The following is a 42,368-nucleotide window of genomic DNA, read 5'->3' on the forward strand; positions in this document are numbered from 1 at the left end:
TTGCTTCAGCAGCGGATAGAGGTACTCGGCTCCGACATGCGGCCATCGTTCCGCTGCCGCCGTCAGGGTGGGGATGGCGCGGGCGAGGTAGGGCGGAGGGCCGGCCTCGCCCACCGTGGGTACGTTCCCGGTGGGGCCCCAAGTCCTCGCCATGGGCGCGGCCCCTGCGGTTTGTACGGTTTCTGCGGTAAGTACGGTCTCTGTGGTGGCCGGGGCCCAGGGGGCGGCCGGGTAGTCAGCGGTGTGCCCGGGCAGGGTCAGGGCGAGGAAGTCCTCGGCGAGGCGGTCGGGGTAGAGCGGTTCCAGAACGGTGGGGATCGTGGGGTTAGCGGGCGGATAGCAGACGCCGTGATCGGCGAGGATCTGCGGCGCATCAAGCTCCAAGCCGAGGTCACGCAGCATCGCCGCGCCGGTCGGTGCGGGGACGGCGCCCGTCAGGGCAGCGGCGAACACCACCTGGTTCATCACCTGCGGTGAGGTCCGGTAGGTACGCTCCGCCGGGTTCAACTCATGGGTGCCGTCACCGTGCAGGCGCGCCCAGTGCAGGTGTTCACGATCGAGGAGGTAGATGGTGAGGCCCGCCATGTCCGACGGCAGACGGCTGCCGGTGGCTCGCGCGTCGACAGCGACCAGGGCAGCCATGTGCACGGCGAGGGTCAACCCGAAGTCCTCGTGGTCCAGGGAGGCGGGCGGCGGGATGTCGCTGGGATCGGCGATCCCGTAGAAGGCCGCGAAGCTGCTCCGCGCCGCATCGTACATCTCGGCGCGTTGCTCAGAGCCGTCGGAGGAGAGCGGTGCGAGTTGGTGGGTGGAGGTACTCGCCTCGTGATTGGCCAGGGTGGCGCGTACGGCGGGCCATGTGTCGCCGGTGCGGGCGAGGAGCAGGATGCGTGTCGGCATGCCGGTTCGGTGGAGCAAGGCGTTGCTGAACAGCCAGGTCAGATGGGTTAGCGGCCAGCGGTCGGCGTAGTCGACGATGAGGAGCACGCCGCGGGCGTGGCGCAGTCGGAGGTCCTGGCTCCCCGGTGGCGGATGGACGGAGCCGGGGCCGTGGGTCGCCGTGATGACGGTCCAACCCTGGTCGGCGGACCGGGCGGCGAATTCCGCGGCAAGCCGGGTCTTGCCCTGCCCGCCGGGCCCGTACAGCCATCGCGCTGCCAGGCGCGGACGGCTGTCGCGCCACTGGTGCAGCTGGGCCAGGTCTTCCTCGCGGCCGGTGAAGTCCGTCACCTCGTAGCGTGCGTTGAGCATGCGGCTGGGTGACTCCAGCAACCAGTCCGGCTCCGGGGTCCGGGGCACGCGCCAAAGCTCCAGCAAATACAGAGGGGTGCCGTCCCCGAAGACGTGGATGTCCGCACCGATCACCCCGTAGGCGAAGCCGCCCTCCGCACGTACTGTCAATTGGGGGCCATACGCTTCTTCCGGCTCCTCTCGCGCTTCAGCTGACCGACTCACTCGGCACCCCCAGTGTTGACGACAGAATTCGACCCAGGAGCGGCTGGCCGCACCGGTCCAGGGCCTGAGAAGTTATCGATGTGAACGCCGCTGCCGGGACCCACGGCTGCCGCAGCAATTCCACCGTGAGCAATAACGTGCACTATCCATTGCTGCTGGACAGGTGGAAGCTGCTGCTGCACCTCGCGGACTAGGGACTCCAGATCGTCAGCAGCATCCGGGTGATCATGTAGCAGATCTTCCAGGTCATCCCTCCAACGTGTGATCTGGTTCTGACGGGCAGTTCCGGAGTCTTCGGCGCGCGTCACGCGGGCAAGGCTTCTGTCTAGCTCAGCCTCGACCTCCTGCGGAGAACGGCCACGACGTTGAAATAGCTGCACGGTCCAGGTGCGGGCTGTTTCCCAGGTACTGGTGGCCATGGCGCCCACGATGGTCGTCGCGGCGGTCATGGCCAGGGCTGCCATCGCCGGATCCACGGGCATCGTCGATACTCCCTTGCTCGTCGGAGGTTGTTCCCTGAACTAGCTACGCCCAGGAGGGCAGCCTTAGGGATGACGGCCGGACCGGGCCCGGTGTCGCACAGCAGCGTGAAGCCCAAGAGGGCCCCACCCCGTTTGCCCGCCATGAGCTCCAGTTCGTCATCGACCACCTTCAACGCTCTGCATTGGCTGCCGATCCATGGCCGCATCATGCCGGAGAGCCGATGCTCGCGAGGGGTATTACGCCGAAGACCTCTCCACCGAGGCATTCCATGCTGCCGCGCCGCCGGGTGGACCTGTACGCCGACATCTGCTCGGCCCACAGACACCCCTTCGTGCACGGCGAGCCATCGTTTGCCGAGCAGGAAGGGCAACCTGTCGATCACCCCCTCGACCCACAGGTTCGCAGTCCTACGACCTGCAGGAAACGCGTGCAGCAGTGCATAGAAGGAATCCAACGTGGCAGCGCTGGAGGGCCGGTCCTCCAGGCCGGGGCGCGCGGAGGGTGCGGTACGCATCTGCGCCGCGAGCTTGTTGTGGAGGTGTCCGCGCAGGGCGTCTTCTGCTTGCCGGTCGGGGGCCGGGAGCGCGACTCGGTCAACATGCGGGCCCTGAAAAGGGGGACCTGACCGGTCCGAATCCTGTGGACCCGGGCAAGGAACGCTCGATGCACCGCTGGACCATCGAGCGCACCACATGGCCTGGCTCGCTGGCTGCCGCCGTCTCCACCGACGCTACGAACGCAAAGCCGACCACTTCCTCGCCTTCACCAGCATCGCCTGCACCCTCATCTGCTACCGCAGACTCACCAAATGAGATGACGTCTAACTCTCTGCCTGCAGGCAGTCCACTATGTTGACCTGGGCGAGGAGTTGCTGTGCCGAGTAGCGCCGCCTTGGCGTGAGCGGGGTCATCGCTTCGCCGGCCGGGTCGCGCCAGGGGCAGTACGTGCGGTGCCAGGCGAAGCGGGCGAGGAGCTCCCCGGTGTCGGGGTTGCGGCGGGAGTAGTGGATGATGCCGCAGTTCGGGGTCTGCGGTTCGGCCACGTACTGAGCGCGCCAGCTCGACGGGTCGAGCCCGGCGGCGAGGTAGCTGAAGGCCCACAGTGTGTCGGCGTGGGTGACGACTACGGCTGCTGACGAGGGAGTGGCGAGGATCCGGTTCAGCGGGAGGGACACCCGTCGGACCAACATCGCCATCGACTCACCGGCCGGAGGCGCCCAGTCGAAGGGGTGCTCGCTCTGCCGGCCTAGTTCGCGGGCGTGGAAGCCGGGATCGCGGTTCTCCCAGTCGCCCCATTCACGTTCTCGTGCATCCGGCTCGATCTCCCAGTCGAGCTCTGGGAGGCCGAGCATCGCGGCGGTCTCCATGGCCCGCAGATGGGGAGAGGTCACAGCGAGCGTGTCGGGAAGGCGCTGTGCGAGCTCGGCTCGGATCCAGGCCCCGGCCGCAGCGGCCTGGCGCACTCCCTCCGAAGTAAGTCGCCAGATCCAGTGCGGCCGCCGTTGGACAAGGGCCGCGTAGTCATGGGACGGAGGCAATCTGGCTGCGGCGTTGCCCTCGCTCTCGGCATGGCGGATCAGAAAGAGGTCCTCTATCGAGCCGGGTGGCAACGGCACCGGCCGGCCCGCCTCAGTCATGTGCGGAAGGGAGAGAGCAGGAGGCAGCCTGCTGGAGGAGGACGGAAGTGCTCGGCTCGTAACCGGTCTTCCAGAGGTCGGCCAGGACGAGCATGCCAGTGTGCAGGTCTCCGGTATCCAGCATCGGCAGGTGTTTGCGCATGATCTGCTGGACCAGCTGGGGACGGATGTGGTTGCTCACAGAGAAGGACATCGAGTCGGCACGCCTGCGGTAGTAGTGCCCGGTCATAGGGATCACGTCACCGTGAAAGCCGGCCCGGTGCAGGGCCACCTGGAGCTCCCACTCGCAGTAGTAACGGAACTTCGGGTCGTATCCGCCGACCTCCAGCAGTGCCTCCTTCCTGAACATTCCCGGCGCCTTTCCATCAGTGTGCAGGAAGAGACTGAGCTCGGGGATGAAGCCGGCCGGCACGTAGGTGAGGTTCAGCAGCCCGATGTACTCGGAGTAGCCGACCACATAGGCCAGATCAGGCTCTCCATCCAGCGCTCTGCGCGCGGCGGCCAGGAAACCCGGCTTCATCATGTCGTCCGCGTCGAGGGGCACGACGTAGTCACCAGTGCAGAGCCGGATCCCGGTGTTGCGCGTCGCGCTGAGGCCCTGTTCGGCCTGGTCGATCTTCACTACGCCGGAGAGCCCGGCGAACGTCTCGTTGGTCGCGGCGTCGGTGGAGCCGTCGTTCACCACGACGATCTCCGCCTCCGGAAGGTCACGGCTGACGGAGTCGATCGCCTCCTGGACGAATTCACCCTGATTGAACAGCGAAATGATTACCGAGATCCGGGACGGTTTGCCGGCCTCGTCAAGGAGCTTCGGGTGATGCTGCCGGACCTGCAGCTCCGCCCATCTCCGGTAGGCCTCGGGCATGGTGACCGGCCGGTCGTCGGCGGGCGGCTCGGTGTCGAGCAGCTCGAGGGTGGCGGATCGGAATCTGCCCAGCAGCCGACGGGCCCGGACGACGGTGAGTGCGGCCTCCGGGCAGCCGATGAAAACCAGCGTGACCGGAACCTCGTCCCAGCCGAGGGAGACCAGGGTGTCGAAGACCTTGTGCGCGTCCGCCTGCGCGTCGCAGAAGTACCAGCGGTCGGGTTTGCCCTCTTCCAGGTCCAGGACCGTTACGGCCGGGAGCAGACCAAGCGCCTGGCGAGGGGTGCGGTCGAGGAGCAAAGCGACGCGTGATCCGGTCGATGTACGCAGGTTCGCTGCGTCAACGGCCTGCTTGACCTGCCGCTCGGTGGCGCGCGGGGCGCACACGATCAGCTGCGGGCGATCGTCACTCGGTAACAAGACGTCTCCTGGCCTCATGGATCCAGAGTGGTGTGTACCCTTCACCAGCGCGTTCGGCGAATGCCTCGATCTGGGCTCGGAGGCCGACCGTACAGTCACCGGGGGAGGCTCTGCCGCGGAGGACGCTCAGCCGGCAGGTCCACACGGGGTCGTCCTCCTGCGTGAACAGGGCGCTCGCCTTGTCGAGCTGGTCGAATGCCGCGTACCGGTCCCGGCGGGCAAGCGCCGCGAGCGCCATGCTGTAGTGGAGCCGAGCGTGCGAACGCCTGTCCTTCACTGCCTTGAGCGCCTCGTGTGCGGCGGCGAAGAGCGTATCGGCCTCGTCCAACTGCCCAAGACAGCGCAGCGCGACAGCCCTGCTACGCAGCACCTGTGCCCGTCCCGCCGGATCCGCGATCGCCCGGAAGAGGTCATCACACTGTTCGAGGAGGGCGAACGCCGGCTCCCATGCCGATCTCCGGATGGCGAGCCGGGCCTGGGCAAGCAGGACGATGGCGATCCACTTCCTGTCGCCGGCCGCCCGCATGAGCTCGACGGAACGTCCCAGGACGACCTCGGCCTCGTCGTAGCGGCCCAGGTAGAGGTGGAGGATCCCCCGCGTGTGCAGGCCTCGGCCGAGGGCGGTGGCGTCCTCCATCCGTTCGAAGGTGGCCAGGCATTGCGTCAGCAGGTCATCGGCCTCGCGGAGCCGGCCCAGATCGCGGAGGACGACCGCGAGGTTCTGCTGCGCCGAGGCCGTCAGCAGGGTCGGCAGCGGACCGTCCCGGTCGGGCAGCGCGGCGAATTCCTCGATACTGCGGGTCAGGCTCCGGTGTGCCGCGTGGAGCATGCCGCCGTCCCGTTGGACCACACCGGTGATGAGGTCGAGATGGCACACCCAGCGTGCCTCGCCCCGTGCGCTGCGGGCCGCGCGCTGCCTGGCCAGTTCCTCGACCGCCTCGGCGTACCGGCCCTCGAAATGCAGCAGGCTGTTGAGGTGGAACCGGGTTTCGAGCTCGGCTTCCTCGTCGCCTGCAAGCTGCGCGGCGGACAGCGCGAGGTCCTTCACCTCCTGGGATTCCGGACCGTGGTGGGAGAGAATGAAGACCGCGTGCAGGATGTCCGCGAGCCCCCACACGTAACGCAGGTGCCGCTCGGCGTAGGCGTGCTTGACCTCGGCGACGAGGTCCGCGCGCTCTTCCACCAACCAGTCCATCGCGTCGGGCGGCAGCGTCAGATGCTCGACCGGGACGCTCCAGATCTGCGGGACGGTCCGGGCAAAGTCGAAGTTCCCCGTGATCGGGTGGCCGCTCGAGTACAGCAGTGCCAGCGACAGGTAGCCGCTGAGCATCCGCTCCTCGGCCGCAGCCCGTTCCGCCGCGGGAACATCCGACCGCAGCAGCTCCTTGGCGTAGAGCCGGACCAGGTCGTGGAAGACGTAGCGGAGCGTGCCGCCGGCATCCGTGCCGGCGGCACGCAGGAGCTGGGCGTCGACGAGCTCTTCGAGCAGCTCCTCCGCATCGAAGAGGTCCGCGTCCAGGAGGGCTGCGGCCATCCAGGGTGCGATACGGATGGCGGCCACCGAACCGAGCAACGCGAACAGCCTCCGGGCCTCCGGGCCCAGCACGTCACGACTGCTCTCGAACACGGGCCGCACCGCCAAGTCGTCGCGTTCGAGCAGGGCGAGCCTGCGGTTCTCATCGGCCAGGCGGACGTTGAGCCGTCCGACGCTCCATTGCGGTCGGGAGCGGAGCAGTGCCCCGGCGATGCGCAGGGCCAGTGGAAGCCGGCCACAGAGCCTGACCAGTTCGAGCAGGTCTGCGTCCTCCGCGCGTTCGGTCATCTTCCGGATCAGGGCCACGGCCGAGGCTGTGTCCAGGACGTCCAGTTCCACGAACTCGGCGTCGAGGGTGGGCAGCGACGACCGTGAGGTCACAAACACGGCGGAATCGCAGGGTCCGGGCAGCAGTTCGCGCACCTGGGCGGCAGAGCCGGCGTTGTCGAGGACGATCACATGCCTGCCGGATCTGATCGCCTCGCGACAGGCGGCGTACCGGGCAGCGGCGTCGCCCGGTACGCCCTGGTCGGGAGCGAGCGTTTCGAGGATGCGTGCTGCCGCCTGTTCGGCGGACGTTCTGTTGTCGGAGTACCCCTGGAGATCGATGTGGCAGGAGCCGTCCGGGTAGGTGGTGGAGAGGCGGTGAGCCGCCTGTGCCGCGAGTTCCGACTTCCCGACGCCCGGCTGCCCCCAGACGACCACCGCGCGCCGCTGATCCAGGAGTCCGACCGCCCGGCGCAGGTCTTCCTCGCGTCCGGTGAAGTCGCTGCGCGGTACCGGGAGACGGGCCGCCGTTTTCGGCTTCCTGCCGGGGTCCGCCTCGGTCGGTTTCAGCGTCACCAGCTCGGAGGGGTCGTCGATGCCCAGCAGCCGCCAGAACCGGAGCCTGGTCGCCTCCTCCGCCCGTCGTATCCGGTCGAGCGGAGCCACCGTGAGACTCGCATCCCCCTCAGCCAGGTGGTGCTCGCTGACGATGCCCACGAGAACGCCGCCAGCGAACACCGCAGCGCCCGACATTCCCGCCCATGCCGACTCCGGCAGGGCGCCCCCGATCTCGCGCGGGCGGCTGTCGGCATGGAGCGTGAGGTAGCCCGACACCATGCCCTCCGCAGTCGGGATGTAGCCGTCCACCTGGGCGGAGTCCCGGACCTTCCGCCCCCTGCGGACAGCCTCCTTGAAGCGGGGGAACCCGATGGCCCGGATGCCGGCAACACGACCAGGCGTCTCCCGGTCCACTACTCCGAAGGCGGGCCGGTGCCCGACTGGCAGGCCGGCCTCGACCTCCAGAAGTGCCAGATCGATGTCGGGCGGGGTGGTCAGGAGGACTCCGACGTCATGCTCGGTCGTCCCCATGCTGCGGACGGAGACAGCGACGGCGCCTTCCACGACGTGCGCGGCGGTGAGCACGGTCCGCTCATCGATGAGATAGCCCGATCCGACTGACCACCGCTCGGCCGATGCGGCTCCGCGGTCGCCGATGACCTCGACAACGTTCGCAAGATGCACGGTCACCCCGCGCCGTCACGGACGTTCGCTGGAGCCGCGATGGACCTGGATCGGCGTCGTTCCGTCCTTGCCCACGGGCTCCAGTGTCAGCGTGACCTTCTGGATCGACTCGTGAGCGTACTTTCCGTCCGCTCCCGCCTCGATCACCCAGAATTTGGCCTTTCCCTGAAGGCCGGCTTCGCGCCTGACGCAGAGCTGGAGCTCCACTTGGATCGGCCCCACAAAAAATCGCAGGTCCTGACCGTCCGAGCTCGCTATCGACGCTTCGAGTTCGAGCCGTAACGCCTCGATGGTCTCAGCAAGACCGAGTTCCTGCACGTGGGCCTCCGGTTCCGTTCCGAGGAGAAACAGTCTCCCAGTACCGCTGCCCAATGGGAAGCGGCACTGGGGGCCTTGACCGGCCCATGACGCCTGCCTAGCTTCGATGCATGTCCCTTGAGGAGCGAACCGAACAGCAGTCCAACAATCTCGGCAAATGGGATGACTGGTACCGCGATCTCTCCCTCGCGGCGGGCCCTGGACTCTACAGTGAGCCGACCACCTACCTCATCGCGGCGGCGTTCCTCGCGGACGTCGATGAGGTCGAGGACTGGGGGTGCGGTCGGGGCGGGTTCCGCAGGTTCAACGTGAGCGGTGGGTACAAGGGCATTGACGGCAGTCGGACGCCGTTCGCCGACGAGGTCGAGGACCTGCGCGCGTACAGGTCGGCCAGCCCGGGAATCCTCATGCGGCACGTGATCGAGCACAACTACGACTGGGAGAAGGTTCTCACGGGCGCTGTGGAGTCCTTCCGGAAGAAGTTCTGCCTCGTCCTGTTCACTCCGTTCACCGAGAAGACCTGCGAGATTGCGCACAATCGGGAGCTCGGTGTCGACGTTCCCGATCTTTCCTTCGCCCGCGAAGACATCGAACGCCATTTCGCCGGGCTCCGCTGGAAGTTGATGGCGAACCTTCCCAGCTCCGCACAGTACGGAGTGGAACACGTCTACTTGGTCTGGCGCGCATAGCGTCGCCGTTTCAAAATCGCCAGGTCCGCGAGCCCAGTGCAGGACCGGTCGGCGTTCACCTGGACACTGACCCGACACGGCCGAGTTCGGCGCCGTCCGTACCGGCGAGCCGTGCCCCGGGAACCGGGACGGCGAGGCCGCCAGGTCTACGCGAGCCGCTACCTGTTCTCGGACTCCGGGGAGAGGCTGATCCAAAGCCATTTTCACTTGCGGGGCGGTGGTGGGGAGGAAGACGGTGGCGTGTACGCCTTGCTGTTGGGCGGCCCATGCGCAGGCCAGTCCGGCGTTGCCGCCCGAGGCGATGGTGATGCCGGCGTCCGGCAGGGTGCCCGCGTCGCGGTGGGCCTGGATGAAGTTCTGCGCGCCGCGGGCTTTGAAGGAGCCGGTGTGCTGCATGAACTCCAGGGCCAGCCACACCTCGCAGGGTTGCTCGGGGCTCTCGTCGAGGGGGTCGGTGTGGCCGGTGCGGATCGCACCCGGGTCGAGGGGGGTCAGGGTGATGGGGCGGATGCGTCCCGAGATGCGGTCGGTGGCGGCCTTGATGCCGCCGTAGGTGAGCTGGTGCACGTGGTTGCTCCTGCAGTTGAGGGGTTATGACCAGGCGATGAGCTGGCCGGTGGTGGTCAGGCCCAGGAAGAAGGCGAACGCGATGCGGCGCCCGGTTGGGTTCGGTTCGACGGCGTGGAAGTTGGCGGGGTTGAACAGCAGTGCGTCGCCGAGCTGGGGTTCGAGGGTTACCCGCTGGCAGTGCTGGACCGTTTGGGGCTGGTAGCCGTACGTGTGGCGGTGGTGCTCGTCGGTCGGCTCCCAGCGGTGGCGCCATACGGTGGTCGCCCCGCCGGTGGCCGCACCGCGCCCCAGACGTTGAAGGCGAGCTGCGTTACGAGTCCCTGGTCGAACAGGCCGGTGGGGAACTCGCGGTTGATGTCGTCGTAGTGGATCAGGGTCCCGGCGTTGATCTAGCGTGGGGTGTCGCTGAAGACGGCCCGGTCGCCGATGGTGGCCGCGGTGATGGCGGGCCCGTCTGCGGAGCCGAGACGGGCCATGGAGACGGATACGAACGCAAGTCGAGCCACTTCCTGGCCTTCACCAGCATCGTCTGCACCCTCATTTGCCACCGGGGACTAGAGATCGTCTTCAAAGGTCAGATCCAGAGCAGGATTGAGGCGATGGTGACGGCGGCTTGGTAGGACTCGCGGGTCTTGTCGTAGCGAGTGGCCAGTCCGCGCCACTGCTTGAGTCGGTTGAAGCAGCGCTCGACGACGTTGCGGCGACGGTAGAGGCATCGATCGAAGCCGGGCGGTCGTCCGCCGCGGGTACCGCGGTTCAGTCGGCCCAGGATCTGGTCGACGCGTTCGGGGATCGTGTGCGGGATGCCGCGTCGTCGCAGGTATGCGCGGATTTTTCGAGAGCTGTAGCCCTTGTCGGCGACCACATGGTCGGGTCGGGTCCGAGGACGCCCGGGCCCGACTCTGGGCACGGTGATCGAGCCCATCACCTGCTCGAAGCGGGTGCAGTCGTTGGCATTTCCGCCCGATAAGACGAAGCCCAGAGGGCGACCGAGCCCGTCGCAGGCCAGGTGGACTTTCGTGCTCAGTCCGCCACGGGATCGGCCGAGGGCGTGATCACCCGCTTCGTCCCGGTCGACTGCCCCCTTTTGCCGTCGGCGGCATGCTGGTGAGCCCGCACGATGGTGGAGTCGACCGACACCAGCCAGTCGATGTCACCGGCCGCGTCCTTCTCCGCCTGGACGGCCCGCAGCATGCGCGAGAACGTGCCGTCCAGTGCCCACCTGCGGAAACGCGTGTACAAGGTCTGCCAGGAGCCATAGCGTTCCGGAACGTCACGCCAAGCCGATCCGGTCCGCAGCTTCCACACGATCCCGTTCAGTACCACCCGGTCGTCCGAACGGGGCCGCCCCGCAGTCCCCGAACTCGGCAACAACCGTGACAGCACAGCCCACTCAGCATCCGAAAGCTCATGACGACGCACCACGACAAGCATGATCCCTCATCACCTGATCACCTTTGAAGACGCCCCCTAGGCCGTGTTTTAGGTAGCGCGGGCGGCCAGCCACTTGGTGAGGTCGCCCGCGATGCGGTCGTTGCTGGTCTCGACGGTCACGTCGTGTTCGCGGCGGGCGGTGTCGCGGCGGACGACCTCGTATCCGCCCTCGTCCAGCACGGCGACGGAGGCAAACCAGACCGGGTCGTCCTGGTCAGGCTGGATCACGACGAACGTGTTGTCCGAGTCGTTCAGGTCGTCGATCAGCATGAACAGAGCGTCCTCGGACGGGTCGTCGACGTGGTCACCGTTCTCGCTGTCGGCGCAGTAGTACCTGGCGGCCACCGTAGCCCTCCCCGAAGATGTGCTGCCCAATGCCTTGATCAGCATGGCACGGCCGTATCGACGAGCCGCCGGTTCACAGCCACTGGTGGATCGCCGCGATCTGGACGGCCGCCTCGAACCGGACGGCGAGCTTGTCATAGCGGGTCGCGACAGCCCAGTGCTGCTTGAGGCGGCTGATCCCGCACTCGACCCGCGTGGCGGGCCTTGTAGTCCTCCCGGTCGAAGGCCGGCGGTCGGCCACCGGCTCGGCCGCGGCGCTTGCGGTTGCGGACCTGGTCGGCCGGCTCGGCGATGGTGCAGCGGATACCGCGTCTGCGCAGGTAAGCACGGTTGGCGCGCGAGGAGTACGCCTTGTCACCACGCACCCGCAGTGGCCTGCGTCTGGGAGGACCGCCACCGACCTTGGGTACCCGGATCGCTTCGAGGACCGGCTCGAACTGCGGGCTAGTCACCCCGCTGACCTGCCGTGACCAGCAACGACAGCGGCTTCTGGCCCTGCTCGCAGGCCAGATGGATCTTCGTGGAGAACCCGCCCCGCGAACGGCCCAGCCCGTGATCCTCCGGTTCGGTCCCGACCCCTCCCGGGGGCTCCTTCTGCCCGGCCCCGTCCCGGCGGGCACCAGCCGCGTGCTGATGGGCCCGGCAGACCGTGGAGTCGACGTTCACGTCCCACGTGATCAGCCCGGACGCATCAGCCCTCGCCTGCAGCAAGGTGAGAATCCTGGCCCACACACCCTCGCGCTGCCAGCGGCGAAAGAGCCCGTAAACGGTCTGCCAAGGCCCGTACTCGCGCGGCAGATCACGCCACGGACACCCGTCCGAACCCGCCACCGAACTCCATTGATCAACCGCTGCCGGTTCTCGGACCTGCGGCTCACGCCTGCCGCAGGCAGCAACGACTCCAGTACCGACCACTGCTCATCAGAAAGATCCCCGCCCCACACCATGATCATCACGGCGCAAGGCGTGGACCGGAACCCCGATGTAAAACACGGCCTAGACGAGATAACCGCCGACTCTCCGCCGCCCACCTGCATCTGCAGACCGCGACCTACTGCTGGTTCCGTGACCCGCACAAGGCCCTGTGCCTGAAACTGGCGGGCACCCCGGACGCGCCGCAGCCATTGGGCACGATGTGCGACTCTGCACGCTGCACCTCGGCGAGGAGTTCGAGGGTCGCCTGAAGGCCCTGCGGGAGGCGGGCGAGGCCCCTGACCCCCGGACCGCTCAGACCGAACGGCTCAAGGCCCAGGTCGCCGAGCTCAAGGAACGGCTCGCGAAGCGGGGCAAGGCGCTAGCCGAGCTCACCGCGTTCAAGACGCTTGCCGTCTCCCGGCTCACGGCCCAGCACGAGGAGATCGAGCGGCTGAGGGAACAGGCCGCCCAGGACGCCAACGTCCGCCGCCTGCCCGCCGCCCGCAGCGGGACGGCCACCTACAGGTCGTGCCGCTGACGGCACCCGGCCCGAGGCCCCGCCTTACCGCCCCCGGGTCTCGGTGAGGGCCGTCACGAGCACGTCCAGGTTCCCGGTGCAGACGATTACGTCTTCGTCGTCGGCCGGGGCATCGAAGCGGGCGAAGAAGTCGTCCAGGGCTTCGGGCGAGACGGTCAGCGCGTTGGCGTCCTCGCGCTGGTTGCGTTCGGCCAGGCGCCGCAGCAGCTTTTCGCGGTCGGCAGGGAGGTAGACCGCCACCAGAGGTCGCGCTCGCTGCGGCGCCACAGGCCGTGGTCCAGGACGATGTCGTTCCCGGCCTCGATCTCCTTGGTGAACCGGTCCCGGATCGCTTCGACCACGGGCTGTTCACGCTCGAAGTAGGTGTGCTCGGGGTAGTCCACGCCGTACCGGCCGTGGAGGCGGTGGACCTCCTCGTCCACGGACAGCCGGATGTAGCCGCGGTCGGCCAGGGCCTCGGCGACGGTGGTCTTCCCGGAGCCGGTGAGGCCGGCCAGGAGTACGGCGAGGGGCACGTGGCCATCCTTTCGCGACATGGTGTGCGCGAGCGCGGGTGCTGCCTCAATCCTGGCCGCTGTGAGCGTGGGGACGCCAGGTGGTGAAGATGTTGCGGGCCTCGGAGGGCCAGCCGAAGGGCATCCGGTCCAGGCTGACCCGGCGGAAGGCGAACCGCGGATCGCTGGTGTTGATCACGCCGCCGTGCTGGCCGACGTGGGTCAGCAGGCGGTTGGCCTCGTCGCGGACGGCCGGGGTGTGTTCCTGCCAGGTTCCGGAGGTGAAGTGCTGCACCCGGCGGCGGAGGTCGTCCAGGACGCCCGAGCGCCACTTGAAATGGTGAACCGCGCAGATGCGGTCCGCGTTCGGCCGGTGGCCGGGGGAGCGGTGGTTGCCGGAGGAGACGGTGACGTCGTGGCGGGCGAGGACGATCTTTCTCGGGTCGCCGTGCAGGAGCCGGTGGGTGAGGTGGCCGCCGAGGGGATAGGCGAGGTCGAGGCCGCCTTCGGGCCTCCAGCCGGTCAGGCGTCCGCTGGCGGCGACACGGTCGAGCATCAGCCCGCCGACCACCCGGTGTCCGGTCTTCTCGGCCTGGGCGATCACCTCGTAGAGCAGGGCGGGGTACTGCTGGAACTCGTCAGCGTCGGCGAGCAGGTGCCAGCCGGGACCGGCCTGGTGCCGCAGGGCGTCGCGGAGCTGGATGTTGCTGTGCTCGTGCCAGGGGCCGGTGCTGGTGCCGGTGGGGATGATGCCGAGTTCGCGGCAGGCGGCCTGGAGCTCGTGCCGCGGGGTGTTGGGGACGTGGTCGGGGAAGTGGAAGGCGGTCAGGAACCGCTCGACGCCGAGCCACCGGTAGTGGCGGACCCAGGCGGCCAGCAGGGGAGGCTCGATGGGGCCGATGACGGCGATCAGGGCGGGAGGCGTGCTCAGCATCGGGACTCCTTGGCCGTGAGCGGGGTGAAGGTTCGGGTGAGGAAGTCGGCCTGCTCTTCGGCCGTCCACATCCCGACCAGGCCGGGTGCCTCGGAGCCGGGCGGCTTGGGCGGCTGGCGGATGACGGCGTGCAGGGCAGCGGCGAGACCGTCCGGGTCGCCGGCGGTGAACGTCAGGGACCAGGGCTGGCCGTGCAGACGGCCGGCGAGGCGGGGTCGTGGTCGTGGTCGGAGACGATGAGGGGGACGCCGAGGCGGGCGGCGTCCATCACGAGCCCGGATTCCTTGCCGACCCCGGGGTGGCGGGCGACCAGGGCAGCGTCGGCGGCCCCGTAGACCAGCCGCAGCACGCTCTCCGCGACGGGACCGGGCACGGTGTGCAGGCGGAGGTGGGGCAGGGCCCGCCACCGCTCGAGTACGGCTTCGTCGAGCGGATCACCCGCGACCACCAGGTGCAGCGGCTCCTTCAGCCGGGCCAGGGCGGCGTCGATGACGTCGATGTCCTTATATGGCCACCAGCCGCCCACCAGACACACCGCGGCTTCGGCGGCGGGAATGCCGAACGTCGTCCGGCCGCCGTCGCGTTCAGCGTCGGTCAGGCGGCGGCCGTCGTCGACCGCAAAGGCCCGCACCACCGCGGGCAGGTGAGGGAAGGCCGCGGCGAACTGATCACCGACCGCCTGGGTCGGATATACCGCGATCATCTGTTGCTCGCCCCGCCGGGCGAGCCGGCCAAGCAGCTTCACGACGGTGTCCTCTGTGGTCACGGCTTCGTGGACGAACCGACGGTGCGGCTGGCCACCGAGGAGGGCGGCGGCCCCGTGCAGGGCCTCGCTCGCGGTCAGGATCACCACCGCGTCGGCGCCGGACTCCAGCTGACGGGCGGACCGCAACGCGGACGCCTCGGTCAGGCACGCGGGCGATCAGGGTGATCTGGTGCGGCAGCCGCCGCAGGCGGCGGGGCCAGCGGCGCGAACGGAAGACCTGCTGCCCGGCGGCCGACAGCCCGGCTGCGAGCCGGGCGGCGGCCAGCAGCACGGCCGCCCGCCGCCCGGCCGGCACGGTCGCCAGCCGGGCCCCCGCCTCGCACAGGGCCCCCACCGCGTCTCGGGCGAGTCTGTGCGGGGCGATGACCAGGCTGCCGGGCCTAACCTGGTCGAGGGCCACCAACGTGCGCTGATGGTGCCCGCCCAGGCGGTACGCGTACGGCTCGACGAGCACGAGCGGCCCGGTCACCCCGAGACCGCCTGGTCCCCGTGTGCGGCGGTGAACCTCTCCCGCAGCCAGGTGGGATTGTTCAGATGATCGAACTGCTGCCGATCGCGCGCGGTCTGGCGGGCGAAGGTGACGCCCTCACGGGCCCCGGCTGCGGCGTAGGCGGCGAACTCGCCGCTGCGGCTGAGCGTCCATGCCTCGACGCGCTTGTGCGCGTCGTCGTCGGCCATGCCGTACTCGCTGCCGCGCGAAAGCATCGCGCACTCGCGGAAACCGGCCTTCCAGGCGTGGAAGGGGCTCTGGTTGAACCTGGTGATCCCGGCGGTCTCCTGGTCGAACTCGATCCGACCGGGCAGGGCGGCCAGCACGTCCACGGCCTCGCCCATCTCGCGCTGGGCACTGCGGCGGATCAGCTTCAGCCCGCCGTAGCCGTAGGTCAGGCCGTTGACCAAGTTGACCGCCCGCCACACCCGCATGGAGATGCCCTCATCCAGCGGCTCGACGGCGGCCGGTTAGCGGTGAGCCCCTGATGATCAGGTCACGGCCGTGATGCGGGTGGCGTAGACCCGGTGGGCCTTGCGCTCGGCGGGGCCGGCGGCTTCGGCGGCGAGGGCAGCGGCCTGCTGCAGCGTGGTGCGGTGGAGTTCGAGCGGGGCGGTGACGCGGAGGGAGTGGCTCTGGCCGGAGGCGAGTGCCGCGCGGACGGTCTCGCCACCAACGCCGGCGAGGTGGTCGGCGAGCAGGCCGGGCAGGTCGAGGGTGATCTCCGGGTCCGGCTCCAGCTGCTGCTTGGCGGGCTGGTCCGGGAGGACGTCGAGCTGCTCGGGCAGCTGGCGGGCACCGGCGGCGTCCAGGACGCGGCGGATGGTCTTCGGGTCCACCCCGTGCAGCCGGGCGAGCGCCTTGACTGCGGCGCCCTGCTGGTACGCCTGCACGACGTCGGCGGCCTCGGCCTCGTCCAGCGCGGCGGGGCGGCCCAGTACCTTCCCGGCGGCTTCGGCGGCGGCGACGCCCTCGCGGGTGTTCTCGCTGATCATGTCGCGCTGGAACTCCAGCACGGCGGCGAGGACGGAGACCATCATCTTGGTGCCGGGGTCATCCGAGGCGAGGTCGATGCCGGACAGCAGCCCGGACTCGACGCGCAGGTGCAGCCCTCGGCGGATCAGGGCCAGCCGCAGGGCAAGGATGTCGGCCACGGACCGGAAGAGGCGGGCGGCGTCAGCAATGCGGATGGTGTCGCCGACGGCGGCTTCGTGCAGAAGCTTGGTGAAGCCGGCCCGGTCGAGGGAGAGCTGGCGGGTGGACGTGGCGGGGTCGTCGTAGACGGAGGCGCCGGCGGCCAGCAGCGGCGCGAGGGCGTGGCGCTGGCGGGCGTCGGTCTGCTGATCGGTGGAGTGCCGCAGGTAGATCCGGTCAGCCATACGCTCTTCGCCTTCCCCGGGGTGGGCCGGTCGGTACCCGGCGACGTCCGCAGCCCATCTTCGGGGCCGGAATGGGGAGGCGGAATTACGGACTGGATCTGATTGGATCGGCGCGGGCATTTCCGCTGGCCGGGGTCCTGTGGCGATTGGATCGACCCATGGGGGCGGAATCGACCGATTCCGCCCCCACGGATCAATGGACGTACGGCGTCACGGTCGCCGGTCGGCTCGGCATGGCGCTAGGGGACTCGGTGGTGTCCCGGAGGAACCGTTCGAGCGCCTCCACCAGGATGTCGGGTCGTTCCAGATGGAGGTCGTGTCCGGTCCCGGGAACGCTCATGGCCACCGTCTCGGGCCGATGCTGGAACATCCTGCCGCATTCCGCCGGAGCGATGAGGCCGGACTGGCCCAGCACGGCCAGCGTCGGGCAGGTGATGCTTGCCCACTCGTCCCAGTAGGAGCGATGGGCGTTCTCCGTCAGGGAGTCGACCATCACGTCGCGGTCGAAGCGCGGCCACCATCCGCCGTCACGCTCCTCCAACCCGGCGGCCCAGCCCTCGCCGACCGGGCCGCCGCCGAAGAACGCCGCAGCGGCGTTCCTCGACGGGAACGGTGTAGGCCACGAGTCGAGCCATCTGCCGATCTCGGCGGGAACTTCCGGACTCGGCCCGCCAGGCCCGGCCTCGACGAGTACGAGCGCGCAGACGAGGTCGGGATGCGCAGCGGCGGCGAGCATCGCGGTATGGCCGCCGAGCGACTGGCCGATCAGGGCAGGCTGCCGGAGGCCCAGTTGTTCGAGGACCGCGACGACGTCGGCGACGTATGCGGCGCGCGATCGGTCGTGAGGGTGCCGCTCGCTGGCGCCGTGGCCGCGCTGGTCCACTGCGACGACACGGTGCCGGGTTCTCAGGTGCCGGGCGATCGCGTCCCATTCGCCCGCGTGGCCGGCCAGGCCGTGCAGCAGGACGACGGACGGCCCGGCCCCGCCCCAGTCCCGGCAGGAGATGCGTACGCCGTCGCGCACCACTGTGCGCTCGGACCAGGTCATTGGGCCCCCTCAAGGGTGTGTCGGGTCGGTGTGTCAGCGGTAGGCGGCGAGGAATGCCCGGATGCCGGCGGTGGCGTAGTGATCGAGGTCGGCCTCGGTGTGCTGGGGGCTGCCGTGGAACATGGCCCTGTTCACGGGGATCCACAGCAGGAGTCCGGAGAAGTGGTGGGCGGCCAGGAGTGGGTCGTCGCATCGGAGCAGGTCCTGGTCGGTGAGGCGCTGGAAGGTGGCCGCCAGGGTGGCCAGGACCCGTTCGAAGCCCTGTTCGTACCAGGCCGCGCCGAGTTCGGGAAAGACGTCGGCGTTGGCGATGATCAGGCGGCGCAGCTGGATGACCTGCGGCTGGGTGAGGGCGGCGAGGAACTGGCGGGCAAGCCGGGTGAGGCTTTCGTCCAGGGTGTCGGCTTCCGCGGGGATGTCGGCCACCAGGTCGACCATGGCGTCGATACGGTCGGTGGTGGCCAGCACGATCTCGGCGAACAGCTTCTCCTTGTCCTCGAAGTGCTTGTAGACAGTCTGCTTGGACACCGCGGCCAGCTTCGCGATGTCGTCCATGCTGGTGCCGGAGTATCCCTTGCTCATGAACGCGCTGGTCGCGGCCTCCATGATCGCCTGGCGCTTCAGCGCTGACCGGCTGTGCTCGCGTGCTTCCACGCCACCTCCCGAATTAAGTACTGGACAGTCCAGTACTTGAATGAGTACCGTACCGTCCAGTTCCAATCAGTACCACACCGTCTAGTTCCGATATTGGCTTCGCCGAGGAAGACACATGACCCAGACCATCAGCGCCCCGATCTCTGCGTCCGCTCCAGCCCGGCCGGCAACGCGGGCCCTGCTGAGCGCCGCCGCCGTGGCCGGCCCGCTGTTCCTGGGCACGGGCTTGATACAGGGCCTCACTCGCGACGGCTTCGACTTCACCCGCAATGCCCTCAGCCAGTTGAGCCTCGGCGACCTCGGATGGATCCAGGTCACCACCTTCCTGCTCACGGGAGTCCTGGTCATCGCCGGTGCGGTCGGAATGCGCCAGGCGCTGCGTGATGCGCCTGGCTGCACCTGGGCACCGCGGGTGGTCGGCGTGTTCGGCGCTTCGTTCCTGCTCGCCGGTACCTTCGCCGCGGACCCGGGCGCCGGGTTCCCCGCTGGCGCCCCCGAGGCCCGCGCCGCCTCCCTGAGCACGCACGGCGCCATCCACATGTTCAGCGGCATGGTGGGATACCTGGCGCTGTGCGCCGCATTCACCGTGTTGGCCCGTCGCTTTGCCGCCCAGAACCGGCGCGGGTGGGCCGTCGCCTCCCGCATCGTCCCGGCGGGAATCCTCATGGGGTTCGTCGGCTCGTCCGCCACCGTCCTGGCCTTCACCGCCGGAGCCGGACTCGGCCTCCTCTGGCTCACCGTGGTCACCATCCGGCTGAGGGCCGCGGCGCCCCCGGCGCGGGGGTAGCCACCCCTTCCTTGCCCGCCACTCCCGGCAGGGCGACGATCCAAGATCACTAAGTATGGGCAGATGGGATTCAGCAGCATGACCGAACCAGTGAAGGGCCCCGCCAGCTACTTCCCCTCGATCGAGAAGAAGTACGGCCGCCCGATCGCCGAGTGGAAGGACCTGATCCGCTCCTCGCCCCTGACCAAGCACATGGAGCTCGTCGCCTGGCTCAAGACTGAGCACCGCCTGGGCCACGGACACGCCAACGCCCTCGTCGCGCACACCCTCGCCGAAGACAGCAAAAAGTGACCCCCGCCTGACCCCGAACAAGGGAGACAACGGCCTCTCGCGTGATCAACTGCGGGAGGCCGCACTGCTTGACCGACCTCCGGACAACCCGGAGCGGAGCATGGCAACCGGCAGCCCGAGGTCGCCTACTCGTCGGGTTCTCCCGCCGGCCGCAGCCTGAGATGGCACCCCGTCCGCCGCATACCGCGCACCTACCCAACGGGTACGTTCCTCTGGTGACGGGGTGTGCGAGCGTGTACCGTTTCCGTTAGCTGTCGTGGTTCGGAAGTTCCCCTTTGCCCACGCCGAAGGCGTGGGCGTTTTGCTGTGCTGTGCCGCAGGAACCAGGGCGATTACCTCCGCCTCCCGCATGGTGCGGGAGGCGTCCGTCGACTGGAAGGCATGGAACATGGCTACGGGAACTGTGAAGTGGTTCAACGCGGAGAAGGGCTTCGGCTTCATCGCCCAGGACGGGGGCGGCCCGGACGTTTTCGCCCACTACTCGGCGATCAACTCCTCGGGCTTCCGTGAGCTCCAGGAAGGCCAGACGGTGACGTTCGACGTCACCCAGGGCCAGAAGGGCCCCCAGGCCGAGAACATCAACCCGGCCTGACCTCTCGCCGCAGCCGGCGGGATCTGCGGCCTACCGACGCAGGGTTGCGCAGGCTGTTGCTGCGCAACCCTGATCTGTGTCGAGAGTGGAGCGTGGGCGCCTGTGTCTCGGTGGCTGGGGCGCGCATGATGCGCCATCTCGTGCGCGGCGCGGTGACGGCGTGGACCAGGACGACGACGGCCTAGTGGCCGAAGCCGCCCCGGGCCCACGCCCCGGTGAAGGGGACCTGATCGGCCGCCCAGCCGCCCAGCCGCTGCCACGGGCGCAGTCGCCCGAGCGGATAGCTGGCCGCGAGCGCGGCGGCCGCAGTGACGACGATGCCTATCATGTCCAGCGCATCCCGATCGCGGACAGATGCTCCATTGTCCAGGGGCGGTTTTTCTGATCAGTGTGTGGTGGGCCGGACTGGGCTGATCAGTTTGGTGTCGGGGGTGATAGGGCTCCGGGCCGAGCCATCACGGTTTGGTGATGGGGACCGGGGACGCTGAGCTGCTTTTTTGTCAGGTGGAGCGGCCGTTGGTCGGGTGTGGTCATGTTCCGGGTGTGTTGATCAGGTTCGTTGAGTGCTGTTATGCGGTCATCCAGTACAGGGCGGTGTCCATGTCGCGGGGGCCCAGGTGCGGATGGGGGCTGGGGCGGCGGCGAGGAGTTGGTCGATCCGTTCTATGTAGCGGCTGTAGCGGCCGGGTGCGTGGCTGAGGGGGATGTCGAGAGTGCGCAGTCCGCTGTGGGCTCGCCGGTCGTAGATGGCCATGCGGTCTGGTGCGGCTGCTGTGAGGACGGTGGAGGCGAGGGCGTCGCCGGTGCGGAAGCCTGGTAGGTGGGCGAGGGCGGTGTGGCCGGCTTGTGCTCCCGCGCAGCGGCTGAGAGTGGTGTCCCGGGCGGCGGTCGGGCCGCTGCCAGTCAATGGGCCAGGCTGGGCACCAGTCCGATCGATCTCGGGTCCCCGTCAATGCGGGCCCACGGCGAACATTAACCCCACCGTCAGGAGACGCGGTCTGGGAGCCGAGCTCCGCCGGTTCCGCCTGGCCAGCGGGTTGAAGAGCACCGAAGTGGCCGAGCAGTTCATGGTCTCCAGCCCAAGATCAGTCACCTGGAGAACGCCCGCCGCACCATCAGGCCCCGGGATGTGCGCGGACCCGGCGGCATTCGGGGATCACCCAGTAACCGAGTGTACAGATTTGATGCTCCACAGTGGCAGGCGGAATGTGCCTATTGGGGTATTTGCGTCATATTTATGGGTATGCGGCGGGTAAGCGTCCGCCTTTGGAGGTCATCATGGCGTCGACCCACCGCACGCCCATCGAAGAGCACCCCGACCTGATGGATCTGCACGCCCGGCACGACCGTGCCGCCGCCACCCCCCGAGCCCAGATGATCGAGGCCTTGGCCCTCCTCACCGGCCTCTACCTCGCCGCGTCCCCCTGGATAGCCGGCTTCAACGGCTTCACCACCCTCGCGGTCACCAACCTCATCGCCGGCATCGCCTACACGCTGCTCCTCGGCGGCCTCGGCAACTCCTACGAACGCACCCACTCCATGGCCTGGGCCGCCGCCGCCATCGGCCTCTGGACCTGCATCGCCCCCTGGGTCGTCGCCGGAGACGTCGCCCGCACCCGCTCCATCACCAGCAACCTCATCACCGGCGCTATCGCCACCCTCCTCGCCCTCGCCGCCGCCTCAGCAGCCCGCGACCGCACCCACGACAGGCGCAGCCACCCCGGCGCGTGACGACACCACGCCATGCCCGGCGACCACCGACACCCCGAGTTCACCGTCGCCACCGACATCCCGGCCCGGCCAGCGCCTGGCAACGCGGCTCGAACGTACACCTATTGGTGCCGTGTCAGCGGGCCGGACTTCTCCAACGGGAGAGCAGCAGCCCGATCACCCTGTCTAACCCGTCCTTGTTCGCATCGATTGTCGGGACAAGGAACGCGGAGACGGGGGAGGAAGGGATTGAGCGGACTCCAGCAGCCTCTTCGTCAGCTGCTGGAGCAGCCCGCCCTCACCCGTCAGCTGCTGGCCCTCAGCCTGGGCTCGGGCCGCGAGCTCGCTCAGGAACTGGTCATCCGCCGTCGCCGACGCAGCCCCTGCCTCAGACGGTTCGGCTATGTTCTCGCTGGTCACAGGTGCACTCTTCCACGATTGGAGTTACACCGTTCTCTTCACAGTCCCCCCGCCATCGGTGGGGTCGGTTGTCTGTCGTTCAGGTGCCGACGGCGGTGACGCCGAACATGAGGGTTCGGCGGCTGACGTCGTAGTGCACGGTCGGGGTGCTGCGCAGGAGGTCCTGGAGGGCATCGGCGTCGTCGGCGTCGACGGTCAGGACCTCTTCCCAGGCCCCTTCGTCGAGTACGAGCTGCAGGGTGAATGTGCCTGGGGCAGCGGGCTCACCTGCGACCCAGCTGAACTGGTAGTGGCTGAGTTGGCGCACCTTGATGCTGTCGTCCGTAACGGGCTGCCTTACTTTGGTCGTGGTCGCTCTGGCCATAGCCTGTCTCCTTGCGTGAGTGACGTCGGGTACGGTGGGCGGGTCGAAATCGGGCCAACGAGCAGCTGACCGACCAGCCTCCGGCACAGGGCCGAAGGGCAAGCCGCCTGGGGGTTCAGCAGTGGCCGGCCATCGGGCCGTGGTGGTAGGTACGGCGTACGGCGGCCATACTTCTGCCGCCTGCCATGGCCAGGGGTGAGGCGGCGCGCCGAAGCATTCCTGCCTGCTGCTGCTCGGGGCGCTGCTGCTCTCCGTGCAGGGCGTTGAGCACGAGCATCCCGGCCGTCAAAGCGGGTACGGCCCACTGCAGCATGGCGAGGTGGCGCTGAGCCTGGTCCAAGTCCACGGGGTGGTCGGCGGCAGCCTCTTGATCCTCGGAGTCGGGGGACGCGGCGAGTTCGATCTTCTTGCCCAGGATGCGGCTGTAGGCGGTGGCTGCGAGCGCGGCTCCGGTGAGGACCGTCTTGGCGAGGGTGGAGGCGCCCACGCCGCTCTGGTAGGCCACCCGGGCACTGTTGGCCCCCAGCAGGCCGGCGCCGCCCACCAGGTGAGCGCCGATCGCGGCCGCGTTCACCGGTGTCCAGGCGGCCCAGCCGGCGCTGGCGAGCCGTGCGGCAAGAACCGGCTCCTTCACGGCGTTGCGCGCCGCTCCGTTCAAGCCGACGGCCCCCATGAGAGAGCCCCCGAACCAAGCTGCCAGGCCGATGTCATGCAGACTGCGCATGACCGTGTTGCGTTCAGACATCTGAGTCCTTCCAGACACACGCGTCCCTGCGGGTGCAGGACACCGAACTCAGGCTCATCGTGATCGACGGCACCTGCCAGATGAGGCGCGCACTTGGAGGAACCCCACCCCCGCCCGGTGGAGACGGAGCAGCGCCCGGCACCGGCCGCGCCCCCGGGGGAAGCCGGTGAACCGCTACATCGCGGCGGGCCCTTTCCGAGCGGGTCATGGCGTCGTCGGAGGTATCCATGCCTTCCCCGCTGCGTATGCCGCGCCGTTCGAGGTCCCCGCCCGGCGTCCGGGATCGGCTGCGTGGTGTCCTCGTGATGCCCCCTGCGGGGCTCTGGTTCACCGAGTTCCCGAGGTTACGGTTGGCGGATGCGACGAAAGGGCGTGCTGCGCACGCTGATGGTGGGCGACACCGTCTGGCTCTGGGGCCGACGGCATCGGCACCCGAACTGCCAGGAGACCCTGTCCCTGCGTCGGGCCGACGCGCCACAGGCCCAACTCCGCTTGGTCTTCCGCTCCGGCGAGAGCGGCGCGGCGGCGGGCTGGCCCCTGGGCGAGGGCGAGATCATCGGCGCGGGGGGCCGCGTCCTTAACCTCAACGAACCCGGGGTGGTACGCCGTTTCCTGGACGAGGCCATGACTCGCGGTCTGTTTCCCGCCGGGAACGGTGTGCGGGAAGAGGACGGCTGGCCGCTGTTCGAGGCACTCGTGTCGGGCAAGACGCCCCATACGACCTGAATATCTTGGTCGCGAGCGTTGTCGACGCTGCCGGGCCTTGATTCTGCCGAAGTCGCCGGTGTGGTGGAGGTGTCCTTGCCGCCGCCGCCGCTCCGCTTCACCCCGTGCCGGGGTCGCGCGCCGTCCGGCTCCCGTACGGGGCCTGCCAGGTCGCCGTACGGCGCGCCGGCCCCGGGGCCGCGCAGCCGCGCTCTGCTGTGCGTTTGGGCTGGTCGTCCGCGCCGTTCGGGCGTTGCGCCGCGCGCGACCTGCTGCTGCGGCGTTCGCGAGGGTCGCTGCGTCGGTGCAGCTCCCACGCCGCTCCGCCACGGGCTTGCGCCGGGTCCGGGTCGAGCTGGCCGCGTTCGCCGCCTCCGCGGGTTCCGGCAGCCCGCCGCACGACCGCGCCGTGCTGCGCCGGGGTTGCTGTCCGTTCGGGCCGCTTGCCCGCCGTGCGCCGCCGCGGTCCCGCTCCCATGCCCCCGTCCGTCGTACGGCCGGCGCTGCGCTGTACTGGGCTGGGCTGGTCGTCGTCCGCGCGCGCCGGGCGGTTCTGCCGTTCGCGTCGCTCCGCCGCCGCGCCCGGGGCCGCCCGGGCCGTTGTCCGCCGTCCGCTGCCCGCCGTACGACCTGCGCGTGCTCGCCGCGCTTCGCCCCCTGCGTGCGCGCGTTCCGCGCTCTGTGCCCGTCGCTCCGTACGGGCCGGCGCGTCAGTCCCGCTCCCGCGTCGCCGCTCTTCACCGCCCCGGCGGGCTCCGGCGTGCGCTCGGGCCGGTGGACGCTCCGCGCCGCCGTACGCGCGGCCGCGCGTGTCGGCACCGTCCCGCGCCGGGTCGCGGTCGTGTGTCCGTCGCCCGTCATGCGGCCGCCTCCGCCGCGCCCGCCCGCTCTGCCTTCGCCGCAGTCCCGGACCGTTCGCCGTCGCCGCTCCACGCGCTCCGCCGTCCGCTGCCCGCCGTCCCCGCCGCCCTGCGTGCCGGGGCCGCGCCGTGCCGCCCCGCCGCCTTCCCCTGGGCTGTTGCCCGCCCCTCCCGCTGGGCTGTTGCCGACCGGCCCGCGTCCGCTTCGCCCCGTACGGCTGTCCGCCATCGCCGCGCGCCGCTCCGCCGCCGCGCCGGGCCGCTCCGCGCTCCGCCGTACGGCCGCGCGCTCGCGGGCCGCTCCGCTTCGCGCCTGGACCGGCTGGTCAGCGCGCAGCAGCGCCTCGGGGAGTGCTCAGTTGCCGAGAGCTTGGCGGAGGGTTTCGCGGCAGTCGATGACGTCGTCGACGCCGACGAGTTGCAGGACCCGAAGGACGGAGTCGGTGGGTGCGGCCAGGCGGAGCCAGCCGCCGACTTTGGTGACGGACTGGTAGGCGGCGATGAGGATGTTGATGCCGGTGGAGTCCATGAAGGTGACCTGGCGCATGTCGATCACGATGCGGGGCCTGGCGGTGTCGGTGACCTCCAGGGCCCGGCGCAGCTGATCGCCGGTGTGGTGGTCGATCTCCCCGGCCAGGGTCAGCACGCGGACGCCTTCCGTGAAGGTGGTCACGACCGACAGTCCGCCGACCTGTTTGGTGTCCGTCATTTGTCCCTCGGCCATTCGGTGATACTTGCACACCAAGACCTTCCGCCTGAAGTGCTGCCCTGCACGTCCGGGCGATGCTGCTGTGCCGGGTGGGGAGCCGACGCAGGAGAGTGGAGCGTGTACCGCGCGGGCGCGGGTACGCGCGGGGGTGTGAACGGGGTGGCGGAAGTGGGCCGTGATGGAAGCAGTCTCTGTGGATGAGGGCGGCACCGCACCAGGCGAGCAGATCATGCAGACCACGGTGGCCCTGGAAGGTGACGGCACGGTCATCGCCCAGGCCCGCCACCTGGCAACGCAGTTCCTCACCCGGGCACAGACCGAGCGCGGGGTGCTGGTTTCCCAGCGCGCTGTGGACCTCACGCAGCTGGTGGTCAGTGAACTGGTCACCAACGCCCGCAAGTACGCGCCCGGCCCGGTGCTGATGGAACTGCGGATCACCGGCGAGACGGTGGAGATCGTGGTATGGGACTCCGACCCGGAACTGCCGATCGCGCGGGCCGCAGACACCGGCCGGGTCGGGCAGCACGGCCTGGAGATCGTCCTGGCCGTCGCCCAGGGCTTCGAGGCGCAGCGGGAACCGGTCGGCAAACGCATCACCGCCCGCCTCGCCCTCCTGGACATCCCCGACCGCGCCATTGCCGACCAGTAAGACGGCGTCGCCCTGACCACCGGGCAGCCGCAGTGGTACGGCGGCCATGCCCTGGTCGACCCGCGCCCCGACGCACCCCCCCGCGCCCTGGGCCCGGGGATGAGCAGCCGCTGCTTGTGACCACTCTCCGCACCCCGAGCGGCCACGAACCCGGGTGCGGTGAGGCGTTTGGGTACAGTGCCTGGGTGCTGACTGTCTGGTCGGCGCCTTCCTGGGGGGGATGAGCGAGACGAGGGTTATGCCGGAGCAAGCGAGCCCGCCTGCGATAGCACCGAGCGGGCCTGTGGCCGCGTCGGCCGAGGCGGCGCGGATGGCGGCGGTGCGCCGTTACGACATTCTCGATACCCCTCCGGACGGCGCCTACGACAGAGTCGCAGCGCTGGCCGCGCGTCTGTTCGAGGTGCCGGTGGCGACGGTGACGATCGTGGACGAGGACCGGATCTGGTTCAAGGCCACGCACGGCCTGGAAGGCGTCACCGAGATCGGCCGCGACCCGGGCCTGTGCGCCTCGGCGGTCCTCACCGATGACACCACCGTCATCCCCGACACCCTGCTCGACCCGGTCGCCTGCTCCAACCCCCTGGTCGCCGGCCCGATGGGGGTGCGGTTCTATGCCGCCGCTCCGATCATCACCGCCGACGGGTACCGGCTGGGCACGGTCAACGTCCTCGACACCCGCCCCCGCGAGATCAGCCAGGCGGATTCGGCCACACTCGCGGACTTGGCGGCGGTGGTGCGTGACCAGCTTGAGCTGCGGCTGTCGGCGCTGCACGTGGTGCGCGCCGAGCAGGAGCGCCGCAAGGTCGAGCAGGACAAGCGCCAGGCGGAGGAAGAGGCCCGGCAGCGCGCGGAGCGGGACAAGGCGGCCATCGCCGCGTTCGCCTCCACCCTGCAGCGCACCCTGGTGCCTCCCGTCCTGCCCGCGGTACCGGGCTTGGAGCTGGCCTGCCACTACAAGACCGCCTCCCCGCAGGAAGTGGGCGGTGACTTCTACGACGTCTTCCCCGTCGGCGGGGACCGGTGGGCGTTCTTCCTGGGCGATGTGTGCGGCAAGGGCGCCGAAGCCGCCTCGGTCACCTCACTGACCCGCTACACGCTGCGGGCCGCAGCCCTCGTCGACGCGGACCCCACGGCCGCGCTGAAAGCCCTGAACACCGCGCTGCTGCTGGACGCGGCGGTCGGCACCCGCTTCTGCACCGCCATCTTCGGCCTGCTGGACCCGGTCCGGGATGGCGGTTTCACGGTCACGCTGGCCACCGGCGGCCACCCGCCCGCCTACCACCTGAACCCCACCGAGGAAGGCGGTGTACAGGTGGAGCCGGTCCGCGCCGAGGGCGGCATGCTGGTCGGCGCGATCGCCGAAGCCGCCTTCGCCTCACGCACCCTGCACCTGGCACCCGGCCAGGGACTGCTGCTCTACACCGACGGCCTGACCGAGGCACGCACCGCCGATGGCCACATGCTCGCCGACACGGGCCTGCTCGACTTCCTGGCCCACCGGCCGGCGCCGGTCAGTGCCGGTGCCCTGATCGACGACACCGTCGCGCTCCTGGATACCCTCCCCGACACCGAACGCGACGACGTGGCTCTGCTGGCCCTGTCCGTCCCCACCGCGGATGCCGCTCCCGCAGGTATCACCACCACCGTCCACAGCGCCGCCGCCCCGACCGCCGACGTCTCCGTCGGGCAGGAGAACCGACGCCCATGACCGACGCACTCCACATCGACGTCCCGCACACCGACGGCGCCCTGGCCGTGATCGCACTGTCCGGTGAATTCGACATCACCACCGCACCCGCCGTGCGGGCCCGCGCCCTGGAACTCATGGCGGCCGGACACCCCGACCTGGTCGCTGACCTGTCGGGCATCACCTTCTGCGACTCCTCAGGGCTGGGTGCCCTCGTCGGCATCTGGCGCTGCGCCAAGGACGCCGACGGCTCGCTGACCCTGGCGGCCATCCCCGACCGGCTGAGCCGCCTGCTCAGCGTCACCGGGATGGACACCTTCCTGCCCACCTTTCCCAGCGCCGACGCCGCGCTTGCCGCACGCCAAAGCAACCGCACCACTGCCTGAAACCTCTCGCTCGCCAGGGCGGCTCCAACAGCTGGCTAGCACATGACCAAGCGCGCGCCGCGACCAACGTACTGGTCGCGACGCGCGCTCATCCGCTCCGCCAGGCGCTACACGTCGGGCCGCGGCGTGCAGCACACCGGATGCTGCCTTTCCCCGCCGGGTTAGTGGGACTCGTCGTAGGGGTCGCGGCTGCCGGACTTGGCCGGCCCGCGGCTGATCATGTAGCCGACGGTCAGGATCACGATGTACAGCCATGCCTTGTCGGCGCGGAAGCAGTCGGTGTGTCCCTCTTCGGTGCCCACGACCATGGAAGGATCAGTACCGCGACCACGGAGGCGAGGTAGATGAAGAATTCGGTCGTCTTTAGAGCCGACTTCGTCTCGGTCGACAGGCGACGGGGACGGTGTCCGGCAGGGCCGGTGCCAGCAGGATCGGCTGGGTGGCGGCCTCCATAGCGTCGAACAACACCGACGCAGCCCAGCAACAGAAGGCGGTGCCCCATGAGCGCACCCACACCCACCGGACACGCACCCGAAGGACGCAGCCTCCAGCCCCTCCGCCTTCGACCGGCCTTCCCCGGCCCTGCCGGCACGCGCCGACCGCGGCTACGCCCGCTTCCTCGGCCAGCACGACCAGGACCAGGACGACGGAGTTGGCGGCGGCGAGGACCCCCACTGGTGACCGCCGGCCACCCGCACACGACGCTCTCGGCAGCGAGGCCCGCCATGCACACCAGCACCCACACGGTCCTGTACGACCCCGACGGCCTGATCGAAGCCGGGCTCCCGCTCGATCGCGAACCGTACGAGTGCCTCGTCAACGCCGTCCTCGCCTGGACCGACCAGGACATCCTCACCGCCAGCGACTTGGTGCAGCTCGCCCTCCAGCTCACCGGCCACGCCCGCGCGCTTGCCGCCAACGTCCGGCGCCACGCTGCCGCCCTGCCGGAGAACGACGGCCGCGGCGCCCTCGCCGACGTCATTCTCCGCGAAGCCGCCGGCTGCCTCTCCCAGCCGATCGAGGAGATCGAGCAGCGCGAGCAGACTCTGCTGCTCGCCTCGCAGACACACCGCGGCCCGGCCGCCGACGGGGGTTGCGGGCCGGGCCGAGTGGGACGTGGGGTCAGAAGGGCATGTGGCCCCGCATGCGGCGGCCGGCCGAGCCACTCTTGCCGACTGCCTTCGAGCTGCTGCTGAACGGCTTGCTGAAGAGGCGGCCCAGCGGGCCGGGGGCCTTGCCGCCCGCGCGGGAACCCAGGCCGAGGGTCTTCTGAGTACCGCGCTCGGGGTGCTTGGAGAGGCGGGGCAGGAAGAACGCCAGAACGGCGAGTATGACGCAGACGGCGATGATTCCGGCGATCATCATGGTTGGACCCCACTTCCTCGGTGGTGCGCTGACGCTTCGTCGTGTGCGACCGCGTGTACCCGTCGAACCCTCGGTCACGCCCCGGCTCCGGCCGTCGTACGGCCGCTGGCCGAGGTCGCCGTACGGCCGAGGCCGCCTCAGGCCCCGGGCCACTCCGTCATACGGCCGCCGGCCGGTACCCGCGTCGTCCTGGCGGCCTAGCACCGTGCGCGGCGCGGCCAGAGACCCGGTGACCGCCCCTACGAGGGCTGCGGTGGTGGCCCGCACCTTGTGCTTACGCCACGCCCGCGCACCGCCTGTATATGGCTCGTCGAGCCGTTTGAAGCACAGGCCCTCGACCCCGGCGGCCGTCCATATAAGCCACTCCGCGGCTGTGGCCGGGTCGGTGGTCGACGGGCACAGCGTGAACGGCGCCGTAAGGCCCCGCCGCGTGAACAGCGCCTCCAGCTCGCTCCGCCGCCGTACGCAGGGCATGCCGGTCAGGTCCAGGCCGCCGGTGTGGACCAGGCCGAAGGCGACGTAGCGCGCCGGCCACTGTCGGCCCGCCTGCGCTGCCGCTCCGCGGCGAATGGGCACGGACCTCTCGGCGCCTACCTGGTACGGCACGCAATCGTGCCGGCGCCGACCGGGCGACTCACCTTCACGGGCCGTCAGGGGTCGGCGATGGGCCGACCGGGAGACGTCCGGGTGCGCGTCGACGTGAAGCTAGACGGCGCGCTCGGAGTGGCCGTCTCCGGCGACGCGGTGACCGCCCTCCGGGCCGAGCTCCACACGAACGGCCGTCTCTGAGTGCTGGGGGAGATGGCGTGGGTGACAGACCGATGCCGGTGGAACCCGGTGGCGAGCTCGGCGTCTGAGAGTTGCCGGGTTGTCACGAACTCGCCACCGGCCTCACCGACGGCGTTCCGTGTCCGGTGTGCGGCTCCTGCTCCCACCCGAACCCTGCCCACGCTCCTGACGGGCACCCGACGCGCGAGGACGAACAAGCTGCCGAAGACACCCACCAGCTCCTCCAGCAGCAGCGAGACGAGATCGCAGCCGAGCTGCAGCAGCTGCGCGAAAACGCCGCCGCCGCCAGGGGCGAAGTCGGCGACACCTCGCTGGACATCCTCAAAGCCGACCACAACACACTCACCAATCAGCTGGCCGACTCCCTCAAACGTGCCGCCGACCGCAGGAATGTCGAGGAGGAATTCCTCGCACTCGATCGCGAAGACACGGCCATGACCCAACAGGACAGCACCGCTACCGCCGGCCCGTCCGACCGCAACGCCAACTACGACAACCTGTCCAAACGGCAGGCACAACCCACCGCGATACTCGACGCCGCCCGCGGCACCGCCACCACCCTCGCGGCCCGCATCGACGACCTCACCCGCACCGGCGACCACCTCGAGCAGGCAGCCGAGGCATCCCACACGGCAGCCACCGCCAGCCAAACCCTGCACACCCGCACCAGCGAAGCCACCGATGCTGCCACATCCCAGGGGTTCAGCACCCCCACCGAAGCCGAACAGGCCCTGCTCAGCGAGCAGGCCCTGACCGACCTCGAGGAAGAGATCAACCAATGGCGTGAGGCCCGAGCCTTGCACCAAGCTGTCCTCGACGACCCCGCCCTGCAAGAAGCCACCGCCCAGCCAGCCGCCGATATCGAAACGGCGGCAGCCCAGCGCGCAGCAGCACGACCAACACGCCCAATCAGTCACCGCCTCCAGCTGTCAGTCCGCGCTGGAACGCTTGCTGTGCCTTGTTCGGGCGCTTTGTCGTACGAGCCGCCGCCGGGGCGGGAGACGTGGCCTGGTCGGGCTGCACGCCCAGCTTCGACAGCCGCTCCTGCTGCTCGGGGAGAAGCTGCGCCCAGGTACCCGGGTTCTTCTGCCGCTCCAGCCATTTGCCCAGGTCGTCGCCCTCGAACAGCACCCCCAGGTCCTGCATCCGAGGCGGTGCGGCAGGCTGTCCGGCCGGGCGCATAGGGTGCGCCCGGCCGGGGCCGCGAGGGTCAGGGGGCGGTGGTGAGGGCCTGGTGGATGTCGAGGGCCAGGCGCAGGCTGTCGGTCGCCGCACGGGGGGTGAGCAGTGTGTCCGGGGCGCCCGTGGTGAGGCAGTTCAGGACGTGGTTGATCGCGGCGCTGTAGTTGTCGGTGGGGGTGAGCTCGATCTCGCGGCGGCCGGCGGCCGTGTACTCGGTCAGCCGCATCTGCGGCCCGGTCTGCTCGAAGGGGCGTTCGTGCAGTTCCAGGACGCCGTTGGTGAAGGTCGCCTCGAAGCCGTGGGCGACGCCGTAGGCGGCCGGGACCATGGTGGAGGCGGTGAATTCGACCACCGCGTCGTCGTAGGCGAGGATCGTTTCCGCCCCGGCCCGCTGCGAGTCCGCGGCCACGGCGCGGGCGTGGAAGGTGCGGGGCAGGCCCAAGGCGGCGGCGACGTAGTCGAGGTCGGAGAGCATGACCTCCAGCGCCAGCTTGTCCACGCCCAGGGGCACCGGCCCCCAGATCGGGCCCGCCTTGCGGTAGGAGCGCAGCGACTTCAGCTGTCCCAGCGAACCGTCGGCGATCGTTTGGTGCAGGTGGCGCACGGCGGGGTGCAGGCGCATGAACAGGTCGACGAACACCCGCTTCCCGCTCGCCTCGGCCGCGGCGCAGATCCGCTCGGCCTCCTCGACGCTGGGGGCGAGGGGCAGCTCGCACAGCACGTGCTTGCCCGCGTCGAGGGCGCGCAGGATGTGCTCGGTGTGCAGGTGCGTGGGCAGGCAGATGTCGACCAGGTCGACGGCCGGGTCGTCGTAGACGGAGTCGAGGTCGGTCGTGGTGGCGAAGCCGAACTTGTCCGCGAAGCCCTCCAGCTTCTGCGGGCTCCGTCCGAAGACCACGACCTCGACGTCGGGGCGGGAGGCGTAGACGCCGGCGTGAGCGATACCGAATCCGGTACCGAGCAGTGCGATCTTCATAAGGGTCTCTCCTGGAGCGGGGGTGCTCTTCTCCTGGGGCCGGCAGCGGCTGCGGCCGACCACCGGGCATGACTCCACGCTAGGACCCTTCGAGGACATCAGGTGTCCTCCAAGAACGGCACACTGGGGGCCATGACGACCGACATGCCCGCCCGGATTCTGCGGCTGCTCGCCCTGCTCCAGACCCGCCGCGAATGGTCGGGCGCCGAACTCTCCGACCGCCTCGGCGTCACCGTGCGCACCGTCCGCCGCGACATGGACCGCCTGCGCGACCTGGGCTACCCGGTCGACAGCGTCAGCGGCCACGCCGGCGGCTACCGCCTCGCCTCCGGCGCCGACATGCCCCCGCTCCTGCTCGACGACGACGAAGCCGTCGCGCTCACGGTCGCCCTGCGTACCGCGGCCGGACATGTCACCGGCTTCGAGGAAGCCGCCCTGCGCGCGCTGGCCAAACTCGAACAGGTCCTGCCCGCCCGCCTCCGCATCCAGGCCGCCGCCCTCCAGGACGCCACCACCACCCTCGCGTGGGACACCCCCTCACCCCGGGCCGCCCCCGCCGTCCTCACCACCTTGGCCGCCGCCTGCCGCGACCACGAGATCATCACCTTCGACTACACCACCCGGCACCACGCCCACGCCTCCCGCCGCGTCGAGCCGCACCGCCTGGTCGCCTACGGCAGCCTCTGGTACCTCATCGCCCACGACACCCACCAGGACGACTGGCGCATCTACCGCCTCGACCGAATCACCGACCCCGCCCCCACCGGCTTCCGCGTCCCCGCCCGGGAACTCCCCGCACCGGGCCCCGACCCCGCCGCCTACCTCGCCTCGAAAATCGCCGGAGCCCCGGCGCGCTACCGGGCCGTCGCCACCGTCCAGGCCCCCGCTGAGACCGTGCGGGCCCGCACCGGAGCACTCGCCGACCGCGTCCGCGCCGTCACCGGCACCACCTGCACCCTGGACACCTCCAGCGACTCCCTCACCCGCATCGCCCAGACCCTCACCGCCCTCGATGCCGAATACACCCTCGACGCGGACCCCGCCGTCACCCACTACCTCCGCCGCACCACCCGCCGTACCGCAAATGCCCTGAACGATTGACGGCCGACCTCTCAGTGCTCCAGGGCGAGTGCGCGGTGGCCTCGATCGCGCGAGCTGGACTGATCAGTAGATCCGGGACAGCGACGCTTTATCGGGGCGCGCGGCATGAACGTGCCGAACACCCGCCCACCGGGTACGACGTGCGCGAGGTCGGAGCCCCGCCGTTTCGATGTAGTCGGGGCACAGTCCGTCCGGGCTTATGGTCTTCCCGGTATCGGAGCGGCGTCCGTTCCCTACATGGCGAGCGGTGACGAGCCAGTAGTCCCCGGGGGACCCCCATGAGAAAGCCGGTGGCCGGCCCGAGGCACTTGTCCGGGGCCTCACCCCGGGAGCGGTACCACGCCTCGATGTACAGGGCGGCGAAGGACAAGGTGTGGAAGCCGTGGACTCCTCGCATGAAGCGAGCCTATGGGGCGGGTTTCGCCGGGCTGGCCCCTGTTGCGCGACAGAGCCGACGCTCATGCTGGGGCGCCTCGCAAAGCGCCTTTCAGGACGTCCACCAGGGCGTTCGCCAAGGCGCCCTGGTGGGCGCTTCACAGGGCGCCTCACGGCCGTACGGCGGCCGGACAACCGCGCAGGTCAGACCAGGACGGTTGGTCCCGGGACGTAGTGGGTGCGATCAGGCATGAGGATGACGGTGGCGTCGAGGGGGCCGTCCAGGCGGTGGCCCCTACCGTTGTAGCGGGGGGTGATGTAAGACCATTCGAGGTTTCCGGCGATCATCCACTTCAGCGCTTCCAGGTACGCGGTGATGTCGGCGCCTCGTCCTTGCGGCCGGGCACGGAGTTGTTCGCAGAGCTGGTGGAAGTCGTCCTCGACGCGGTGGACCGTGGCTGCGATGCGGTCGACGGCGCCCTGGAGGTCGCCGCCGTTGTCGGCAAGCGCGAGCTGGATCTCGTTCATGGTGTCGCCGCTGTAGAGCTCCTTTCGGTAGGAGAAGATGTCGTTGACGGCGATCCAGTGACGGCCCACCAGCGTGTTGAGGCGCCGCAGCTCGGGTAGCCGAGAGGTGGCATCGCTCAGGTCGATGCCGAGGCCGAACTCGGCCAGCGGGAAGCAGCACTCCCCGATCGACACCGCCCGGTACGCCTCGTAGGTCGCCAGATCGATCGCCTTGGCCTCTTTCACCAATTCCCGTTCGAGGCGGCACGCACTGAGGAAACCTTTCAGCGTGTGCGCGTAGCGTTCCCACACGCCGGGCGGCATGACTGACATGCTCTGTTCGCGCAGCAGGTGGAAGGCCCGGGTGTAGGCAGTCTGGTCCGGGATCGGTCGGCCGTCGAGGACGGCGGGCAACAGGGGGATGCCCAGGCGTCGCAGTTGTGACGGCGGATGCTGGGCGAAGGCGTCGTCGATGCTGAACAGGACGTCGATCCAGTGGCAGATCAATCCCACTCGGTCGGCGCGGGCGGTGGCGTACACCAGCAGGTTCCACAAGGTGGTGCGGTGCTCCAGGAATTCCTGCAGGCTCTTCTCGTCGGCGAAGGCGCCGCGCATGCGGTCGGCCAGCCACTGCCGGAAGCGTCTTTCGTCCTGCTCGATACCTGGACGGCGCAGGGCCGGGGTGAACCGGGGGAAGAGCGGCAACCGGAACGAGGGATAGGCCGACAGGTCTTCCGACGGCCGAGCGCCTGGGGGTATCCCTGGGCGGGGGCTCGTATCAGCTGCGTCGCCGGTCACCGCTCGTCCCGTGAGCTCGGGGGGATGTGATGGCCGTGCGCGGAGATGCGGCGGTGAAGGGTCAAGGGTCCGCCCTCGGGGGTGAGGAGGAAACGCGGCACCGCGCGAGCCGGCTTCCCGCAGGGGGCGCGCAGTTGCCACTGGCTGCTAATCCCGGCGAGGGCGAGGACGGCTTCGGTCATGCCGAAGAACTCGCCGAGGCATTTACGCCGCCCGCCGCCGAAGGCGGTGAACGCCTGGCGCATGGCCGGCGTGAGGCGCTCAGGCCGCCACCGGTCGGGGTCGAACGCCTCAGGGTCGGCGAAGACCTGCGGGTCCCGTTGCAGGGCGTAGGGGGAGATGATGACGTCTGCGCCAGCGGGGATGGCGAAGCCCGCAACCACGGTGTCCGCGAGGGCGACCCGGCTGAGCATCCAGGTCGGTGGCCACAACCGCAGCGCCTCCGTCAACACCCGCCGTGTGAGGAGCAGGCGCGGCAGGTCGTCGAACACCGGCAAACGCCCGGCAAGAGCGTTATCGACCTCAGCCCACAGCTGCTGTTCGACGTGGGGACAGGCGGACAAGGCATGAAAAGTCCACGCCAGGAGTGAGGCGCTGGTCTCCACTCCTGCCGCCAGGATCGACATAACCTGGTCGCGGACCTCACGGTCGTCGAACCGCGGCCCGCCGTCCTTCGGACAGGCCATGACCTGGGACAGCAGGTCGCCCCTGCCGGTGTCGGATTCCCGGTACTCGGCGATGACGTTGCCGACGGCCCGGGCCAGGTCCGTGCGTGCGCGGGCGAAGCGCCGGTTGGCAGGTAACGGCAGGCGGTGCACCCAGGGCCAGGGGATCAGCATGTGGCGGAACATGCCGCGCAGCAGCACCGGCAGCGCCCGGCCCATCGTGTCCGCCGCTTCCTGCCCGGCCGGGGCGGAGATCAGGGTCCGTGCCACCACCTGTGCGGCCAGCTGGTACATCTGCTCGCCCACATCGATGGTGTCGCCTTCCCGCCATGTTTCTATGGCCTGACTGACGCATTGGCTCATGACCGGCGCGTACGCGGCGACCAGGTCGCGCTGGAAGGCGGGGCGCAGGACCGGCTGCTGGCGCCGGTGGTCGGCGTTGCTGCAGGTGATCACTCCGTTGCCGACGAGGACCCTCGCGGTCTCCATGAACGGACCGCCCTTGTCGAACTGGGACGAGACCAGCACCTGTCCTGCCGCCCCGGCCTCGTTGATCAGGTAAGCCGTACGGTTCGCGATCCGCACTCGCGATACCGCCGCCTCGCCGCGCTGGTCCATGAGGAATCCGAGCGGGTCCCGCAGAAGCCGGTAAGCATGCCCGATGAGCGGGAGCGGACCCGCGACTACGGCGATCTGCTGCTGCACAGGCCCCAGTCCTCCTCGTGTCCCCCCGATGACACGGGGCCGTACTGCTGCCAGGTGAGAGATACCCGCGCTCGGATGAAGGCAGTCCGTCTTTCTTCGGGCCCAACTGCGTGGCCGCCGCGTACCGGCTCCGCCGCCGGCGGGAGCGGGCGGAAGCACCTGCTGACCACCGCATCAGTGCCTAAGACACCGAGTCCTTCGAGGACGAGCGTTACCACGACCGGCTGCTGGCGTGGCAGACGTACAGCGGCCCCCGGGTGCGGGGTAGTTCTGTAAGCCGCGGTCGAACGCCGCGCGGTCGGTGTCGCTCAGCTCGTAGCCGGGCCGTACGGACGGCTCGTCGTCTTCGGCGGCGCGACCCACCGCCATCTTCCGCCTCCGATACGTCCAGCGCGGTCACGACAGTACGGCCGTGCGCGGCGGTCAGCACCTCGTCCTCCCGTACCTGGGACAACCGTTTGACGGCCGACCGGCGCTTCTCCGCCGACGCCCTCCTCATGAACCGAAGTGTCAGTGGTGTCGGCGCCGCCCTGTCCGAACATGCGCCCGCATCCACACGGCCGAGTGAACCTTGACCGAACCGGTGGCGTGCCCGCGCCCGAGTGGACACCGCAGTTGGCGAGTTTCGCCCACTGCGGCACTGAGCCCGCAAGCGGGCTACTCCGGGCGGACCTGCGCCGCCTGCATGCCCTTCTGCCCCTGCTCGGCGACGAACGAGACGGTCTGGCCTTCTTTGAGGGACTTGAAACCATCGGACTCAATGGCCCTAAAGTGCACGAAGAGCTCGGGGCCGCCCCCTTGCGGAGTGATGAAGCCGAACCCCTTCTCCTCGTTGAACCACTTCACCGTGCCGGTTTGCCGGTCAGACATGCCCACTCCAAAGACTGCGTGGCGACCCAGCGCCGCCGAATCGATCTTGGCATGGCGGATGCCAGGTCGCGCCCAAGACTGCTAAGCGCGCAGTCACAGTCCGGCACATGACTCGGATACGGACATGCGACCCGGATGTCCTGTGACGTGCTTGCCACCGCAGCACCGCTGGAGCCCTGACAGGGAGAGACACCTGCGTCGAAGCCGTGAGGGCGTGGAGCGTGACGTCGCTCAGTGACTCGGGATCACCTAGATCGTTGTGTGCTTCATGAAGATCAGCAAAGCTCGGCAGTCAGTAATTGCTGTGGCCGCGATGGTGACGCTCAGCTCCGCCCTCTCGATCGCCCCCACGCACGCCGCGGGTGCCATGCGGTCGGTAACGGAGTGCACACCCCAAACCGATTCGCGGAGTGCGGACAACTGGAGCTCAGTCGTGTCTCGCAACTGCATCAGCGACTACGCCGGTGCGCATGCCAGCATCGAATCCGAGTGTTGGAAGGGCCAGACCATCGGCTGGAGCAGGACATCATGCAACATGGGCGGAGACCTGGAGATCCGCAAGGGAGACCAGATCATCGAGTCGATCGAATCCTTCGGATTCTGGGTAGGGCAGGATGGCGGCCAGCGCATCTTCCGTTTCAACTGTGCAGGCCACGGCGAATACACCTTCACCACCAAGCGAGTGGGTGTGAGCCTTCCCGATGGCTACAACGGCGTGGACATCCCCGACCGCTCAGTCACCGTCACCATGTGCTGACGCCGTCGAAGCCCGAACCACCACTCCTGCGCCTAACTAACAGCGCGCCGTCCGGAAGGCTGGCGTAGAGCACCGGACCCCCGGCCTTCAAGAGGCCAGGGGTCCGGTCACGCCACTGGAGCGGTCAGGGGCAGTCCGGGGCGGTTTGGGGGATCGTCACCGGCTTGGCCCAGTCGACGCCGAGTTCCCGGAGTGCGGTGAGCTGTTCGGCGGTGAGCTTGTCACGCCTCGCACGAGTGTTCGAAATCCATACGCCCAGTCGTACAGGCACCGGCTCGGTCTCGCCGTCGACGTCGATCTCGACGACCGCGCCGCGCGGGACCGGCCGGTCACCCTCCTTCTCCACCCACTGCGTGAGGGCCGCGAGGCCTCGCTGGAATGCCTGCTGTGCTTTGCTCGTGCCCTTCGTCGCAGGAGCGGCTGCCGGGGCGGGAGGCGACGCCTGGTCGGGCTGTACGCCCAGCTTCGCCAGCCGCTGCTGCTGCTCGGTCGACAGCTGTGCCCAGGTCCCCGGCTTACGCTGCTGCCGGAGCCACCGTCCGAGGTCATCACCCTCGAACAGCACCCCGGGTTCGATGGCCGGCAGGTGGCCGTCGGCGTCGACCAGGTCGGCGAGGTGGCGGTAGTGGCGTTGCCAGTTCAGTGGCCAGGGGCAGTTCCAGTCCTCGTCGATCGCGGTCAGCTGTTGCGCGCGCTGCTCTGCCCGCTGCGGGTCCTTCCCGAGTCCGCCTTTCCTGCGGAGGTTGGTCATGTGCTGCCCGATCGGCACGGGGCCGCCGCCGGCCGGGTCGTCCCACATCGCGTCCTGCCGGGGCGCGAGGTGCCCGGTGGCCCGCCGGTAGGAGCGGAGCGCTGCGAGCTTGTTCTCCCACGCTTCCTCGCCCGGCTCCCACACCATCCCGGCCTCCGGCGCGTCCAGCAGGGTCTTGCGCCGCTCCTCCAGCTCCCCGGCCCGCAGCGCCTTCCTCTGCTGATGCACCCACCGGCCAAGCGGGAAATCCTTCGTGACCCCTACTTCCACCTCGACGTCGTAGGGCACGGTGTAGAGGCCGGTGATCTCGTTCTCCTTCCGCCACCGGATGAGGGCTTGGTAGCCCTCCAGCCACACCAGTGACTCCGGCCGGTAGACCCGGGTGCGCAGGAAGGCCGCGATGGTCGCCGGGTCGCGCGGGCTGGAGAAGTGGAGCAGGGCTGACTCGGCAGCTGCGCCGGTGTCGCCCTGCTCCTGGTCCTCGCCGTCGCCCGTGCCGCCGGCGCCGACGATCCGCCCCTCTTCGCCACGCTGCACGTGGACCTTGCGCTTCCCGCTGGTGAGCGCACGTGAGGCGAGCTGCTCGACCAGACGCTCATCATGCGAACGCAGGCCCTGGAGGACCGCAACAAGAGGGCGAAACGAGGCGCTGGCGACCATGTCGGTCGGGTCCTCGCCGGGCTCCAGGAAGATCGGGACGATGATCCTGGCCACCTTGGTGGAGCCGTCGCGGTTGAGTCGGAGCGCCCGGCCGATGTTCTGCACGATCTCGACCTGGGAGCCGCGGGTGTCGGCGAAGCAGACCGCCTCGACTCCCCGCTCGCCGACGATGTCGACGCCCTCACCGAGAACGCGGCAACTGGCGAGGAACGCCCGGTGCACTCGGTGCCCGGCTGCGTCGATGCCGCCTGCGAACTGGCGCAGGACCTCGCGCCGCTCGGTGACGAGGTGGTCGCCGCACAGCCATGCCGACCACACCCGGTCCGGCGGCACGTGCCGGCCGGCCTCCAGCTCGTAGAAGTCCGCGTCGATCGACGACTTCGGGAGCTTGTCCGCCTGCGCCAGGTCCTCGCCCGAGACCTCGCCGGCATACAGCTTGGCTGCCGTCTTGGGCAGCTTCTCCGCGAATGCCGCGGCTTCCTCGACCTTCTGGTGGAACGTCATGACGGTGCGCAGATTGCGGGCGGCGGCGTGCTCCAGGAGCGCGGTCTGCAGCAGCGCCAGGCGCCGGCCGCGCCGCGCTTCCTCCGACTCCCCGATCACGGGGGAGGGGTCGCGGATCTCCAGGACGTCGATCTCGAAACCGGCGAGGATCTCGCGCTCGATCGCCTCCGACAGCCCGAGCTCCGCGATCCACGCACCGTAGGTCCCCTCCGGGTCGTCGGCCATGGTCGCCAGCTCCACCTCCTGGCCGCCGGTGCCCTTCTGCGGCCGGGGAGCGGCGAGGATGCGCGGGGTCGCGGTCAGGTAGAGCCGGAAGTCGGCGGGGATCCGCTGGTTGTCGTGGATCGCCGCCCACGGCCGCCCGAGATCACCGGCGGTTCCGTGTGCCTCGTCCACGATGGCGAGGTCGAACGGGGCGATCTGCTGGCCGTAGAGCCGCTCTCCGCCCGCCAGGGCAGCCTCCAGCGGCCCGCGGACCTTCTCCTGCCCCGTCGGGTCTTCGGGGTCCTCGCGGTCCACGAGCGAGGCGTAGGTGGCGAACACGACGATCGGCCCGGAACCCGCCCACAGAGCGAGCTGGATCGGGTTGGTGGTGGTGCGCACCCCCAGTTCGTTGAGGACCAGGTCGTTCTCCAGCGAGCACACCGCAACCATCGGGGCCCGGTGACCGACCTGGCGCCACGCCTGGGCGGTCTGTACGAGCAGGTCCAGGGTCGGCACGGTGACGAGGATCCTGCCGCCTGGGAAGGCCTCCAGCGCGCACGCGGCGGCCGTGATTGTCTTGCCCGAGCCGGTCGCTGACACGATGGTGCCCCGGGCACCCAGCGGGGGCACGGATGATCTTGCAGGGAATCCCACCCACCTACGAAACGCGGATCGCTGGTCTAGCTGGTGTTTCTTGAGCTGAATTGCTGACATTTCTATGTCTCTCTTAAGCTTGAATCCCCGTGGTCTTTCAGGTGGGCAAGCTCGCACCGGGCTCCCCACTCTTGATGGGCGTGCCCGTCGTCCGGGTCGTAGTGGCCTCACGCGTACGGACGACGCAGTCCCGTCGCTGTTCACCGTGCGCGCCGTGCGCAGACCGCCCGTCCTCACTGAGCGCCTCCAGCGCCTTCCAGCGCCCGGCGCCGCTCCGCGGTGTCCGGGCGCGGCAACGAGGTCTCCCGGACGTACGCCTCCAGACGCACCACGTCACCCCGCTCATGCGGTCGCATGTACGCGAGATGTACGCCCTCCTCAGCAGCCCCGGCCGACCGCCCCCCCGGCCGCGCCCAGCGCCGGTCCGCGATACCCACCAGGCCCTCGGCCGCGTCACGCCGTCGCCATCCCGGTCTCCGCGAACACCGCGCCCCGACAGGCCGGCGCCATGCCGCGCCCAGCTCGACCACCTCGCTGCGCCCCAGGGCGACCGCCCCACCCTCCAAGCTCGGCCACCAGGTCGTCCACGTCCTGGGGAACGCCCCCCCCCAGAGAGCCCGAACACCTCCAACCGGGGCATTCACGCCCGGCTGTCTGGTGCCGCGTCACCCGGCGCACAGCCCCCACGCTCAGCATGAGGCCGGGTCCTTCGCTCCGAGAACAGGGACTCACACATTTTTGCCAACACTACATGCTGCATCAACGCGAGTCACGCGCTACACCAAGCCTGACACGAACGAGCGACCCACCCCTCCCAGCCAGCCCGGCCCGCGTCAGCGGGCCCCAGCGGCCCTGGAGGCGCAGCCGAAAGGGCCGTTGAGGCGAGGGAGCGAAGCGGACGAGCCGACCCGGGATGGAGCGCAGCGGAAGCCCGGTAAGCGGGGCAACGCCCCGCCCGGTCCGGGAGCGCAGCGAACGGACCGTCACCCCGCCTGCGCAGCAGGCGGGGTGAGCGGGTGGCGCAGCCACCCGCCAGCGCTCCCGCGGAGCGGGAGCGCAACCCCCGCGCGCAGCGCGGGGGTTCGCTTGCACATCGCGCAGCGATGTGGGACCCGCTCCGCGGG

At 69.6% G+C, this 42,368-nt stretch carries 42 protein-coding genes and 4 pseudogenes (1 of these 46 cut by a window edge); 15 read left to right on the forward strand and 31 right to left on the reverse strand.

The window, feature by feature from the left end:
• Both ACF068_RS30710 and ACF068_RS30715 read right to left on the reverse strand, forming a co-directional pair.
• Positions 1-1,401: the start of a hypothetical protein gene (locus ACF068_RS30710; RefSeq protein WP_392277576.1), read on the reverse strand. 1,527 nt of this gene lie to the left of the window's left edge; the window shows 1,401 of its 2,928 coding nt (coding positions 1-1,401); the start codon lies at positions 1,399-1,401; its stop codon lies off the left edge, out of view.
• Between the two features lie 50 nt (positions 1,402-1,451).
• Positions 1,452-1,919 carry a hypothetical protein gene (locus ACF068_RS30715; RefSeq protein WP_392277577.1) on the reverse strand — a complete coding sequence of 156 codons (468 nt, stop codon included), beginning with the start codon at positions 1,917-1,919 and terminating at the stop codon, positions 1,452-1,454.
• A 688-nt stretch (positions 1,920-2,607) separates the two neighbouring features.
• On the opposite strand from ACF068_RS30715, the pseudogene ACF068_RS30720 reads away from it, so the two are divergent.
• Positions 2,608-2,750, forward strand: a pseudogene (locus ACF068_RS30720) (transposase); the annotation flags it as partial.
• An 8-nt stretch (positions 2,751-2,758) separates the two neighbouring features.
• Here ACF068_RS30720 and ACF068_RS30725 read toward each other — a convergent pair.
• The 4 genes from ACF068_RS30725 to ACF068_RS30740 are packed head-to-tail and all read right to left on the reverse strand — an operon-like array spanning position 2,759 to position 8,220.
• Positions 2,759-3,574, reverse strand: a complete 816-nt coding sequence (locus tag ACF068_RS30725) for a histidine phosphatase family protein (protein WP_392277578.1) — start codon at positions 3,572-3,574, stop codon at positions 2,759-2,761.
• A complete protein-coding gene (locus tag ACF068_RS30730) occupies positions 3,567-4,859 on the reverse strand; it encodes a glycosyltransferase family 2 protein (RefSeq protein ID WP_392277579.1) in 1,293 nt (430 codons plus the stop codon). The genes ACF068_RS30725 and ACF068_RS30730 overlap by 8 nt, the downstream gene beginning before the upstream one ends.
• Complete coding sequence (locus ACF068_RS30735) at positions 4,846-7,908, reverse strand: trypsin-like peptidase domain-containing protein (protein WP_392277580.1); 3,063 nt, start codon at positions 7,906-7,908, stop codon at positions 4,846-4,848. The genes ACF068_RS30730 and ACF068_RS30735 overlap by 14 nt, the downstream gene beginning before the upstream one ends.
• 9 nt (positions 7,909-7,917) lie before the next feature.
• Positions 7,918-8,220, reverse strand: a complete 303-nt coding sequence (locus tag ACF068_RS30740; protein WP_392277581.1) for a trypco2 family protein — start codon at positions 8,218-8,220, stop codon at positions 7,918-7,920.
• 110 nt (positions 8,221-8,330) lie between these two features.
• Here ACF068_RS30740 and ACF068_RS30745 point away from each other — a divergent pair, with 110 nt between their 5' ends.
• Complete coding sequence (locus ACF068_RS30745; RefSeq protein ID WP_392277619.1) at positions 8,331-8,909, forward strand: hypothetical protein; 579 nt, start codon at positions 8,331-8,333, stop codon at positions 8,907-8,909.
• A gap of 198 nt (positions 8,910-9,107) precedes the next feature.
• Here the strand turns inward: ACF068_RS30745 and ACF068_RS30750 are convergent.
• The 4 genes and pseudogenes from ACF068_RS30750 to ACF068_RS30765 all read right to left on the reverse strand — a co-directional run.
• Positions 9,108-9,476, reverse strand: a pseudogene (locus ACF068_RS30750) (pyridoxal-phosphate dependent enzyme); the annotation flags it as partial.
• A 577-nt stretch (positions 9,477-10,053) separates the two neighbouring features.
• Positions 10,054-10,913 (reverse strand): IS5 family transposase gene (locus ACF068_RS30755; RefSeq protein WP_392277582.1). Its coding sequence is split into 2 segments (ribosomal slippage): positions 10,054-10,551 and positions 10,554-10,913, totalling 858 coding nucleotides; the frame shifts between segments, so codons are not numbered across the junction.
• A 48-nt stretch (positions 10,914-10,961) separates the two neighbouring features.
• A complete protein-coding gene (locus tag ACF068_RS30760) occupies positions 10,962-11,258 on the reverse strand; it encodes a hypothetical protein (RefSeq protein WP_392277583.1) in 297 nt (98 codons plus the stop codon).
• A 73-nt stretch (positions 11,259-11,331) separates the two neighbouring features.
• Positions 11,332-12,205: pseudogene (locus tag ACF068_RS30765) on the reverse strand (IS5 family transposase).
• Between the two features lie 188 nt (positions 12,206-12,393).
• Here ACF068_RS30765 and ACF068_RS30770 point away from each other — a divergent pair.
• Entirely contained in the window at positions 12,394-12,711 is a 318-nt protein-coding gene (locus tag ACF068_RS30770) for a hypothetical protein (protein WP_392277584.1), read from the forward strand.
• A gap of 24 nt (positions 12,712-12,735) precedes the next feature.
• Here ACF068_RS30770 and ACF068_RS30775 read toward each other — a convergent pair whose 3' ends face one another.
• From ACF068_RS30775 to ACF068_RS30810, 8 genes are all read right to left on the reverse strand, one after another.
• Positions 12,736-12,951, reverse strand: a complete 216-nt coding sequence (locus ACF068_RS30775) for a hypothetical protein (protein WP_392277620.1) — start codon at positions 12,949-12,951, stop codon at positions 12,736-12,738.
• Positions 12,867-13,226 (reverse strand): AAA family ATPase, encoded by a 360-nt coding sequence (locus ACF068_RS30780; RefSeq protein ID WP_392277585.1) that lies wholly within the window; start codon positions 13,224-13,226, stop codon positions 12,867-12,869. The genes ACF068_RS30775 and ACF068_RS30780 overlap by 85 nt, the downstream gene beginning before the upstream one ends.
• A 46-nt stretch (positions 13,227-13,272) precedes the next feature.
• Positions 13,273-14,139, reverse strand: coding sequence for a hypothetical protein (locus ACF068_RS30785; RefSeq protein WP_392277586.1), 867 nt, complete (start codon positions 14,137-14,139; stop codon positions 13,273-13,275).
• 172 nt (positions 14,140-14,311) lie between these two features.
• The gene (locus tag ACF068_RS30790; RefSeq protein ID WP_392277587.1) at positions 14,312-15,031 is read right to left on the reverse strand and encodes a hypothetical protein; all 720 of its coding nucleotides are present in this window, start codon (positions 15,029-15,031) and stop codon (positions 14,312-14,314) included.
• Positions 15,032-15,370: 339 nt separating this feature from the next.
• Positions 15,371-15,829 (reverse strand): hypothetical protein, encoded by a 459-nt coding sequence (locus tag ACF068_RS30795; protein ID WP_392277588.1) that lies wholly within the window; start codon positions 15,827-15,829, stop codon positions 15,371-15,373.
• Between the two features lie 57 nt (positions 15,830-15,886).
• The gene (locus ACF068_RS30800) at positions 15,887-16,774 is read right to left on the reverse strand and encodes a recombinase family protein (RefSeq protein ID WP_392277589.1); all 888 of its coding nucleotides are present in this window, start codon (positions 16,772-16,774) and stop codon (positions 15,887-15,889) included.
• Positions 16,775-16,967: 193 nt separating this feature from the next.
• Complete coding sequence (locus tag ACF068_RS30805) at positions 16,968-17,822, reverse strand: alpha/beta fold hydrolase (protein ID WP_392277590.1); 855 nt, start codon at positions 17,820-17,822, stop codon at positions 16,968-16,970.
• Between the two features lie 33 nt (positions 17,823-17,855).
• Positions 17,856-18,476 (reverse strand): TetR/AcrR family transcriptional regulator, encoded by a 621-nt coding sequence (locus ACF068_RS30810; protein WP_392277591.1) that lies wholly within the window; start codon positions 18,474-18,476, stop codon positions 17,856-17,858.
• Between the two features lie 115 nt (positions 18,477-18,591).
• Between ACF068_RS30810 and ACF068_RS30815 the strand changes: the two genes are divergently transcribed.
• The 3 genes from ACF068_RS30815 (at position 18,592) to ACF068_RS30825 (ending at position 20,146) form a co-directional block, all read left to right on the forward strand.
• Positions 18,592-19,263 carry a DUF998 domain-containing protein gene (locus ACF068_RS30815; protein WP_392277592.1) on the forward strand — a complete coding sequence of 224 codons (672 nt, stop codon included), beginning with the start codon at positions 18,592-18,594 and terminating at the stop codon, positions 19,261-19,263.
• 78 nt (positions 19,264-19,341) lie between these two features.
• A complete protein-coding gene (locus ACF068_RS30820) occupies positions 19,342-19,554 on the forward strand; it encodes a DUF4287 domain-containing protein (RefSeq protein ID WP_392277593.1) in 213 nt (70 codons plus the stop codon).
• Positions 19,555-19,942: 388 nt separating this feature from the next.
• A complete protein-coding gene (locus tag ACF068_RS30825) occupies positions 19,943-20,146 on the forward strand; it encodes a cold-shock protein (RefSeq protein WP_030224583.1) in 204 nt (67 codons plus the stop codon).
• A gap of 181 nt (positions 20,147-20,327) precedes the next feature.
• Here ACF068_RS30825 and ACF068_RS30830 read toward each other — a convergent pair whose 3' ends face one another.
• Entirely contained in the window at positions 20,328-20,474 is a 147-nt protein-coding gene (locus tag ACF068_RS30830) for a hypothetical protein (protein ID WP_392277594.1), read from the reverse strand.
• A gap of 249 nt (positions 20,475-20,723) precedes the next feature.
• Positions 20,724-21,053: a hypothetical protein gene (locus ACF068_RS30835; RefSeq protein WP_392277595.1), complete on the reverse strand. Its 330-nt coding sequence runs from the start codon at positions 21,051-21,053 to the stop codon at positions 20,724-20,726.
• Between the two features lie 371 nt (positions 21,054-21,424).
• Here ACF068_RS30835 and ACF068_RS30840 point away from each other — a divergent pair, with 371 nt between their 5' ends.
• Complete coding sequence (locus ACF068_RS30840; RefSeq protein ID WP_392277596.1) at positions 21,425-21,877, forward strand: SPW repeat protein; 453 nt, start codon at positions 21,425-21,427, stop codon at positions 21,875-21,877.
• Between the two features lie 478 nt (positions 21,878-22,355).
• On the opposite strand, the gene ACF068_RS30845 is transcribed toward ACF068_RS30840, so the two are convergent.
• The gene (locus tag ACF068_RS30845) at positions 22,356-22,640 is read right to left on the reverse strand and encodes a hypothetical protein (RefSeq protein WP_392277597.1); all 285 of its coding nucleotides are present in this window, start codon (positions 22,638-22,640) and stop codon (positions 22,356-22,358) included.
• A 115-nt stretch (positions 22,641-22,755) separates the two neighbouring features.
• A complete protein-coding gene (locus ACF068_RS30850) occupies positions 22,756-23,385 on the reverse strand; it encodes a hypothetical protein (protein ID WP_392277598.1) in 630 nt (209 codons plus the stop codon).
• Positions 23,386-23,742: 357 nt separating this feature from the next.
• Between ACF068_RS30850 and ACF068_RS30855 the strand changes: the two genes are divergently transcribed.
• Positions 23,743-24,111 (forward strand): hypothetical protein, encoded by a 369-nt coding sequence (locus ACF068_RS30855; protein ID WP_392277599.1) that lies wholly within the window; start codon positions 23,743-23,745, stop codon positions 24,109-24,111.
• 1,194 nt (positions 24,112-25,305) lie between these two features.
• Here the strand turns inward: ACF068_RS30855 and ACF068_RS30860 are convergent.
• Positions 25,306-25,674: an STAS domain-containing protein gene (locus tag ACF068_RS30860; RefSeq protein ID WP_392277600.1), complete on the reverse strand. Its 369-nt coding sequence runs from the start codon at positions 25,672-25,674 to the stop codon at positions 25,306-25,308.
• A 163-nt stretch (positions 25,675-25,837) separates the two neighbouring features.
• On the opposite strand from ACF068_RS30860, the gene ACF068_RS30865 reads away from it, so the two are divergent.
• From ACF068_RS30865 to ACF068_RS30875, 3 genes are all read left to right on the forward strand, one after another.
• Entirely contained in the window at positions 25,838-26,308 is a 471-nt protein-coding gene (locus ACF068_RS30865) for an ATP-binding protein (protein WP_392277601.1), read from the forward strand.
• Between the two features lie 283 nt (positions 26,309-26,591).
• Entirely contained in the window at positions 26,592-28,016 is a 1,425-nt protein-coding gene (locus ACF068_RS30870; protein WP_392277602.1) for a PP2C family protein-serine/threonine phosphatase, read from the forward strand.
• A complete protein-coding gene (locus tag ACF068_RS30875) occupies positions 28,013-28,381 on the forward strand; it encodes an STAS domain-containing protein (RefSeq protein ID WP_392277603.1) in 369 nt (122 codons plus the stop codon). Before ACF068_RS30870 ends, ACF068_RS30875 begins: the two co-directional genes overlap by 4 nt.
• Positions 28,382-28,542: 161 nt before the next feature.
• Here ACF068_RS30875 and ACF068_RS30880 read toward each other — a convergent pair whose 3' ends face one another.
• Positions 28,543-28,689 (reverse strand): hypothetical protein, encoded by a 147-nt coding sequence (locus ACF068_RS30880; RefSeq protein ID WP_392277604.1) that lies wholly within the window; start codon positions 28,687-28,689, stop codon positions 28,543-28,545.
• Between the two features lie 417 nt (positions 28,690-29,106).
• Here ACF068_RS30880 and ACF068_RS30885 point away from each other — a divergent pair, with 417 nt between their 5' ends.
• On the forward strand, positions 29,107-29,577 hold the full coding sequence (locus tag ACF068_RS30885; protein WP_392277605.1) for a DUF6415 family natural product biosynthesis protein: 471 nt from the start codon (positions 29,107-29,109) through the stop codon (positions 29,575-29,577).
• Here the strand turns inward: ACF068_RS30885 and ACF068_RS30890 are convergent.
• Positions 29,504-29,746, reverse strand: a complete 243-nt coding sequence (locus ACF068_RS30890) for a DUF6411 family protein (protein ID WP_064070239.1) — start codon at positions 29,744-29,746, stop codon at positions 29,504-29,506. The two genes, ACF068_RS30885 and ACF068_RS30890, sit on opposite strands and share 74 nt — an antisense overlap.
• Positions 29,747-30,358: 612 nt before the next feature.
• Between ACF068_RS30890 and ACF068_RS30895 the strand changes: the two genes are divergently transcribed.
• Positions 30,359-30,535 (forward strand): hypothetical protein, encoded by a 177-nt coding sequence (locus ACF068_RS30895; RefSeq protein ID WP_392277606.1) that lies wholly within the window; start codon positions 30,359-30,361, stop codon positions 30,533-30,535.
• Between the two features lie 924 nt (positions 30,536-31,459).
• Here ACF068_RS30895 and ACF068_RS30900 read toward each other — a convergent pair.
• A pseudogene (locus ACF068_RS30900) lies at positions 31,460-31,669 on the reverse strand (helicase associated domain-containing protein); the annotation flags it as partial.
• A gap of 76 nt (positions 31,670-31,745) precedes the next feature.
• Entirely contained in the window at positions 31,746-32,693 is a 948-nt protein-coding gene (locus ACF068_RS30905; protein ID WP_392277607.1) for a Gfo/Idh/MocA family protein, read from the reverse strand.
• A gap of 132 nt (positions 32,694-32,825) precedes the next feature.
• Between ACF068_RS30905 and ACF068_RS30910 the strand changes: the two genes are divergently transcribed.
• Positions 32,826-33,794 carry a helix-turn-helix transcriptional regulator gene (locus tag ACF068_RS30910; protein ID WP_392277608.1) on the forward strand — a complete coding sequence of 323 codons (969 nt, stop codon included), beginning with the start codon at positions 32,826-32,828 and terminating at the stop codon, positions 33,792-33,794.
• Between the two features lie 579 nt (positions 33,795-34,373).
• Here the strand turns inward: ACF068_RS30910 and ACF068_RS30915 are convergent.
• From ACF068_RS30915 to ACF068_RS30925, 3 genes are all read right to left on the reverse strand, one after another.
• Entirely contained in the window at positions 34,374-35,474 is a 1,101-nt protein-coding gene (locus tag ACF068_RS30915; RefSeq protein ID WP_392277609.1) for a terpene synthase family protein, read from the reverse strand.
• On the reverse strand, positions 35,471-36,844 hold the full coding sequence (locus ACF068_RS30920) for a cytochrome P450 (protein WP_392277610.1): 1,374 nt from the start codon (positions 36,842-36,844) through the stop codon (positions 35,471-35,473). The genes ACF068_RS30915 and ACF068_RS30920 overlap by 4 nt, the downstream gene beginning before the upstream one ends.
• A 657-nt stretch (positions 36,845-37,501) precedes the next feature.
• Positions 37,502-37,714, reverse strand: a complete 213-nt coding sequence (locus tag ACF068_RS30925) for a cold-shock protein (protein ID WP_392277611.1) — start codon at positions 37,712-37,714, stop codon at positions 37,502-37,504.
• Positions 37,715-37,982: 268 nt separating this feature from the next.
• Between ACF068_RS30925 and ACF068_RS30930 the strand changes: the two genes are divergently transcribed.
• Positions 37,983-38,471 carry a hypothetical protein gene (locus tag ACF068_RS30930; protein ID WP_392277612.1) on the forward strand — a complete coding sequence of 163 codons (489 nt, stop codon included), beginning with the start codon at positions 37,983-37,985 and terminating at the stop codon, positions 38,469-38,471.
• Positions 38,472-38,595: 124 nt separating this feature from the next.
• Here the strand turns inward: ACF068_RS30930 and ACF068_RS30935 are convergent, their stop codons facing one another.
• The gene (locus ACF068_RS30935; protein WP_392277613.1) at positions 38,596-41,304 is read right to left on the reverse strand and encodes a Helicase associated domain protein; all 2,709 of its coding nucleotides are present in this window, start codon (positions 41,302-41,304) and stop codon (positions 38,596-38,598) included.
• Positions 41,305-42,368 lie beyond the last annotated feature (1,064 nt).

This window comes from Streptomyces sp. NPDC016309, from assembly GCF_043077235.1.
In the GTDB taxonomy this organism is placed as follows: domain Bacteria; phylum Actinomycetota; class Actinomycetes; order Streptomycetales; family Streptomycetaceae; genus Streptomyces.

Coding starts and splice junctions, on each gene's coding strand:
- ACF068_RS30830 (WP_392277594.1), bottom strand. CDS start 20,474: ATGATAGGCATCGTCGTCACTGCGGCCGCCGCGCTCGCGGCCAGCTAT.
- ACF068_RS30715 (WP_392277577.1), bottom strand. CDS start 1,919: ATGGCAGCCCTGGCCATGACCGCCGCGACGACCATCGTGGGCGCCATG.
- ACF068_RS30805 (WP_392277590.1), bottom strand. CDS start 17,822: ATGACCTGGTCCGAGCGCACAGTGGTGCGCGACGGCGTACGCATCTCC.
- ACF068_RS30860 (WP_392277600.1), bottom strand. CDS start 25,674: ATGGCCGAGGGACAAATGACGGACACCAAACAGGTCGGCGGACTGTCG.
- ACF068_RS30850 (WP_392277598.1), bottom strand. CDS start 23,385: ATGTCTGAACGCAACACGGTCATGCGCAGTCTGCATGACATCGGCCTG.
- ACF068_RS30910 (WP_392277608.1), top strand. CDS start 32,826: ATGACGACCGACATGCCCGCCCGGATTCTGCGGCTGCTCGCCCTGCTC.
- ACF068_RS30845 (WP_392277597.1), bottom strand. CDS start 22,640: ATGGCCAGAGCGACCACGACCAAAGTAAGGCAGCCCGTTACGGACGAC.
- ACF068_RS30745 (WP_392277619.1), top strand. CDS start 8,331: ATGTCCCTTGAGGAGCGAACCGAACAGCAGTCCAACAATCTCGGCAAA.
- ACF068_RS30815 (WP_392277592.1), top strand. CDS start 18,592: ATGACCCAGACCATCAGCGCCCCGATCTCTGCGTCCGCTCCAGCCCGG.
- ACF068_RS30795 (WP_392277588.1), bottom strand. CDS start 15,829: ATGCGGGTGTGGCGGGCGGTCAACTTGGTCAACGGCCTGACCTACGGC.
- ACF068_RS30855 (WP_392277599.1), top strand. CDS start 23,743: ATGCGACGAAAGGGCGTGCTGCGCACGCTGATGGTGGGCGACACCGTC.
- ACF068_RS30885 (WP_392277605.1), top strand. CDS start 29,107: ATGCACACCAGCACCCACACGGTCCTGTACGACCCCGACGGCCTGATC.
- ACF068_RS30725 (WP_392277578.1), bottom strand. CDS start 3,574: ATGACTGAGGCGGGCCGGCCGGTGCCGTTGCCACCCGGCTCGATAGAG.
- ACF068_RS30785 (WP_392277586.1), bottom strand. CDS start 14,139: ATGCTGAGCACGCCTCCCGCCCTGATCGCCGTCATCGGCCCCATCGAG.
- ACF068_RS30880 (WP_392277604.1), bottom strand. CDS start 28,689: ATGGTCGTGGGCACCGAAGAGGGACACACCGACTGCTTCCGCGCCGAC.
- ACF068_RS30820 (WP_392277593.1), top strand. CDS start 19,342: ATGACCGAACCAGTGAAGGGCCCCGCCAGCTACTTCCCCTCGATCGAG.
- ACF068_RS30905 (WP_392277607.1), bottom strand. CDS start 32,693: ATGAAGATCGCACTGCTCGGTACCGGATTCGGTATCGCTCACGCCGGC.
- ACF068_RS30925 (WP_392277611.1), bottom strand. CDS start 37,714: ATGTCTGACCGGCAAACCGGCACGGTGAAGTGGTTCAACGAGGAGAAG.
- ACF068_RS30890 (WP_064070239.1), bottom strand. CDS start 29,746: ATGATGATCGCCGGAATCATCGCCGTCTGCGTCATACTCGCCGTTCTG.
- ACF068_RS30865 (WP_392277601.1), top strand. CDS start 25,838: ATGGAAGCAGTCTCTGTGGATGAGGGCGGCACCGCACCAGGCGAGCAG.
- ACF068_RS30825 (WP_030224583.1), top strand. CDS start 19,943: ATGGCTACGGGAACTGTGAAGTGGTTCAACGCGGAGAAGGGCTTCGGC.
- ACF068_RS30840 (WP_392277596.1), top strand. CDS start 21,425: ATGGCGTCGACCCACCGCACGCCCATCGAAGAGCACCCCGACCTGATG.
- ACF068_RS30800 (WP_392277589.1), bottom strand. CDS start 16,774: ATGGCTGACCGGATCTACCTGCGGCACTCCACCGATCAGCAGACCGAC.
- ACF068_RS30935 (WP_392277613.1), bottom strand. CDS start 41,304: ATGTCAGCAATTCAGCTCAAGAAACACCAGCTAGACCAGCGATCCGCG.
- ACF068_RS30875 (WP_392277603.1), top strand. CDS start 28,013: ATGACCGACGCACTCCACATCGACGTCCCGCACACCGACGGCGCCCTG.
- ACF068_RS30930 (WP_392277612.1), top strand. CDS start 37,983: ATGAAGATCAGCAAAGCTCGGCAGTCAGTAATTGCTGTGGCCGCGATG.